We start from the raw sequence: 57,671 nt of genomic DNA, 5'->3' as shown, positions 1-57,671 counted from the left end.
AAACATCCATCCATGCAAAAGCTCCGATACGCGTACTGGTTATGGCTTCAAATAGGAGAGACAAATCGAGGCCGTTGCGCACGACCCAAGGGATGAATTGCGATTAGGGCAAGACGAGTCCCAAAAAAGATAATACTCCGTAAAAGTACTTCATTTATAACCCTCCATTATTTTGTAATTTGCAACTCCAAAAAGCTCGCAAAAGTCCGTTTGCTCCATCTTCGCTGCTGCGCGTGACCGCTCTTCAACCCATATCCTTCAAGGCTCCGTTCCAAGCCCTCAGCGCGATTTTCCAAAAAAACTTGCCCCTACTTATGGTACGGTTCACCGTACTGTCTGTAACGGCAAGTTTTAGGGCCATTACTCTGGCAACCAGCGCAACTGACTTAGAGACGTATAAGCGAAAGAACTATTGAAAACTTTGGTCAACCCTATAGTTTTTTGACTACTTTCTATTGTTTGTACAGTAGTCTTAAAATCCACGTATTTGCTAGAATGTAACTAATGAATTTTTGAAACCGCTTTCATTTGGCGTGATGGGCAAGATGTATGTGCAATGGTTTAGTGCCTTCAGTTGCTCTCGCGAGTTCAAATCTTGTTTTGTCCTCCATTATGGGTGAAGTGGCAGAGTGGTTGATTGCAGAGGGGAATCCCTTGTGGTACGGCAGTATCACCGAGAGTTCGAATCTCTCCTTTACCCAACTTAATAAGGTAAGGTGACAGAGTGGGCTAGAGTACTTGCTTGGAACGCATCTGTGGCTGTGAAGAGCCGCTTGAGGATTCGAACCTCTCGCCCTTCACCATAGCTTACTAGTTTGGTTCAGAGACCGAATGATTTGCTTATGTACAGATATTCTAAGGTTTATTGCACTCGAAGCCCACTAGATAATATCTCATAAAGGGGTTGATACAAACACTCAGAAGGCGGTACTAGGTAAGATGTTGGGATATGAATACGTCCCACGAAGTCTAGTCATTTGCTTTGATTAGCGTATAGGATGAAGAATTAAATAGTGTCTCTCAACTCCTAATAGGAGTAAATAGCAGCACGAAATCTTCAAAAAATACACAAAGTAGGAGATAATCAGATGAAAAAACCTCTTATTAAGAAAGCGTTGAGCTGTGTTCTTGTTGGCTCCACTCTTTCTACTGTTTTGATTACAGGGCAACCAGTACAAGCTGCCTTGGGGTATTGGCCTGAACCATTGCCGATATCAAATGAGTACTATTTGCATAATGAAACATTGCAGCCTTATGGGGCAGCATTCCAAATCGACGAATTGAAAAATTGGACTCCTGATAATGACCCCGATGCCCGATATAATCGGAGTGCTGTTCCTCTGGCAAAAAGGTGGATGGGACCATCCGTCAATCCTAATGCATCACGCGATGCAAGAATAATCCCTCTTAGTGGTACAAGTGCACGTGCAAGCCAATCACCGTCACAGGGTGGCGATGGCGCTTACACATATGCAATGACAAATTTCCAATACGTTGATATCAACAATTATTGGGGAGGCTCGTCAGCTGAGGGGCCAATTGCTATACCGACACCAGAGCATATAGACTCTGCACATAGAAACGGTGTAAAGGCAACTGGAACTATTTTCATCCCTTGGGGTGACAGTGCATATGGTGGTAAGTTTATTGATCAGTTGGTGGAACAGGACGCTAAAGGTAATTTTGTTGCTGCCGATAAATTAGTTGAAATTGCTCAGTATTATGGATTTGATGGTTTTACCATTAATCAAGAATCAAGTTCAAGTCCAGAGAGCATGGCAAAACTTAAAGAGATGCTCGCATATATTCAGGAGAAGAAGCCAGATAACTTTACTATGGCTTGGTATAACGGGAAAGGTCAATTAGGTGAATCTGACGTTAAAAATTGGATGCAAGATGGGGATACACGCTTAAATAACGACTGGTGGCTTGACATGAGCTGGAGAAATATTAATGCTTCAATTAAGTCAGTCGTAGACGCTGGTAGAAGCCCTTTTGATATCCATGCGACATGGGAGAACTTCCCTTATACCGACAAAGGTGCTGATGTTACTAATCTAATTGGTCCCGATGGGAAATTAAAAACATCTCTCGGTATTCTAGGGCCTAACGCAACACTCATTAGCTCTAAGAGTATCGATGATTTTATGAACCATGAAGACCTACGTTTGTGGACAGGTCCAGCATTCGATCCTAGAGATAAAACACGTACTCTCGGTGTTTTTCCTGGATTTTCAAATCTTGTTGCAGACCAAACACCAATTATAGGAAATGAATTTGCAACAAATTTCACAGTTGGTAACGGTAAGAAATTCTATGAAGACGGTATTGTTACTGGTAAGGAAAAGGGTTGGTATAACCGTTCACTAACGGATATAACACCAACTTGGCGTTGGATTGTTGATAGTAAAGGTTCTAAGCTAGCTCCTAATTTTGATTATGAAGATGCTTGGTGGGGAGGATCATCGTTAAAGTTATCAGGTAATCTAGACGCAAATCAAGCAAATCACATAAAGCTATACAGCTCACAGTTAGAGATCACTGATAATAGTAAGATAAGCATCACATATAAAACACCTGCTTCAGATGTCGATGTGTATGTTGGTTTATGCTTTGGCGATACTTATGACGATAGTAATTTCGAATTCTACCCTGTTCCAGCTGGTACAGAGAAGAATGGTTGGACAACCTCTACTATCGACCTATCAAAACACGATAAAAAAGCAATTGCGATATCATTGAAAATAAATGCAAATGAGGATGTTAAGGACTATTCTATAAATATCGGAAGACTTGCATTTACAACAAATGAAGCTGCTCCTGCAGCAACATCTGCAATTACACTTGATGATTCAATATATGTAAATGATACAACAGCAGAAGCAAGAATATATTGGGATAAATCTGCCAATGCGTCACTATACACCATCCATCGCGTATACGCTGATGGGACAAAAGAATTCATTGGCGCAACACCAAGTGATGCTTTTTATTTAGGTAGATTTGTAAGAGACAATGAAGAAGCACAGACTACTTTCGAAATTACATCATACAGCGCTAATGGAACAGTTGGCGGGGTAAAAACATTCAATTTCAACTGGCCAGCTGTTACGGGTGGTTTCGAAGTAGCGCAAGTAGAAGGTACTAATATTGCGTTGAACGTCCCGGTCGTTGATGATGGCTCTTTTGACCCTGGGGGCAAGGTTGACAAAATTAACGATGGTGTTATTCCAAACAGTAAATGGGCTTCAGGTAAAACAATTGCATCTGCTTACTTCGACTTGGGCAAAGATATGGATATTAGCCGTTGGGTTGTTAAGCATGCTAACGTTGCCGGTGCAGGTGAGGGCGTAGATTTTAATACCGACACGTTTGATTTACAGTATGCGAAAGATGATAGACAACCTATTTTAGATCCTAATGACCCTACTAGTAAGCAGAGAGTTATAAAATTAAATTACACAAAAGTCGATGAGGTAATCGGAAACCGTCAAGACGTTACCGACCGTGTACTTGATACTCCTATTACAGCACGTTATATTAGGCTTCACGTTACAAAAAGTGATAACTGTCCTTGGCATGCAATTCGTATCTATGAATTTGAATTGTATGAGAATCCTTATGTCCCTCATTCCACAGCCTTGCTAGACCGCAATGTAACAGTGAAAAATAATGTTGGAGCAACTGATTCTGTAGTTTTAGACAATGTTGCAATGCCTATCGGATCAGGGGGAACGGTTGCAGATGATACAGGTATCGTGAAAATCTATGACAGCCTGAAGTCTGACCAACCAATTGCAGAGGTAAAAGCTACACAACCAAACAATAAATACAAGCAGCTTAATCGTGGAGTGGCTTCTTTTGAGAATTTAACATTAATTCCTGAAGGCGGCAGATTGTATTACACAACTAATGTAAATGGAGTGGTGAGCTTACGTTCTAGTATTGAATATGCGCCTGAAGTTGGAACGGAAATTAAGCTACCAACATCAATTAAGCTGGAGCATTCTTTAATGGGTAACCAAACACGTAGTAAGTACGGTGTGTTTACCTTAGAAGGATTAGATGTTGGGACTTCTATGAAGATTTATGAAACTGCTGATTCACAATCACCTATTTTACATTCACAGCAAGTAGAAGAAGGCCAAGATTTCATTAGGCAGGCAAGAGTTCCGTTGTCCAAAGATGGTGGCACGCTGTATTATGAACTGAAACAATATGGGAAACCTAACTCAGGACGACTAGAATATACTTATGATCCTACTAATGAGCTTTATGTTGACCAAGCTTCTTTGAAGGATTTAGTCAATCGTTATAGTAATTTGCATGAAGCCAATTATGTTCCCGCTACATGGGGGCCATTCTCAATAGCTTTAAACGCTATTAAAGCAGCACTATCAACAGCAGTTACAGCGAGTGACGCAGAAGGATATAGAGCTGCATTAGAAGAATCGGCCTTAGCACTTCGTAGTATTGGAAATATTCAAAGACTTAAAGAAGTCTGTAACGAATATGAAAAAACATACACTGAAGATCAATATACAGCTGATAGCTTTAAACTCTTTAGTGATGTTTTAGAAAAAACTAAAGGTATTATCAGTGGAGTAGAATCTTCTACAATAGCTGTAACAAAGACTGAACTTGAAAAGTTAAGGTTTGATCTTGATAATGTGGTAAGTCGTTTGGTAGAGGGTGGAGACCACGTAGTTGATTCTGTAACCATAACCCCTAACGATGTGGATGGAAAGATCGGAACTACACTAACATTTAAAGCTAAAGTCGCAGGTAATGCTGGTGATACCGTTATTTGGGATGTGTACGGTAACTCAAGTCAATATACTACCATCAGTGACGGGGTACTCCGTGTTGCTGCTGACGAAGAAATTGGTGGTGTACTGACAGTTAAAGCAACTTCAACGTTTGATACAACAAAATCAGGAATAGCACAAGTGTTAGTAGTAAATGAACTACTTCCAAAAGTAATCAGTGTTACAATCCCTGACCAAGTTGACTTCGTTGAGGCTGGTAAGATTCAGCAATTCACTGCTAATGTGGCAGTAAAAAATGACGCATCAACATCCGTTACATGGGCTGTTTATGGTGCTGAAAATGTCGATACTAAAATTTTCAACGGATTGCTGATGGTTAACGAAAATGAAACAGCAGATCAGCTTACAATTAGAGCAACATCTGAAGTTGATTCGACGAAGTTTGCTGATAAAACGATTAGAGTAGTAAAAGATACAGATGAACCTTACACGATTACAGTTGGTGTTATGACTAATGGTTCAGTAACATCAGATCTATCGACAGCAAAACCAAGTCAAACTGTAAAATTGACAGTAACACCTGATGCTGGATATCAACTAAAAACAAGTTCTCTGAAAGTAAATGGCAATGTGATACTCGAAGATACATTTACAATGCCAGCTCAAGATGTAATAATTACTGCTGAATTTGAGAAGATTCCTGGAATAGAGCTTGTAAGCATTCAAGCACCGACAGCGATAACCGGATTGCCTAACGGAACTCTAAAGACAATCGCTGATCTTAAGCTACCTGCTACCGTTGTATTAGTAACTAATAACGGAAAAATGAATGCAGTTGTAGCTTGGGATGTGAATTCTGCTGATTACGATCCTTCAGTCAAGACAGAACAAACGTTTACAGTAAATGGCGAAGTAATATTGCCTTCTGACTTGGTAAATACCAATAGTATTTCATTGAAAGTAAGTATCGGAGTTACCGTATTAAAGAAACAAGTGGTTTCACCTCCAGTTGTCCAACCTCCATCAGGTGGTGGTGAAGTTACAACAAAGCCCGTTCCCGTTTATGAGACAACTGTTTCTCAAGGCAAGGTAACAACTGTAACTTCTGTGAAAACTACAGATGAAAATGGAATAGCAGTTACTACAGTACCTGGCAAACTGATTGATGATGCTATCACAACAGCTGTATCAAAAGCTGCTGATCAAGGTGTAAATACTGAAGTAGCAATTAAACTGGATGTGGACGCTCCATCAAATGCTAAAGCAGTCAAAGTTACATTATCAAATGAATCCTTGATGAAATTCACATCTAATACGGCGGTTACCTTAACAATATCTACGCCAATCGGAACAATGACATTTGGTCGAAATGCGATATCAAGCATCTCCGATCAAGCAACAGGAACTGTTACCATTACTGCTACGAAGATGGAACCATCAACATTAGATGCTGATTATCAGCACAAAGTTGGAGATAGACCCGTTGTGAATTTCGATATTACTAGCGGTGACAAGACGATATCGGAGTTTAGTGGAAACATAACAGTAACAATACCTTATGCACTTAAGTCCGATGAGAAGCCAATTGCAGTTGTAGCTTACCATATCAATACTGCTGGCCAACTTAATGTGGTGAAAAATGGTGTGTATGATGTGACAACCCAAACACTAACATTCAGTGTACCTCATTTCTCGCAATATGCTGTAGGGTACAACAATATTGAATTTACCGATGTTGCAGCCAACGCTTGGTACAATGATGCCGTAAGCTATTTAGCAGCAAGAGACATAACCAATGGATTAGGTAATGGGAACTTTGGTCCTGAAACAAAAGTTTCCCGCGCACAATCTCTGGTAATGATAATGAAAGCTTTTGGTATCAATCCAGATCAAAACTCTGAAAACAACTTCGGTGACGCTGGAAACACGTACTATACTGGGTATCTAGCAGCGGCAAAGCGGTTGGGTATAACAGATGGTGCGGGCAATAACATGTTTGCACCTGAAAAAGAAGTTACACGACAGGAAATGTTTGTATTGACATATAATACGCTTAAGAGCATTAATGCATTGCCGACCGGAACTACTCCAAATGAACTGAAAGACTTTAAAGATAGTGATACAGTATCTGCTTATGCAACTGCTGCCATGACATACTTTGTGAATAATGGAGTTATATCTGGATTAAACGGTAACCTCTTACCAGTAGATAAAGCAACCAGAGCGGAATTTGCTCAGACACTCTACAATATTATGACAAAGTAAATTGCAATGACTAACAGAATAGACTAATACAAGCTATGACAAGCACACCTAATCTTAATTGTGAAGGTGTGCTTGTTTTCGTTTGCTAGTACTTGACGCTAACGTATATACGGGGTCTCTCTCTAAAACCTTATGTAATCTCTTAATTACTAGCTTTTTCATAAATTTCGACATTACTTGTGATAGGGTTCTCCGCGCTAGCTGAAACTGCAAGTTTTAGGGCCATCCCTTGCGGAATGGCCCTTTGCTAGATAGCAGCACGTTACGCCAAGTGCATAAAAATAGTCTCCATTGCCCCCCAAGGTGCCTCTTTCTCATCTACCTTCTTGAAACCATATTTTTCGTACAAATTAACATGATCACTGACAAGGTATACTTTATCGAATTCAAGTTCCTTAGCGTATGCCAAGGCAGATAAAATCAACTTTTCACTTAATCGATCGCCTCTGTACTGCTCTCCCACAAACACAAACCCGATATAAGGTGTATAGGAAACATCAGGTATGCAGTCTGTTTTTGCTAAAGTGCAATAGCCAGCAATACGATCACCATCTAATGCTGCAAAAACTCTTTCCCAGTCTGAAAAATGGAATTCTTTCATTTGCTTAGCTAAAGTAGTTCCTGCTTTCCATGAACAATTCAGCGCATACTCAGCAACGACTTGCCATAACTTATCGCTAGAATTAAGCGATTCTATTTGCATAAATACTCCCTTTCTTATAGGCAACTAGTCGCTAAATTACCTTTTTTCTTTTATTTTACTAGTCGCTCTCCGTTATCCAAACAAGCGTTCCGTTCTTATTCATAACTGTACAGTATAACACTTGATATGAACTAACATGGTAAAATATGATTATATTTAAACACAACTTCCTGTAAGCCTAAAACTGATTCAAGCAAACTTTAATACATATAGGGAGCCAGATGACTCATCCTTCTGTGAACCAAAAAAGCTCTCAACAGCCTGTTGTTTCCGACTTGCCTAATACGTAGCCAATCCCAAACCCATACCCTGCAAAGCGCCCTACCAAGCCTACTTCCAGATTTCCCGATAAAACTTGCAGTCACTTATGGTACGGTTCACCCTGATTTATCTTCACCGCGGTACATCTGTTCCAAGCTCTAAGTGAATGAACCATAACATAATTCACATCAGTTGTATGGTTGTTATTAAGCAGATTGCGGGGACCATTTATACAGCACGTTCTCTCATACACTTTCGTCCTGCATAATAACCATAAATAAATATCATACAAAGACGAGGATGCCTCTGAACCATGCGTCAGTAAAAACCATCAATGATGGCATCCCAAGTGCAAATATTAACAATAAAATCCAGTTTATATAGGAGCGTTGGAATCGTCTTTTAAGAAAACCTTCAGAAATAATATTATATAGAACCATAAGGTAGGACAATGAAGCGAAAATCAAGGAAATCAAGAAAATTTGTTCCGTTACTGTCGCGGCGCTATCAATTAAAGCGATGAGCAGTATAAGTAATAACAAAAACACAAAATTAAAGTAGGTATAAATAAAAGGAATTCCAAAAGGTGCAATCTTCGTTTTTATGTAGTATTCAACACTTGCGGCTATATTTTTATCACTCTTGAATGTTACTGGATCAACTTGTTTAAATTTCAAACTATAAATTTCCTTTTCTATATCTTTATGTAATTCAAGCAACATCTCCCTTTTTAAAGACTCATTAGTTGTCTCTTTAAACTTAATGAATAATTTTAGTAAATCATAAGGAAGGAGCGAAGAGGCTTTAGATATCTTTTCAGCTACTGTAAAAAGGTCACTTTTTTCATTGAGGTATTTATATATTCCAAATTCAATGTCAGAGTAGATATCAAGAGCCTTATCTACCCGTTGTTGATTAGATTTACTGTTTTCAAGAAAGTTGCTTCTTAGCTCCTTATACATCCAAAAAAACTAATACTGTAACTATAATTGATATTGCAGCGGGTGTTGAATCAGGGAATAAGGTTCTTAAAAACTCGATAAAATAACTCATTAAATCACTCCTTTTATTTACAATTACGCTTGATATATCATTTAGTTCCGTTGATACCATACCGACTAAAAGAGCGTATTTTAATATTCCACTATTTTATTGAGAGGTATCGACTAACAAAAAAAGCCTTCTTTCGAAGGCGGTGTAATAAAATTCTTTCTGCTATTAGGATTAAACGCTATTTCAAATTGCTACACTACGCGGAAGCGGAACTGCCCCACTTCACATCAAACAGATGATGTAGCGTAGGATATAACGGTGTATCAGCTTGACGGTCTTCCTGCAAGAGTAAGTAAAGGTCCAGCTTCGTATTATCTTCACCATTAAGTGTGCGACTGTTCATCATGCGAAGCAATAACTGATGCACGCAGTTCATTGTTGCTGGATGTTCCGGATCCGTCCAGTTGCGATTGGTTTGAAAGAAAACATCCTCGTATCTGTGTAGGATAATCCAGCACAACTCGGTCTGTTGGTCCGAATCTAATGATTCTGGGAATAACAAAGCTCGAAAAAGGGATGCATCATCCATGTTGTGGCCGGCCATAGACAACCAGGATTGAATTTCTTGGAAAGTAATCTCGAAATTGACCATGAGGTAAGTATCACTGAACTGCAGATTAACCAATTGTGTATTCATTAATAGGTCCCCTTTATATAGTCTACGTTCATCACATAAAATTCTCGTTCATTGGATGCATAAATGGTTACTCTAATTGCTTCTGGGATGTCTTTTATCTCAATGATTGGAGCTTGCGCTTCAGATGAGAGTACCACACGATCGTAATTTTCAAAATTAATTATTGGGTTTCCGGTTGTGGGATCGTTTATGGTTTCATAAACGGTATAATACTTACCGTCCATACGTTTTTCTTGATGGGTTTTAACTGCCGGCCCACCATAATATTGACTAATCCCAAAGGTCACAGTAATTAAACTACCAGCCCCACCGTCCCCACTGCCTCCTCCAACAAACCCGATATCAGTAAAGGGTTGGCCGTTGCGGGGTCAATCCCTTGATTCATATCTAGCGAAGCTAAGTTTTGTTTTCGGATAATCGATTTCAGTTTGTTGGCATACTGACTATCCGTCGCATAACCAGCTCTTTGGAGTTCGTTAGCAAACTCATAAGGATTTTCTTTGGATAATGCGAAACGATAACGGCTGTTTTTAAGTAGGAAATCCGAATGGTCAGCAAAAGATCCTGCTACGCTAGAGTAGCTCCGGAATTTTGAAGTCGTGGGCACACGTACGCCATCCACTTCTTCATGTGTTCTTGCCAAGCAATAATCACCTTTATATGATTTATTCGCTTTAATACCAAACAAATTATAATTGCATACTGCGTTTTTTCCTATGGATTCGTGGGAATGAAATTTAGGGAAATCCTCCCCAATTTCATCGATATTACGGTCCTGATTTCAACAATTAGGGAATTTCTCCCTTTAAATTCACCTAATTAGCTCATAACAGCGGATTTCAGGCGATTTATAGGGAGGTTTTCCCTATAAATCAAACAAAAACACAATCTAAACACTCGCCCAAGCACAAACTATTTTCATCTACACCCAATTCGATAATTACTCCTCCCAAAACTAAGTTTCTTTACGATAGAGCCTCACCGTTTCCTTCAGGGTATCAAACGACCAACCTCATCCATCCCTTAGCATAATTAGAAACTTTTCCATGGTTGGATACCCAAGTAACTAACAGGAAATAGATAAATAAGCTCTATCTGAGGAATATCAAATTCAACGAAACCAGGATTTGCAGATTTTTCCCCTTGGTATTCTTTTAAATAAAATAGAATTCTCATACTAGGTAAAGTACTAATGACTAACCATGCAATGTTGTACCTTAGCTTCCTCGTCTTTAAAGCCATCTTGCAAGACATATATGTAAGAAATATTGGCGCTGAATACATTAAGAACATCTGCCTTACTATTCCTTCATCCCACTCCTCAGTATTCAGCTTCAAAAAATAGATAGTTATAAAATGCAAAAATACAACCATTAGAACTTGCAGAATCGCTGGAATTCTAACGTTCTTAAATTCACTTTTCACTATACCACCTCTTTATTTAGCAACAGTTCTGAATACCGATAGATTAATCCTCTATTTTCAATCTGTAAAAAACAAATAAAAAAGGAGCCGCGTAAAGAACACGACTCCCTCTTAATTAAACCGCATCAATAGCGGCACTTATGAATGGTGATTAGCGATAAAACTGCTGTTCACGTACTTATTTCTTCGCAATATGCACTTTAAGCTGCTTGCCCTTCACCGTCGTCTCTCTCATCGCTTGCAGTACCATTGCACCTTTACCGTTCAAAATATCCACGTAGGTCACATTGTCCTGAATCGAGATAATACCGATATCTTCTGCAGATATACCCTCAAGCTTTGCGATTGTGCCGACAAAGTCCACGGCTCTTAGCTTCTTTTTCTTGCCGCCGTTGAAGTACAGCTTCATGATCTCTTTGTTCAAGCTTTCGCTTTTGTCCTTCTTGCGGACAGGCTGCTTGTTAATCTTCTGCTCGAATGCTTCCTTCGCGTAAGCAACGGCATCATCCGAAGGAGCTTTCATAGGTGGGATGCTAAAGCCAATATAGCCTTCAATGTCCTTCACCCACTTTTGCTCATTTGGAGTGACAAAAGTGATCGCTTTACCTGTCTTACCTGCACGAGCAGTTCTGCCTGTACGGTGCACGTAGCTTTCTTTTTCCAGTGGAATATCGTAATTAATCACGTGAGTGATGTTCTCGATATCAATGCCTCTTGCCGCTACATCGGTAGCGATTAGATAACGGAACTGCCCTCTTTTAAAAGCATTCATGACCTCAAAACGCTCGTCCTGCTCCATTCCCCCGTGGATCTTATCACAGGGATATTCCAAATCAGCCAGCCCTCTAAATACCGCATTCACCTGTTCTTGTGTACGGCAAAAGATAATGCAGCTATCCGGATTCTCCACCGTAATAATATCGCTCAGTAGCGAGAACTTAGCAGCTTGTCTCACTTCGATCAACGCATGTTCAATTGTAGCGGTTGTAATTCCACTTGCTTGTATCTCAATTTCCGTTGGATCGCTCATATATTTCCGGCACAAATTCTTAATCACTTCCGGTAATGTAGCGGAGAAAACACAAGTCACCCGTTCTTTTGGCAGCTGCTTAATGATCTTTTCGATCTGTTCAATGAACCCCATGCTCAGCATTTCGTCTGCTTCATCGATGATCAAATACTTGATCCGATTTAGCGGAAGCGTACCTCTTTCAATATGGTCGAACACACGTCCAGGCGTACCTACGACAACATGTGTTTTTTGAGTAAGCTCAATTTTTTGTGGAGCAAAAGGCTGCTTACCGAAAAGAGCCACGGCCTTAACCCGTTTAAATCGTCCAATGTTGGTGATATCCTCTTTCACTTGCATGGCAAGCTCCCGAGTAGGCGTTAGAATCAAAGCCTGCGGCTTATTCTCCACCCAATCCACCAAATCACAGACGGGGATTCCGTAAGCTGCCGTCTTTCCGCTACCCGTTTGCGATTTAACGATCAGATCCTTTTGCTGAAGAGCTACAGGGATCACTTTGCTTTGAACTTCTGTTGGCGTCTCATATTTCAGGACATCCAGCGCTTTAATAATGTCTTCGTTTAACTCATAATCTCTAAATTGCAATTCACTCATCGTTCAACCTCTTCTATGCCGATTGTTCTGGTTAAAGCGGAAACTCCGCGATCCTTCATCTTGTGCATACTTATCATTATAACAGCTATTGGTTCCCTTGATTCCATTCCTTATAGAACTGGTCCAGATAATTAAGCATAAAATCATGCCGTTCTTCTGCTAACTTGCGTCCATAGGTTGTATTCATCAGGAATTTTAATTTTAATAACTTCTCATAAAAATGATTGATAGCCGTTCCTTTGCTGTAATCCCTGTACTCCTTTTGAAGCGATTCATCTCTTGGAGACACTTCTGGATCATAAGCTGGACGACCTTTCGCCCCTGAGAAAATAAAGGTTCTGGCAATGCCAATCGCACCAAGCGCATCAAGTCGATCGGCATCTTGAACCACTTGGCCTTCAAGCGTCTGCATCGGTTCTCCCCCGCCACCACTAAAGGACATCGTCTCAATAATCATCATAATATGATTAATTTGTTGCTCATCTGTAAGGTTTGAAGAAAGCCAAGTACGTACTTTAAGCAAACCTTCTTCTTTAGACGGATTAAGCTTCTCGTCAGCAACATCATGCAGCAAGGCGGCCATCGTGCAAACAAATACATCTGCGCTCTCGATCTGGGCAATTTCAGCGGCGGTGTTGCGCACTCTATCGCAATGCCACCAGTCATGACCCGTAGTATCTTGTCCAAGTTGTTCTTTAACAAAATCTTCGGTTCGAGCTATAATTAAAGATTCATTCATCGTAGAAAAACTCCCTTTCCTTAAGGAATATCGAAGCCCTATTATAGCTGATAACTTGTCCATTCGCCCACAAGAAATCGAACAAATATAAATTCTTGCTTGCACGACTCCAAATGATCGGCTATAATCGGCAGTAATCAAAATTTCGAAGGGAATTGGTTCTGATGAATACAAATACAATCATGCTGAATCAACTTCATTATTATCACAAACAGCGTTAGCACTCCTGAATTTTTTCAGGGAGGCTAACGCTACTCGCGTTGGCCTCCCTGCGGCATAGATCACGCGCAGGACCAAGAGGTCCTGCGCGTTTTTTTATTTTCTACACTATGCCAATTCAAAGGAGCTACTAATGATGCAAAACATTAAAGGAACTTATGATTACTTCGGTCAAGAGCAAGCGCTCAGAAAGAACATTCAAAATACGCTGCAGGACTTGTTCGAGCTCTATGATTTTGAATCGATGGATACGACGTTATTAAATGAATTGGAGTTATTAACCTCAAAATATGCAGGCGGGGACGAAATTCTTAAGGAAATGTACCAACTTACAGATCAGGGCAGCCGCAAATTGGGGTTGCGTTATGATCTGACGATTCCTTTTGCCAAAGTGATCGCTTTAAATCCAGGGATAGAGTTTCCCTTTAAGCGGTATGAGATCGGAAAAGTGTTCCGAGATGGACCCGTAAAACGTGGGCGTCTGCGTGAATTCCTGCAATGTGATGTCGATGTGGTCGGCATTTCCGGCCCTGAGGCTGAAGCTGAGCAAATGCAACTGGCTACCGAAGCGTTCCGCAAGCTAGACATTCCTATCATTCTAAAATGGAACAATCGACGTTTTCTCGGTGAGATTCTAGAGTCCATCGGCGTACCTGCGGAAGAGCAACTATCCGTTATGCTTACCCTTGATAAACTTGAGAAAATCAACATTAGTGGAGTGGAGAACGAGTTGATTGGCAAGGGGCTAGAACCTGCAACCATCGCGGCGATTCTAGCGCTTATCGAAATGGATAATCCAAGCTTTGAGCAGTTATGCGACAAATACAATCTCACAACACAACCGGGTGCGTCAGAGGTTTTCATCCTACAAAATCTAATCCAAGACATTGGACTACAGGAGACTTGCCGCTTCGATCCTTTCTTATCCCGAGGTCTTTCATTCTACACAGGAACAGTTTACGAGATCTTTGATGCATCTGGTTCCTTTGCCTCAAGCTTGGGTGGCGGAGGCAGATATGACGCGATTATCGGACAGCTAGTGGGCAGAGAGGATATTCAATATCCTACGGTGGGGTTGTCATTTGGTATGGAGTCAATCATGGCGCTCCTAACAGAACGACCTATCCAAGAAAATAGAGCAGCAAATGTTATGGTCATTCCCATTGGTGAGACACTACCACAAGCTTTAATTGCAGCAGCCGAGCTGCGTGCCTGTTCTATAAGAACCACTCTCGTATCCGGTAAAAGAAAATTAAAAAAGCAGCTCGCCACAGCTTCATCCAAAAACATCCGTTACGTTATACTGATCGGCGAAAGCGAATCAAGTGTTGATAAGGTACGTTTGAAAGATATGGTGGAACAAACAGAGGTTATCGTTCCGCTGGATGAAGCTATTTACCTCATCACTGGCTAAGCTGGTATTCGCTTAAAAAGATTCACATAAAAAAAAGACCCCGCCGACGGCCGGCGGGGCAAAGTTTATATTTAAGGGAGGTTATATATGTACTATAACCTTACAAGCTTAATATTTTATGAATGACGGATAAAGATTCCCTTAATCCTACTTAGATCTTAAACCGATCTACCAGCCCCTGTAGCTCCTTGGCACTTTGGGTATTCTCGTCAGCCACCGTAACTTCATGGAATGTCTTCTCAACGATATCAGCCGTCTTCACCGCAATATCCTGAATCCCAATAGCCCCCTCATTTACTGTAGCAGCCACTTCATTGACCGCTATAGAAATACTAGAAACGGCCATACTTAGATGATCAGCCGCGGTCTCAAATTGATTCATCAGCAAATTCACTGTTGTAGCATCTCTGTTATATTGCTGACTTACCTCCGTTAACCGCTCATAGTCTCCAAGAACATTCTGGTCAATAAAAGCTAGTAACGCCTCTGAATTTTCCTTCATTAGTTCAACAGAAGCATAAACTCCTGAAACGACCCCTTGAATCCCAGCCGCAGTCTCTGACGATTTCTCAGCCAACTTGCGGATTTCACCAGCTACAACAGCAAATCCTCTACCTGCCTCACCTGCTCTAGCCGCTTCGATCGCTGCATTCAAAGCAAGCAGATTGGTCTGACTAGTAATCGATAGAATCGTATCCGCCAGTACATTAATCTCTGAGATCGCATTCGACTGTTCAATTGCTTTTTCCATATCGATACGAACAGATTCATACACTCGCTTCGCATTATCCGTAGACTCTATCGCCTCATCTTGTAACACCATCGCCCGCTCACTGATCTGCTTGGAAACTTCAGCGCCTTCCTTCACATTACTGGAGATCTCGGACACATTAATATCAATTTCAGTTATCGCTGCCGTCATCTCTTGTGTTGAAGCTGCTGTCTCCTCCATCCCTGCCGAAAGCTGCTGTGTAGTTGCCGAATTATCATGAGCATTCTCCCGTACATCTATAGACAGCTTTTCAAGAGTCTCCGCATTATCAAGCACCTTGGTCGAGATCATGATTAGACTACCCGCCATATCACGAAGAATAACCCGTGTTCGGAGCATCGCTATGGCTATCGTACCTGTTTCATCTTTGTTTTTCGTCAGATACTCGTACTGGGAGTCATACGTCAGATTCAACTCTGCCGTTCTATTTATCAACTCTGTCAGTTTAGCAATCGGTGAAGAGATTTTTTGAGCAAAATATAAAGCAATCAACAATGCAATAATCAAACTTCCTGCACCCAGAAACAGATTAAAGCTTCTCATCTCATTCACAGGTTTTACAATTTCATCTAAATTTGCGGTTATTCCAAGCAACCAGTGGGTCTCAGGCATAACGGTATAGGCTGATTTTTTATCCACATCATTATATGTATAGCTAAGCAGGCTATCTTCTACTTTTTCACCAGATTTCACACGCTTCACCACAGCCATGATCTGATCATTGGCAACAGGTTGTCCTACTTGCTTCTTATCCGGATGATACAGTGTATTCCCATTCTCATCGAGAAGATAAGCATACGAAGTCGTTGTATTTACTACTTTTGCATCTGCTAAATACTTAATCATACTATCTGCGGAAACCGCTGAAGCTACATATCCAATCATCTTCCCGTTACTCTTAACCGGATGTACAAATCCTACCACATAAGCCCCAGTAGATTTCGATTTCAGTGTTTCGCTAATTACCGGCGCCGCAGTCTCCATTACTTTCTTCGTATAATTTCTATCACTAAAATCCGTACCTATAAGCTTAATATCACTGTCAGCCACAGCGATGCCATTCATATCACTGACAAAAGCATGTTCGAGGTTCCCAGCATCCTTCACAATTCCCTGAAGGCTGATATTTACCTCATTCTGTAGCTTACTCCCCTTGGCGACGCCACCATTCCCTGCTTGGAGTAATAATTCGACAATTTCCGACCTTCCCGCAATAAGTTCAATACTTCTCTGCTCCTTCGAAATCATAGCCGATATGGTCTGAGCTTTATTCGTATTGACCTGCTTCATAGAATTCTCAGTAAGGCTCACAATGGCCTGAGTTGACCTTAAATATGTAAAAACCCCCATTACTGCAATACATAATAGGGTCACACCTATCATCATAAGTGATAGTTTAAGACGAATCTTCATTTTCCCTCATCCTTCCGACTACTGTTCATTAGAGAACAATGCAATTGTAAATAATACAACTACTATCGGATATGATGATAAATTAGTGAATATTGACGAAGCGAAAATACGGAAAATATCAAAAAATGTCGAATTTTTGCATATAAATGCAGAAAAAACTAGTTCTACTAGTTCGGTCATCTTCTTTTCACTAGTTATTAAGACCTGTTTTATTTCTAAAATGAAATAGGCGGTTCTGACTGGGATGCTGGGGAAACTTGCGTGATTGCACCATCTGTTAAAGGGTGTTTAGTTTTGCTACGTAAAAACAGACCAGACATTGCAGCGAGAATTTGCTGGAATAACATTCCTGAAATCACAGGGAGTGCAACAGCCGGAGGAAAATATTTTACTGCGAGCACAGCTCCCGCGCTTAAATTACGCATGCCGGAATTAAATTGTACGGCCACAGAATCTTCGTAGCTAAAGCGGAAACGGCGCGATACCAATGCTCCGATTACATATCCGAGAACTACGGTTACGAAGGTTACGCCAATAATAATCGCTAATTTACTATCCGGGTGTTTCAGATAACGGGCAATGCTAGCACCATTAATAGAAACGACCATGAACAACCCAACCTTTACAAATGGGGAAAGCGGAGGTCCACATACCGTATTCACCTTGCCTTTTGTCCATTGATTCAGAAGCATCCCGACCACCGAAGGAATGACAACCATCCATAGGAGCCCTTTCATCATTTCCCCAAGCTGAATCTCCACACTCGCTCCCATGAGCAAATACAAGGTACCCGGAACGACAATCGGTGACAAGAGCGTATCGATCAGAATAAGCGCCAAAGTTAGTGCAATGTTTCCGCCGTATATGGATACCCACACCACGCTAACCACACCCGTTGGGATCGCAAACAATAGTACAAATCCTGTCACTGTGTAAGGATCTCCCGGAAAAACAGCACTTGCAACGAGCCAGCCAATGAGCGGCATCACGATATGAAGAATAATCATCAACACGATCAACTTCTGTGGTTTCAGCAATACGCCCAGCAGATCCTTGAGATTGGATTTCAAGCTTCCGATCAATGTCATAAAGGCGAATATCCATGGGACGAGACCTGTGAATGGTAGCAGTCTGCTTTCATTAAGCACACCAACCACGATGGCAGTAGGTGTTAATAATGGCATGATTTTTTCGAGAACAACATTGGATTTGATGAGTCCATTTCTTATATTCGTAATCATGTGTCGCACACCTTATGTATGGATGTCATACATTCCTTATCCGCAAATTTAAGTTATAGCAGTCTCTATAAGCTTACAGAAATCATACAGGACTTTCCATTAATCTACTACACAAAAAAGGAACCAATTCATTAAATTGGCTCCATGTCGTAATTTTATAGCAATGCTTAACGATTTAAACCCCTTGCGGAAACAATGCGTCCAGTGCTGGGCATGGCAGTTTATCCAGGAACTGAGCCAAAGGCGCTGGCATGTTACTATATAAGTCCTTCAATGAGGTGCCCTGATAAATGTTGCCAATAATAACGGGATGACATAATTCAGAGATCAGAATGTCTCCATTGCCATGTAGATGAAGCTGTTTCTTGCCCTCTATGCAGTGTGGAAAATAAACGCCCGGTTGCTCCTCGAACCCAAGCGCATCCATAAACCGGTCCATGCAAGTGAAATACAGGGTCGTATCCTCTTTCTTCATAGCGATCAGTTCACTCACAGCATTCTTTAATTGTTCACGGGCAGCTATAGACTTCCAACCCGTATGATCCATGATAATACTGTTCTGAATCTCATGTGTTCTAACACCCATCGCATATACGTGATCACTAATTTCCTTCATATTATCCTGAGTTTCGCTGAACAACAGCGTTTCCAGCACCGTATCTACACTAGTTGCCGCGAACATAGTAATGTTCTCTCTAATTTTCTCGTAGATGCTTGGATGAATATTATAATAACGAGAGAATGCGTCCGCTGTAGTAAAATTGAAGGAAATATGTATCGTCGTTAATCCTGCCGCGACCAATTGATCAATCCGTTCAGCATTTAAAAGACTGCCGTTCGAATTGAGCTGTGTCTGAATCCCTCTGGATGAGCAGTAGTTTACAATCTCCACACAGTCATCGAACTTTAATGTGACCTCGCCACCTGACAAGCGTACTCTTTTCAGACCAGGAAGCTCTTCAAGAATTCGGATAACCTCTTTAGCCTTGATGCATTGTCCATCATTTCTATTATACGCACAACAATAATCGCAGCGAAAATTACAGTTCGAGGTAACTCCTATTTCTAAGCCTTCCAGCTCATAAGTAAGCGGTTTGTCTAGTTCCAATGCTTTATATCTCATTCTCTAAAGTCCTCCTGAAAAATAATGATTTGATTCAAGGGTTCAATCTTAGAGATTATAAAGGTTTACGGCTTAGGTTAATGTGAGGTATATTACAGTCGAAGTGTGTTTGAGAAATCCAGGTCAGCAGCTTCAGTCGTAACTACGGGAATGTTTGGACTTCCGGAGACAGCCTATGCTTACGAAGTGAGCTTTCCTACGGAAAGATTTCGGGCGGTCGCTATCGCTCCTACAGTTTGGATGCAACATCCCCCTCCTCTGAATCAGGCTTCTTTCGAAGTCCATGATCCATTTACTGGTCTGAACCATTAATTTCCAGTATAATGCTTTATTGTAAGCAAACACAACTCATGCAGAACGCTTGAAAGGAGCCAAAAGATGAGGAAAATCATCCTAAATTCACTCATTATACTAATATTCATATTTGTTACAGGTTGTACATCTAATGCCGATACGGTTGATACACCGCTGTACTCAGGGAAAAGCTTATTTATAGGTGTTGTTGGCGAGGTCCCTAAAATAAGAGAAGAACATGTGTACTTCAAAAGTATTTCTTTTGAGGAGTTAGAAGATTATTCAAAGCTCTCCTCCCAATATGATGCTGTAGTTATTACGAAAGAGCATCTGAAAGAAGCGGACGACAACAAGTATGTTAAAGTATACACAAATGCAGGCGTTCCTTTCTTCTTTATTGGAGCTACGAAATCATTTATGCCGTTTGTTCTTGAAGACGTATCGTATGAGCACTATTCTTTAACAAATTTTAATAGTGATATGTATGTTACTTGCTATCTTCAAACTGGTGAAACATATAAAACTTGGGGATACGGACTTTACAACGGCAAAGTAAATGAACCCAACATTAAAGATGTATACTCACGGATGTTCACTACCATCGAGTCCATCAAGAATGGTACGTATGAATAAAAAAAGGCTGCCAAATGGCAGCCCTTTTCTTTGGATAACGTATCATAATTCCGCCTACAACTCCACCGACTTGCCCATCTCATTCCAGACAGGCTGTCCAATCAAGCCCACACGCCAGATTGCAATCCCTTTAAGTCCATAACGTTTGGCAAGTCCAACCTTGGAATTTACTGATGTTTCATTCTCACTGTATACGGAAATACCGAGAATCAGCTTATCCTTACTCACTTGCTGAAGTGCAAGCCGGATGCCTTCATCAACTAAACTCATCGGCTCTGGAATTTTTTTCTCTTGCAAATAATCATAAGCCATAATGACCAAATCGTCTGCGAGGCTTCCCAGCGTCTTGTAATCATAACCTTTATAAGAGCTGTTTAATGGATGAAGAATAACCGTGAGCTTAAGACCTGCTGCATGTGCTTTTTGAGACAAATTCTTCACAAAAGCATTGTAATCGGCTTGCACCTTTGCTTTATCTCCCGTTAAACCCAGTCCTTCGAGATCCAGTGTGATACCTTGGAATCCCTTTTGTGTAGCCAGATCAACGATTCCTGTAATCGTCTGCTCTTGAAGCGCTTTATCTTCCAGATTCTTCGTGAGCTCCGCTGCAGTGTCACCAGAAAAGACCATCAGATAAGGCGCTGTGCCACCTGCTGCTGCATTCGAGATAATAGACTCTGGGGTTACATCCCCAGCTGCTTGAGGCCATCTAAAGTCAGTGCCTGTCGTGGTGAATTGTCCACTTTTATCAATCCCGCTCCACCCAAAAGCTACAGCATCGAAGCTAGGAAGTAACGAAATTTCACTGTATGAGCTAAGCGCATAAAAGCCCAGCTTGTACATATCCGTCTTCGGTGAAGTGATCGATACCGTTTTGGTTGCTTGATCCCAAGCTACGCCCGCACCAAACTGCTGGCCGAAGAAGCTAAGTGGAATCATCGTGTTATTACGGATCGTTTGCGGGGCAACCCCTAGCTTCACAACTTCGCCGTTTACGCCTGCATTTTTACTACCAAGGGTCAACGTTACCACTTTAGTACCCGCTGTATCCGTCTTGGTCGCGGTAATTTTCTTAAGCGCTTGATTCCACTCTACGTTGATCCCCAGCGCTTCTGATATCGCCCGGAATGGAACCATCGTTGTTCCGTTCATCACAACAGGCTCTACTGGAAACGGCAGTGCATAACCATCCAGCACAATACTAACTCCACCTGCAAGGGCTGCTTGTGTAGTGTTTTGGAATAATGCCGTGGTGCCGCCTAGCGAAATCGCCAGACATAAAACCAATTTGCCAATCCGTTTGTTCATGACTGTTAAGTCTCCCATCTTCCATAATATGAAGTGTAATCTCTTAAACTCTTTATATGTCTTCTACCATTTTACCAAAGATTATCCAATTGTAAAATTAATAGATTGTCATCTATGAGCTTCGAAATTATTTTTCATATTAGTAGAGGTCGACAAAATTACATAAACACGCTCAAAAAGGTTCCCACTGCTCGTTCAACATCAACATCCACAGCAACTTGTATGGGTTTACCCACTTTTGGCAGAGCCCGCAAATCCGCTACGACCATTCCCGATGTAAACTCACCTTTGTGCTCCACACGAACATTCATTTCTTTATAGGTTACTAGATCTGGTTGCAGCGCAACCATAAGCGCGAGTGGATCATGCAGCGGTGCACTGTTAATCAAAAAGTTCGCTTCACGATAGAAATTAAAATAATGAGTGAGCGATTGTTCCATAAACGAAATGATCGCTTTATTCTCTTCACGTCCAAAACGGTTTAACAAATCGATATGCTCTTGGGTAATCCGCGTCTTAAGCGTAACGTCTAAACCCACCATCATAACGGGAAGTCCAGATGTAAATACATGATCTGCAGCTTCAGGGTCTCCAGCAATATTCGCTTCTGCAACCGGTGTTCTATTGCCGGGATTGAAGATCGTACCGCCCATCACCACTACTTTTTTCAAAGTATTCTTAATCCCAGGGTCCATATCAAGCGCCATCGAAAGGTTGGTTAGATGTGCCAGTGTAACTAATACAATTTCTCCGGGATTCTCATTAGCCATCCGAACAATAAACTCAGATGCAGTTTCGCTAATGGGACGCTGGCTGGATGGAGCAATTTCCACATTACCAATACCGTTCTCACCATGCACATGAGTGGCGTAGCCTGAGTGCTCACGAACAAGTGCCTTGGATGCTCCAATAGCTACAGGAATCTCATAACCAGGCTTAGCAAGCTCAATAAGTCGCAGTGAATTGTCCGCCGCCTTGTCGACATCAATATTCCCAAAAACGGTTGTAATTCCTTCTACAATTACATTTGGAGCGCGTAAGGCATACAAAATCGCCAGTGCGTCATCAATACCTGTGTCTGCATCAATAATAATTCGTGTTTTGCTCATTTATGTTCTCTCCCACCCTGCAATGTCGTATGGATTATCATATCACGGCCTACCCGTACGCTCAATTTTATTCATTTGCTGTTCTTTAAAAGTATGAATAAAGCTTTCAGGATCACACTCTACCAAATAAGTATATACACCCTTACTCGTGTACAGATAGAACATCCCCTCAGAACCTCCCATTGAGCGATAGGACATATCTAAAATATCTTTTATTGGAAATTCACGATGACGAGTCACGACTCTATCTTTGTACAAATACATTAAGCGATTGCATGTAATACTTCGTTGTTCTCCATCCTTAATTTCTCGCTGTATCTTATAATACGGAAGCTGAGCTACCCATTTCATTTGAAGTCCTCCTGCTTGACGTAATGGACTCCATTTTATTATTCTTTTTACCTTTTTGCAAAATAAAGAAGCTCGACGATCCCCTTAGAAGGAATCATCAAGCTTCAGGAATACCTTTTATTTCGCAGTATAAGCTACAGCTGCTCGGCAAAAGCGTTCCAGCGCTTCAACTAGAATAGATCTAGGACAAGCTAGATTGATCCGCAGATGACCTTGTCCCTCAGTTCCAAAGACAGAGCCTTCATTAAAAGCAACTTTAGCCTCTTTGTACATCAGCTGTTTAAGTCCATCTATATCCAGATTTAGACCACGGCAATCAACCCATAGCAGGTATGTGCCTTGTGGCTGCATCACTTGGACCTGCGGCAAATGCTCCGACAGATAGCTAATCGCATAGTCCACATTGCCGGACACGTACTCTAAAAGCTCATCCAACCATTCTTCTCCATCATTATAGGCAGCTTCTACTGCACCTTGGGCGAAGTAGCTAGCCATATGTAAACTCAAGGCTTTCATTTTTCGATCAAATTTAAGCTTCAATTCCGGATTGGAAGACACGATAAAAGAAGATTGTAACCCCGGTAGATTGAAGGTTTTGGTCGCGGCAAGTGTGGTTAGTGTAATATTCGCAATTTCCTCAGATAAGGATGCAAAAGGGATATGCTCATAACCTGGAAGCGCCAAATCACAATGAATCTCATCAGAGATTACGGTCACTCCATAACGCAGACAGAGCTCACCAAGCTTCAGCAGCTCTTCTCTTTCCCATACTCTACCACCCGGATTATGCGGACTGCATAAAAGCAGCAGCTTGGCTCCACCTTGCATCAGCCCTTCCAATTGCTCATAATCCATCTCGAAGCGTCCATTACGAATAACAAGCGGATTCTTGGCGACCTTGCGATCATTCATTTGGATGACGTCATAGAAGGGATAATAGACTGGCGACTGTAAAATAACCTCGTCCCCTGGCTCGGTAAACAGCTCTACAGCAAAACTTAAGGAGGTTACGATTCCGGGAGAATCCGAAATCCATTCCGGTTTAATTTCCCAATCATGCCGTCTTCTGAACCACGACGTGATAGCTTCTTTATAAGAGTCACTAGGTACACTGTATCCGTAAACCCCTTGTTCTGCGCGGCGCAGAATCGCTTCCTTCACTGCAGGAGGACTTTCAAAATCCATGTCTGCCACCCAAAGTGGCATAATATCCTTCTCACCAAACAACTTCTCGGACTGGTCCCACTTGTAAGAACGTGTATTACGGCGGTCAATTACGCGATCGAAATCATACTTCAATTAAAGTCACCTCATCCTTATAAACTTGTCCCTTATTGTATCATGAGGCGGAGGATATCGCACTCTGGATAAGAAAGAACGCACTTGTCGAAAGTGCGCCCTCCTTAACTCTTATACAACTACGTGTTATTGCAGCCACTCTTCCAAATGCGATGCCACAAATCCATCATCCACCAGATGGGGATAGTCTCTGCGCACTCTGTTGATTTCCTCCACTTGCCCCGGGGATAATCGTTCCTCCGGATTTAGACACCATAAGCCTTCAAGCAATCCTTGTTGGCGAAGTACTTCATGAATACCCGGGATACAGCCATGAAAATGATGCGCGGGATCAAATATCGCCGCATTGCTATCCGTCACTTCAGCCCCAAGCGTCAACCAATTGGATGCCAACGAGGGTTCACTTCTGACCTTTTTAATCTCATTAAGCAGCTGTACTGCTTTGCTCGTCCAGACTGCCCAGTGACCGAGTAGGCCGCCGACTATTTTTTTCTCAACGGGCTTGCCGTTCACCATAAATCGGAAGGTCGTGAGCAGATCGCTGACAATATTATCATCATTTCCGGTGTACAGAGCAATTTCTTCGCTACGGCTGGATTCAAGCACTGCTCTGACTACATCCAGCGTTTGATAACGATTGAACGGTGCCATTTTGATGGCGATTACGCCTTCTAATTCAGCAAATGCCTTCCAAAAATCAAAACTTAAAATCCGTCCTCCCACCGACGGCTGAAGGTAGAAACCAAATACCGGAATCACATCCGCCACTCTGCGTGTTCGTTCCAGCAGTTCTTCCTCGCTTAAGTCTTGCAAGCCTCCCATACTGAGCAGTCCTGATTCATAACCAAAGCTTGCAGCAAGGCGCGCTTCAAGAACAGCCTGCTCCGTCCCACCGCAAATACCCGCTACTTTCATGAAAGGTCGATCTAACTGAGCTCGTTCCACCTCTTCCGCAGCTAGACGTAACACAGGTTCCAGCAGCCCTACTTCTGGATTCCTGATCTCAAATTGAGTGGAATGCACGGCAACCGCGACTCCACCCGCCCCGGAAGCAACATAATATCGGGTAAGTGCCCGTTGACGTCGCTCATCCAGCTTGCGCTCTTTAGTTAAGGCGAGAGGATGTGCGGGAATAGCCAACCCATCATAAAGCGCGGCATGTAATTCCGAAGTCAAAGGTACTCTTGTCAGTGTCATTAATATTTGCCCTCCCGCTCCTGAAAATGCGTGGGTTTATTCCAGGTTTCTCCGCCTTGCCCTACCCAATCGCCAATCCAGTCGATCATTTCGGCCAGCGATACCCGCGGATAGCCAAAGGTAGCAGCGGCTTTCGCTGCATTACTTAACAGTGCAGTAGGTGCTTCTGCACCTGTAAAAATCGGCTCAATGCCTAACTTTCGGCCGAATTCATTCGCAGCCCAGCGCAGGGACAATGTCTCAGGCCCAGTAATGTTCATGACATTAGGTGGCGAACTGCAACGCAGCAGTGCTCGCAATGCGATTTCATTCGCATCCCCTTGCCAGATCACATTGGCATGACCCATTGTGATATCAATAGGAAGTCCCTCCCTGACCGATCGAGCAAGCTCCAATAACACACCATACCGCAGATCAATGGCGTAATTCAGCCGATAAATGAACGTCGGCGTTCCATTTTTATGAGAGAAATGTTCAAATACACGCTCCCGGCCCAGACAGGATTGCCCATACTCCCCGTTCGCGTTCGGAGAAGTTCTTTCCGTTGCGCCTCCTTGGCTGACCGGAGTAAAAGGGTAAACGTTGCCTGTCGAGAATACAACCATTCGTGAATTACGGAAACGTTCCGCAACGCGGCCCGGCAAATAGGCATTCATCATCCAAGTGAAATGCTCATTCCCGGTCGTGCCGAATTTATTCCCGGCCATATAGAGAATATTTTGGGTTTCAGGGAGTGCCTGCAGCGTCTTATCGTCAGACAAATCGGCGGAGATAATCTCGACCCCGGCCTCTTCAAGCTCTCGTCTCAGCTCTTTATTCGAGAAACGGGATACGCCGATCACTTTCTTGTTTAGCCCCGCTTGGCGAATTGCATTCACCGCTAGCCTTGCGAGACTAGGTCCCATCTTGCCCCCCACGCCTAGTAGCATAATATCTCCATCGAGCTGGCTAAGTTCCTCAATCAGTGCTGCGGACGGACTTGCCAAGCGCTCCTCCAACTCTTGAACGGTTCGCATCATTGAACTCTCCTCTCCATTGACTCAAGTTTGTTGCTTTTACCACAAAAGACCTCATAGCTTGATGTAATTGGACACGTTGCTAGTTGTAATTGAAAGCCGGGCTATCTGAGATTAGAAACTAGCTTGTTGTGATCGGAAACCAAGCTAACTACAATCGAAAGCTAACTAGCTACATTCACAAACTAGCTTGCTACAATCGAAAACTAACTCCCTGATTGCAGAATGTGCAATAGAATTTCCAAATTCATCGCTAAAAAATGAATCTATTGCACTTCATACATCAGATTCCTGCTATAAGCTCGTTTAGTGGTGATTACCTGAAATTTCATTGCACAAAATGCAATAGAATCAAAGTCCAGCCTCTCTAGAGCGGAATCTATTGCATAAAATGCAATCACTCAAAGCAAAGCAATCATCTCATTCAAATCAATTAAAGCAATAAACCAAACTCAGTCCAGCCTATCCAGTTCAGTCAAACAATCTAGTAAACTCATACTAACTTTTGTCTTAGTGTAGCTTAGGCGCTTACCTTGTAATCCGACGCTTGGTCTCATTCTCTTCCAACACCTACAGCCCTAAGCGCCTCGCGGAAATATCCAACTCAATTTTATCGCCATCCTGCACAAGGGTCGCAATTCCTCCGATAGCCACTTCCGGAGCCGCAAATACGTACGATTCGTGCGATATTTGCGACATGCGCGACACTTGCGATTCGTGCGAATCGTGCAATGCGTGCGATTCGTACACTTCGTACAATTTGTACAATTCGTGCGATATAAGTGTATTTCGTACACTTATAACAACTCCTGTTCCCGTAGATGGCAATTTAGTTGTACTATCTGCAATTAATAATCCAAAATGAGGCTAAAAACAGCGATTTGATAAGATTTAACTGTATGAAGTGCAATTAAAGTCCAAATGAGACGATTACGATATACTGTAGTTGTATAAAGTGCAGCTATTTTATCTTCACAAGCATTAGATTATTTGAGTCTCGGCTATTATTTGATGTGCACCGATTCCCTCTCGCTCAGCAACTCTTCTCTAAGCTCAACAGGGAGAAGAAAGTCAAAGTCACAACCGAGGTTCGCTTGAAGCACACGCTCATGAAACAGCAAGCCATACCCCCTGTCGTAGTGCGGCTTAGGCGCTTGCCATGAGAGCCTACGTCGTGCCAATTCTTCATCCGACACCTTCAGCTCCAAGCGCCTCGCGGAAATATCCAGCTCAATTTCGTCGCCATCCTGCACAAGCGTCAGCGTACCACCGACAGCAGCCTCCGGCGCCGCATGTACAATTAATGCGCCATAGGAAGTACCGCTAATCCGCGCGTCAGAGATGCGGACCATGTCGCGTATGCCCTGCTTCAGCAGCTTTTGTGGAATCGGGATTTGCCCGATCTCCGGCATCGCTGGAGCACCCTTCGGACCTGCGTTTTTAAGCACTAGCACACTGTTCTCATCCACGACCAGATCAGGATCATCGATCCGCTCATTTAGATCGGCCGGGCTCTCGAACACTACTGCGCGTCCGATATGCTTTTTGAGATGAGCGGATACAGCGGTTTGCTTGATCAGCGCCCCATCCGGCGCCAGATTCCCGCGCAACACAGCAATTCCACCTTGACTGTCCAGCGGCTCCTCCAAAGAACGAATCACATCTCTGTCCAGTGTCGATGCCTGAACCAGATTTTCTGTAACCGTTCTGCCTGTTACAGTCAAACAATCCCCATGCAGCAGCGGCTCCAGCTCCTTCATCAGCGCGGGTACACCACCTGCCTCGAAATACTCCTCCATCTGATATTTGCCCGAAGGACGCAGGTTCAAAATAAACGGGGTCTGACTACTGATCCGGTCAAATGTCTCTAAAGGCAGCTTCATCCCCAGCCGCTGGGAGATCGCTATAAGATGGATGATAGCGTTCGTCGATCCGCCGCTCGCCATCGTAACTGTGATCGCATTCTCTATCGCCGCCGCAGTCATGATGTCGCGGGGACGAATGCCCTGACGAACCAGCTCTACGATCTGCTTGCCCGTCCGCTCGGACATATGTCTGCGTCTGCTGTCCGGCGCCGGAATAGCCGCACAGCCCGGTAACGCCATGCCGATCGCTTCGGCGATCGAGGCCATAGTGCTTGCTGTGCCCATCACCATGCAGTGACCATCACTACGGCAAATTGCATTCTCTGCAACAGCCAGCTCTTCGTCACTTATATTTCCGGCTTTATGCTCCAGCGTAAAGCCATAACAATCCGTGCACGCTCCAAGGCTACGCCCGCCCAATCGGCCATTTAGCATAGGGCCACCTGTCAATACAATGGCTGGAATATTGGCGCTAGCGGCTGCCATCAGCTGAGCGGGTACCGTTTTATCGCAACCCCCAAGCAGCACTACCCCGTCAATGGGATGCCCCTTCATCATTTCTTCCGTATCCATTGCCATCAAATTACGCAGCAGCATCGTTGTAGGCTTCACATAAGGCTCACCAATCGAAATCGTCGGGAATTCCATCGGCACTCCCCCTGCCTGCCAAACACCACGCTTCACATAATCCACCAATTCATTAAAATGGGAATGGCATTTATTCAGCTCACTAAACGTGTTGCAAATGCCGATCACTGGCTTGCGGAGATCTTCTTCGGTGTACCCCATAGACTTCGTGAAGGAACGATGGATAAATCCCCATAAATCTTTTTCCTGAAAATAAGCCTCGCTCTTCAACTTACCGCCTGATTCAGCCACACTCTTCTCGCTGTCCCTGCACTCCGCCATAACCCCATCTCCTTTTAACAACCTCGCTTATAGACCAAGCATAAATGCTTCAGATAAAACCAATAATTTCCGGTGTTAGACGATGTATTATGTTCTCGATATATTTTTGCGGTATTTGTGGCAGCTTCGTTCCCTCCGCTAGATCATTGATATGGTACAGAGCATCCAGCATCTTCTGTGTCCCAAAGAACGGATAATCCGACCCAAACAATATTTTATCTTGAACCCCATATTCCATCGCAGATACCAGTGCATTATAAAATTGCCAAGGTCTACTTCCTAAAGCAGAAACATCCATATACAGATTAGGATGCTTGCGCACCAATGAAATACATTCATCAATCCATGGATGACCCATATGTGCCACAATCATCTTCAGCTTCGGAAAAGCACGGGCAATCGGGTCCAGCATCGCCGGCCTTGATGCATCCAGATAACCCTCCGGTACAAAAGAGGTTCCTTGATGCCAAAGAATAGGTACATCTAGCTGTTCTGCTTTGGCATAGAGGGCATAATGCCGGGGATCATCAGGATAAAAATTCTGATAGATAGGCGCAAGCTTCAGCCCTTTTAATCCCATCTCACGGATCGCAGTCTCAAATTCAGCAACACAATCCAGATGATTGGGATCTACGCTCGCAAAACCGAATAACCGATTTGGATCCGTACGACAGTAATCTGCGACATACGCATTCGGTACAACCAGTCCTGTTGCATGCGCTGCCATGGCCAATACGATAGCACCAGAGAATCCTTCCAAATTACTACGATGTTGCTCGGGGGTTGCTTCGATATTCATATTCGGTCCCCAAGCCCGTTTGATCGCCTCATCCGTAGGTCCTGAAACCATTCCCGGTCCAAACAAATGGGTATGACAATCGAAGATCATCCCTACTCCCTCCTATTCGCTAACCATCGTATTTGTAATGGCACCAAGCTTCTCAATCTGCACCGTGACCACATCACCAGCTTGCAAATAGACCTGATCCTCTGGAGGGTAACCCATCACTACGCCTTCTGGTGTTCCAGTCAGGATAATATCCCCCGGTGAAAGCGTCATACACTGGGATACATAGCTGACAACCTGCTTGCAATTAAAAATCATGTCCGAAGTGTTGGAGTTCTGACGCAGTTCACCATTCACCGTGCACTGAATATCGAGCTGATTGGGATCGCCTACTTCATCCGCAGTGACTAAGTAAGGCCCAATGGGTGAAAATTTATCGCAAGACTTTCCCGCTAGCCATTGACTCGTCCGCATCTGTAAATCTCGCGCCGACAAATCATTAGCCGTACAATACCCGAAGACATAATCCAGTGCATCTTCCTCTGTCACATATTTCGCGGTTCGTCCGATGACGATGCCAAGCTCTGCCTCGTAGTCCACCTTCTGGCTGTTCCTCGGAAGCGGAACCTCTGAGCCATGTCCGGTTAGTGTATTGTTAAACTTATTGAACAGGATGGGATATTCGGGAATAGCCATCCCAGTCTCTTCCGCATGCCGGCGGTAATTCAGACCAATACAGATGATTTTGCCAGGATCAGTAACACAGGGACCGAATACTAATTCATCTTCCTGCTTCAGCCAGGATGGATTCACTTCTCCTTCAGGCAGCTCATTCACAAAAATCCTCAGTTGGTTAAGTGCATCCTCCCCACCATCAAGCAATTGCTTAACCGTTACTGGAACCTCCGTCCGAGTGGATAATGCAGTCTGTGCCGCCTCAATATCCACCACACCATGGTCGGTTAGAACGCCCATATGATCATCTTCTTTTTGCAAAAAGGTAACTAGCCTCATCTATAACACTCTCCTTCACTTTATGCATTTTTTCCGAAGACAAGGCCACCATCCACATATAGCGGCGAACCCATTACAAACCCGGACTCATCGGAAGCAAGAAATAGTGCAGCTCGTGCCACATCCTCAGGTTTGCCAAGCTCACCGCTAAGCTGTCTACGCTTAATGGCCGCAACCGAAGCCTCTGGATCCAAAGAAGTCTTCAAATAACCTTCTACAAACGGAGTCATAATCGTACCTGGTAGCAGCACATTTACACGAATGCCGTAAGATGCATAATCAACCTGCATCGCTTTAGTTAAAGATAGAACAGCTCCCTTAGAAGCACTGTAGGAAGCTCGCTCTGCGACTCCGATTTCGGCGATGCCAGAGGACATATTAATGATAGAACCCTTCTTGGTCTTCATCATATAAGGGAGGACAGCCTTGCAGGTTAAGAACACACCCGTCACATTAACCCGCATGACCCTCTCCCATACTTCCTCGGAAACCTCATGCACAGTACCTACGCCACTGATCCCCGCATTATTAAAGAGCACATCGATACGTCCAAAAGTATTAAAGACTTGATCAGCCATCGCGGTAGTACTGCTAGCATCGGTTACATCACAGGGTATGAACATCGCATTTCCAACCGTCGCCTCTATTTCAGTGACAGCGGCTTTTCCTGAATCCTCTTGGACATCGGCAATGATTACTGTCGCTCCTTCTGAAGCGAATAGTGCGGCCGTGCTTTTTCCAATCCCCGAGCCTGCTCCGGTTATAATGACGATTTTATCTTTGAGTCGCATCGCTTCGCCTCCTCATCTTACTCCTTAGCCTGAAAGTTTCCGGGCAGCAAGCCACTCACTCCGGGCTTAACCATAAACAAACCGCCTGCAAACGGATAATCACGTAACTCTTTCTCGTGCATCCCTATCCTTGCAGTTGTAATGTAGAGTTCCGTTAGATCACTGCCTCCAAAAGTACACGAGGTCACCAGTGGTGCTGGAACTCGAATGAGTCCAAGCTGCTCACCCGTCTCCGGGTTCCATCGTGATACACAGCCGCCGCCCCAGTGGGCGACCCAAAGCATGCCTTCACTATCTATTGTCATTCCGTCCGGATAGCCAGTTGTTGTAGGAATTCGGAACGCTAATCTTCGGTTACTTATCCTTCCAGACTTTTCCTCGTAATCAAATACATCCACTTGCCTAGTCGGCGTATCAATGTAATACATCTTGCTGTGCGAATAATCCCAAGCCATACCATTCGAACAGCCGATGCCAGATAACACTTGGCGAGCGAAGCCGCCAGACTCCACGACATAGAAGCCTCCGTCTTTCGGCTCATCATCCATACTCATCGTCCCCACCCACAGTCGGCCTTGTCGATCGCATTTGGCATCATTTGCTCTGTTGCGTGGAAGATCCGCTTCTATTGAAGTCAGCAGCACCGGAGATCCTTCAGTTTGAGAAAGGTAGACCCCATCCTCCATAGCCAATAGAAGTCCTCCTGTTGTCGTAGGAATAACTGCACTGACCATTTGGTCGAAAGAGCGAACTACTTCACCACCAGTGATCGGGTCGTATATTCTAAGCTTCTTACCCGTTATATCGACCCAATACAACTGTTTGGATTCGGCATCCCAATGCGGCCCTTCACCAAGCTCAGCCTGAGCATCAATCATCAATTCTGCCTGAATTTCTGTAATTTCCAATACGTTCACTCCTTCTTCTATTTACAGCTCACTACCATTAGCCAAATGTCCACCATCCACACGAATGGTTTCTCCCGTTACATAGGAGGCTTCATCAGAAGCCAGAAAAAGAAATACATTGGCAGCTTCCCTTATCGTTGCCGCCCGCTTCATCGGAGTATGCTCCGAATAAGCCGGGAGCTTCGAAGCTTCGCGCAGCTTGCTGTCGAGGGGTGTATCCACAAATCCCGGTGCTACTGCGTTTACCCGGATCCCATAAGCCGCCAGCTCCACTGCCATCGATTCGGTTAGCAGTATAACAGCAGCCTTAGAAGCATTGTAATGCGCGAGCTCCGAGCTTGCTGATAGACCATTTTTGGAACTCATATTTATAATGGCGCCTCCGCCACCCTGAGAAATCATTTGTCTCGCTGCAAGCTGACCTATTAAATAAACCGCCCTTACGTTGATATCAAATACTGCATTCCAATGCTCAACCGAGATGTCGAGAAAGTGTTCACGAAAGGCGATTCCGGCATTGTTCACTACAATATCTATCCCACCGAACCTTTCAAAGGCTTGGGCAACAGATTGTTCTAACTGTGAGACATCGCGAAGATCACATATCTCTACTGCAGCTTTTTCACCATAATCCTTCAAGTTTTCAAGTACAATAAGAAGCTCACCCTCACTTCGGTCCAGCAACACCACCTGAGCGCCTTCTTCCAGAAATCGATGGGCGATTCCAAGTCCAATCCCTCTTGCTGCACCTGTGACCAATGCTCTTTTGCCAGCCAGCCTCATGTATATCACTCCCTCGGACCTTGTTCAGAGCACACCATATTTATCGTAGACCTGCCGCAAGGTATATCCTTCGAGCAGTTCATCCCGTGTATTATTCTCGCGAGTCACCTTATCCATGGCTAATTGGAACACTTCATCGATGATGGCGCCCGGAATCACAACGATACCATCACGATCACCAAAGATTACATCTCCGGGATGGACCATTACGCCACCGCATAACACCGGAATGTCATAGTCGATAACAATTCCACGCCCTTGAGAATCAACAGGTTTGGTCCCGGTAGCAAAGACAGGAAAACCAAGCTCCAGAATTTTAGCAGTATCACGGATTAGTCCATCTACAATGGCTCCGCGGCCACCTCTCATTTTGGAAGCCGTAGACAATAGCTCTCCCCACAGTCCGTTCTGCCGCGATTCATTCGTACAGCCGATGACAATCTCACCGGGCTTAACGCTGTCCACCGCCTCAATCTCCTTCGTGTAAGGATCTTCCGGCAAATGATGAATATCCACAGATAGAATGGTCTTTGCTCTTCCAGCAACGATCCAGGTAGGATCTATCGGGTTGATATTTTCCCGCATCACCTGATTACGATAGCCCAATTGATCCAACGTGTCAGAGATTACCGCAGAGTAGAGCTTTTCACACATGCTATCGAACAATTCCTGATCCTTCATAGGCGGTTCCATCCTCCTCAAAGTTTTGTACTTACAGCATCCTCATTTAATTAAACGCACGGGTTGGCCTGCATGAGCAGATTGATAAGCGGTAAGTGCAACCTCTGTGGATCGGAGTCCATCTATTCCTGAAATCGGTACCTCCACCCCTTCTAGAAGCGCCTGTACAAAAGCCTTCAGCATCAGTTCATTCATGTCATCTCCCCAGAAGGTCCAGTTCCCTTTGCCAGATGCTCTTCCGTATACATTGTTTTTTTGGTTAAAAGCATCTATCGAGATGACACCTTTAGTTCCAATGATTTCCAGGGTCACATCCCCCCATGTGGGAAAGCCGGGATTGCGTGACCAGCTAGGATCCAGCACTCCGAACACACCATTCTCAAAAGTTACATGCACCATTCCAGCATCATCGATCGTCCGCTTGCACTCTGAATCAAATAAGGTATCCGCATAGGCATACACCTGTTCTACAGAAGAACCAGAGAACCAGTTCATCAGATCCATCACATGCACAGTGTGATCTAGAACAGCACCGCCTCCCGATAGGGCTTCATCAGAGAACCATCTAGGTCCCGGAAAAGAACCTCTGTTAGTTCCTTTAAAAGCGATAATTTCACCAATATCGCCGCGATCTAGTGATTCCTTAGCCCGCACAACCGGAGTGAGGAAGCGGCAAGGAAAGGCTGTCATAAGCTGTACTCCCTCTTCAGAGCAGACCGAAATCATGCGTTGCATTTCTTCAACTGACAGACCTAGCGGCTTCTCGCACAGTACATGCTTGCCCGCTCGGGCTGAAGCGATGGTTAGCTCAGCATGATAGACATTTTCTGAGCAAATAATTACGGCATCTATATTCGCATCTTCCAGAAGTTCCTTGTAGTTAGCATAATAGGGAATCGAATGACGTTCTGCGAGCGCCTGTGTGCGCTCTGGCACCTCATCAGCAATTCCACTGACCGTCACTTCAGACATGTGCAGTAAACTTGCCAAATAGTCAAAAGCATGCGCATGCGCGAAACTGATCATGCCAATATTCAAACGGCTCATTAAATATCCCCCTTCACTTCAAGCTTCACCGGTTGATGGGTCATTGCCGATTGCTGAGCGGCTTCAGCCCAGCGTACAGCTTCCAGCGCATCCTGCGCAGTGACTATCGGCTCTTCCTCACTTGTTAGACAGCTTAGAAAATGCTCCAATTCCAAATAATACGGATCCTTCAGCAGCACACTCGAGGGCGTCTCCACAAATCCCGATGTAGAGCCCGTCGTTATCGACTTGCGAATATGCAGACTTTCGCCATCCCCGGTTCCGCCTGAGATGATTCCTTCCGCATCCGCATATTCAAAAGAGGAGTGAAACGGCCCTGGATACCCCCAAAATGCCTCAAGCTGTGCAATGGTTCCATTCTTGAACCGGAAAGTGGCTGAAGCATAATTTATGTCTTCCGACTGGTGCTGGAACGCATATACTTCACGGGCTTCACCAAAAGCCCCACGAATGTAGTCAATGTCGTGAATCATTAAATCTATAATGACGCCACCGCTAAGAAATGGATCCCGAAACCACGCTTGCACGTTTCCGGGATGTGAACCCGCCCGTTTAGCATGGTATATTCCGCCTTGAACACTGCCAAGCTGCGTTATTCCCTCCGCAAGCTGTCTGTAAGAAGGAAAGAAACGAACGACATGGCCCACAAACAAACGTACACCGCGCTCGTTGCAGTAACGAATTGCTTCTTCCGCTTCCTGCGAAGTGAGTGCGAGCGGCTTCTCACAGATCACATGCGCACCATGGTCAGCCGCAATCCGTACCAGTTCTACATGCAAATAGGTCGGCACAGCAATACTGACCACCTCTGGCTTTACCTGCTCGAGCATTTCTTGTACAGATGTAAAATAGCTAACGCCCACTAAATTTCCTAGCACCTCAGCGGCTTTTTCAACGATGTCACATACGGCTACAAGCTCAGCTTCGGGCATGGACTTGTAGCGATCCGCATGAACAGTCCCCATGCCACCGCATCCAATCACTGCTGTCCTAATCAATACACTACACTCCTTTCAGATTGTGCTTTCCTTTACAGACGAACATCAGCACCGCTTACCCGGCTTTCGTTGGCCGCTTCGATGAAGCGAATCAACTCTAGTGTTAGGGAAGATCGTACCGGCGGAGAGTCCCCTCGCGCCATAGCTATAAATTTCTTCAGTAATTGCTGGTATCCTGCGTTGTAATTTGCTCCGAGCGCGTTAATTCCGTTACTCCCTCGTTCACGGTGCAATACGATATAGAAATCAGAGCCGCCTGTACGGTTTCCGCGGATCGTCCCGATTCGCCCGTCCTTCCACTGGCCGACTACCCATTCTTGCGTATCGTTACTGACGGCACGTACGCAATGGCAACCTTCTCCAAGGGCGGCATATAACATCTCAGCAGCGTGTATGCCATACCAGAATAACCCCGGTTGTGTCGGCTGTAGATCGAGTGGTCCAGTACAATCCGCACCTAGAATAGCACCTGCACTTTCATCCTCTAAGAGGGCTACCAGTGGTCCACCGAAACGTAGCATAGAGCTGGAGAAAAATGGCGTTCCGTACCTCTCCGCCAATTCCACAATCATCTTCGCATCTTCAGAAGAAACCGCTAACGGCTTGTCAATGAATACCGGCTTTCCGTAAGGAGCCAGCACCGCAAATTGTTCCTTGTGCACTCTCCCATCTACAGAAGTCAATAGAATCGCATGAGATCTCTCCGCAACTTCTTCTATAGAATCGAGCAATTCAACCCCATAGCGCTCCTGCAATTCACTGCTAATCGGTCTCACACGTGAATAGCTTAGCTCGAAATCAAGAGAACCCCCCGGATAACCGCAGTGTAACCTGCCACCCGGAATATAAAGCGGATGAGATTCATCATTTAGCAGCGCCGCGAAAATCCTGCTATGCGAAGTGTCCATTCCTACCATACCGATCTGCAGCTCTTCCATTTCAACAACACCTCTTATTCGGTTGACAGCCCCATGGAGTGATCTACTTATTTAAGAATTAAACGTTCTTCTCTGAATCGCTCAAGTAGTTCCATGTATTCTTTTCCCACTTGTTCGATGCTGTAAGTAGTTCTAGCTTTCTGTTCTCCCAATGACTTCAAGCCTTCCCTCAGACTATTCTGCTCCAGCAGTGCGCTCAATCTGTCCACACACTCCTCTTCATTGCCTGATTCGTATAGGGAAACACTTAACGGACCATCCAATAATTCAGGCAACGCCCCTACACTCGGAACCACTACCGGACACCTGCAGGCCATCGCCTCCAGTACGGTCATCCCAAAAGATTCATTGGTCGTGGTACTAATATATAACCCACCATTCTGCGTAACCGATGAATAATAGCGATGCATCTCATCGTAATCCACTTTGGGAATCCACTTGAAATACTTAATCCCCTGCTGTTCCACCTTTACCATCAGCTGTTTCTTGATCTCATCGGGAGCAGTATATCCCCCAACAAGCATAAATTGCAGCTCTGGCATCTTGGCATTCAGCTTTCCAGCAATGTTCAAATAGGACGACCAGTTCTTGTGATCATCCAGTTTACCCACCCACAAAATAGTGGCAGGCTCCTGCTCAATACCCGCTTCATATCGGAACAAATCAGTATCCAGGCAATTATTAATATGATAAGCACCCGCTATGCCGATCCCGTCCAAATAATCCTTCATGTAAGCGGAGGGAGTGATCACATAGTGAAAAGGCAAACTATCTTTCGTTGCAGCCAACTTCTGTAGGGGTTCGGAATAGGTGGTATGTACCTCATGAATAATAACCTTTCCCTCTTGTACAGGCTCAAGCGCTTCATACAGCTCGTAAGTATCAATAGTAATAATGACATCGAAATCATAGACTTCCATGTAGCTCTTAATCTCTTCAACCGTCCCCAGAATTCGGACATGCTCGTATCCATCAAAAGCGCTTGCCCCGCCGTAATCTTCCAAAAAAGCAAAATGCACTTCCGAGTGGTGCCGCAAAAATTTAAGTCTATTTGCAAGTTGAGTGGTTACCCCACCTAGAATACAGAATTTATAAAAATATAAGATTCTCATCATCCCTCACCCTTCGCCAAGGATAGTGCAGACCTTACTTGTGCATCCGATACAATGCTGTAGTTCTTGCAAAAAACAGATCACCCTCACGGTCCATCGTCAGAAGCCGCGCATCGTCATTCAACACCTCAAGCTCCTTACTCCGCACATCAAACTTGAACAAGCGATTCATCGACACGCCGTACAGCATGCCTTCCTTGTAGAGCAATTCATTGCCGCTACGCCAAAAATGAGTCACATCATTCCAGTCCATGGAGAACAAAGAGTAAGTCTTTACAGTAAGCTTAAGCTGTGGATCGAACCGAAATAACTTACCTGCCGTCAAACCCCAAAGATGCCCTGCATCATCTAGAACCAAAGCAGAAATAGCCCTTTCCCCTTGCACCGGTATACCTTCCCATACTTTGCAGCGCTTCTCTAGATCCCAAATCATTAGAGAGGCATCCGCACGCTGAGGAGCAATCCCAAGTCCACCCCAGACGGACCCTCCAGCAAACAATAGCTGATCTCTACAGGTCAAGGACACCACACTCTGCAGCGGCAAAAGATTTCTAAATACCTCACGCGCACCGCTCGCAGGATTGTACAGTGTCAACGCTCCTCCATGCCGACCATAGGAAGGAACCGTTCCAATTGCCAGTTCTTCTCCCGCCCAAGCCCAAGCAAAAGGGCGGTCCTGCTCCTCTTCCTGTAAGGAAAATAGCAGCTCTGGATTCTCTCCCGGCTTCCAATCTTCATTCGGGTCATATTTGAAAATATTCGCTCGCGGATATACACCTAGATAAAGACAATCGCTCCCAGCAAGCATACCTTCCGTCTGACCAATGCCCCGATATGAAATGATCTCGTCGGCTGCCTTATCGAATCTGGCCAGCCCACCTGCGAAATACCCTCCGATATAGAGAGCATCATCAGGTCCATAGGTCATAGACTGCAAATGGACCGATTGACCTTGCAGGCCGAAGTCTTTGACCGTATACCGATCCGTCGCCGGATCGTAAATCCAGCAACTCCCGTCCCTGTATACACCCGTTAAGCAGCGCTCTTTCCGATTTAGAGCATGGTTATTCAGCCAGCTATAATCACCTGCCGGCTCCGGCATAACTAGTGAAGTAACGAACAGGCTTCCAGTCCGGACATCATAACGCTGCAAATAGTCATCTTTAATGAAATACACATTTCCCAGCTCATCCGGCGGCGAAACACTAAGTCCACTCACATGATCCAAAGTGTCTCCCCACTCCTGCAGTTCCAGATCATAAATGCACAACCGTGCAGACGGTGTAATTCGAGCAAAAAGCTTGCCCTGAACGATGTTCAAGTCATACACCAGTTGCTCGCTTTTACATTCATCTGGTAGCCTGATTTCCGAGCGTTCTCCCGTCTCCGTATCCAGTACAACAATATGTGGGGTTTGTGTACCAACTCCCACATAGAGCTTATCGTTCCATGCTTCCATAGAACGCGCATACTGTTCTCCAGCTACCATAGCACCGTAATCCCTAAACACTCCTGTCGCTGGGTCATACTGGAACACTTTCCCCCCAGGATAACATCCCCCATAGATCCTGCCTTGCGTATCTGCTGCCAACCGCCACGTATAGAATTCACCGGGAATCATCTCACCCAGGTTCTCCACACCATTCTCATGAGTGTACCTGTACAAAATGCCACTTCCCCCGATATATACTCCGCTGGTTGTTAAGACTACACCCCAGCAATGATCCGAGCCTTCCAGCGCATACCGTTCCACCGCTTGTTCACCACTCGGGTCTAGAACAAATAAGATACAAGGACTTCCGGAAGAAACAGCGTAGATCCGGTCTGCCCCTTGCCATGTTCCATAAGCTGAGGCCCAAACCGCCAGACCATTCAGTGGTTCACCGATCCGCAGCGCCTTCATCTGCTCCCGCCTTCTTTCGTCAGCTGTTCCTTCACCTTCGTTTCACATCCAGAGACTGCTGCAGGATAAGCTAAGACCGCTCCCAACAGATCCACGGGGTCCTCTGCATAACGCCGAAAGGCTTCTTCACAGCGTTCAACCGGGAATATCGCGCTAATCAACGGCTTCACCTGAATGTCCCCTTCAGAGATTAAGCGAATATATTCAGCCATATTACGACCTTCCGTCCACCGCACGTAGCCGTAAGGATAGTCGATCCCCTTCCGCTCATAAATAGGATCATATCGTCCGGGACCTCCGGCTCTAGAAATCAGCACTTGGGCTTCCTTACCGAACATCAGATCACGAGAGAAATCAGGCTTAACATCTCCAACCAACAGTACCTTGCCGCGATCCCGTACCCACTCTAGCGCTTGATCAATAAGGTCTCCGGTTTTACCTCCGGCACATACAATAACTGCATCTGCTCCCATGCCCTCCGTCAGGTTAGCAAGATGTTCCTTAACCTTCTCCGGGCTAGTAGCGATATGTCTAATTCCAAGGTGCTCAGCCATCTCACAGCGCTCTGCAAGCAAATCATAGACGATCACCCGGCATCCTGCCGCCTTAGCAATTTGAGCAATCAACTGCCCAAGAATTCCGGCACCGATCAGCACAAGTGTCTCCCCAAACTGCGGTGCAACCTGCCTTACTGCATGTACTGCAATGGCTCCAAGCCCTACTGTTGATGCTTCCTCTGAACTAACATGGTCAGGAATGGGCACCATCAGATGCTGAGGCATTAGCAGCCATTCTGCATGCTTCGCATAAGGACCGCCGTAACAAGCTACCCGAAGACCCTCAGGCCAGTGCTCCATTCCTTTCCCACGTGTTCGGATTACACCTGCTGCACTGTATCCAAGTACAATTTGTTGCGTACGGTGCAGGCCATTCATCATCATTTCCGTTCCGGGGCTAATCGCCGAATATTCAGTCTGGACTAGTACAAATCCATCTTCAATGACTGGTGTCAGAACATCCGACATGCGAATCTGTCCTTCCTGAGATATTACCGCCTTCATATGTCTTCTCCTCCCGACTGCTTCAGAAACGATTCCGTCACATGCAGCATCTTCTCTATGGGTGTTACTCCTTCAACGCACCGATCATTACGCCTTTTACAAAATATTTCTGTAAAAATGGATAGATCATCAGAATGGGAACGGTAGCAATGATTATCGTAGCGAATTTAATAGATTCACTGATCCGAAATACCTCATCTTGGGTAACACCTGCCAGCATATTTTGCGCAGAGGATTGAATCAGGATTTCCCTCAATATCAATTGAAGCGGGAACAAATTCCGATCCTGTAAATAAATCATGGCCGAGAACCAACTGTTCCAGTGGCCTACCGCATAGAAGAGGGTCATCACCGCCAGAACCGGCATGGAGAGCGGAAGCACGATCCGCAGTAAAATTCTGAAATCGTGGGCGCCGTCTATCTTGGCAGACTCTATCAAACTATCAGGGATAGACTGAAAGAAAGTCCGCATCACTATCAAATTGAAGGCACTAACCGCACCAGGCAACAGCAGTGCCCACCGTGTATCATACAAGCCAAGCTCACGGACATTCAGATACGCCGGAATTAAGCCACCACTAAAAAACATCGTGAACACAATAAAAGCCATTATGACATTTCTCCCCTCCAGATTCTTTCTGGACAGAGGATAGGCACCAAGTGTAGTAAGCACCAGATTAATCAACGTACCGACAATGACATATAAGAAAGTATTTCCGTAAGCCGTCCATACTCGCGTATCCTCAAATACCAGCTTGTAAGCATCCAGATTAAAGCCGATCGGAAAGAAGCTTACCTTCCCCGCAGCAATAGCATGAGCATCGCTGAATGAGGAGACCAGCACGTACCACATCGGGTACAGGAACAGGAAAGAACACAAGATTAGAAACAGCACATTGCAGCTGTCGAAAATGATTTCACCCATACTGCGTTTCACAACCATTGTCTACCCTCCTAAAAATCGTACAAAACTCGTATCGGAAGCTTATGCTCACCATAGGCTGCTTTCAGTTGTTTTCCGGCTGATACGGTTGGCTAGAACGAGTAATGTGAAGTTAATTATGGAATTGAATAATCCTACCGCGGCAGAAAAACTGTAATTCGCTTCCATCACACCTCGTCTATAAACAAATGTTGAAATAACATCCGCAGTGACGTACGTTCCAGGATTGTAAAGCAATATAATTTTGTCCCAGCCCACATTCAGCAGGGTACCCACATTCAGAATCAAGAGGATTAACACGGTAGGCAAAATCCCAGGCAGCGTTATATTCGTTAGCTGCTTCCATCGCCCTGCACCATCTACAACTGCAGCCTCGTACAGGCTCGGATTGATGCCAGATAACGCTGCTAAGTAGATAATTGAGTTCCAGCCCAGGCTCTGCCACATACCAGAACCCACATAGATCGTTCGAAACCATTCCGGCAGAATCAGGAACTGAATAGGCTCCGAGATCAGACCGATGCCAAGCAACAGGCTATTAATAATGCCTCCGGGCTTGGTGAAATCAATAATCATCCCGCAGATAACGATCAGCGAAATAAAATGCGGCAAATAAGACACGGTCTGCAGAAAGGACTTCAGCTTCTTGAGCCGCAGCTCATTGAGCAGCAAAGCAAAAGCAAGTGAAGCAGGAAAAATGAAGATGAGTGAGTAGAAACTCATTAAGAAGGTATTTTTAAGCAGTCTGAGAAAATAATAGCTTTCGAAAAACTTTTCGAAATTCTTGAAGCCCACCCAAGGACTATCCGTGATCCCCAAGTAGGGGTTGAAATTCTTAAAGGCAATGATCGCCCCATACATCGGCTTGTATTCAAAAATCAGAAAATACAAAACCGTAGGAAGGAGCATGAGATAAAGATAGCGATTGGAGGCTATCCGCTTCCAGGGAATCGGACTCCTCTTGACCGGAAGCTTCCTGCTTTCAACTTTAGCGACTTTTACAGGTACAGCCATATAGTTCTCCTCTCCCGGACACTGGCGTTAGTCATAGCTGTCATGTGGCGAGCGGTCACAAAGCACTCTCTGAACCGCTCGACCCACGACAACCTCCTCACAAGCTGAATCATTTCCCTTTAAATCGCTCGTATGCAACCTGATACTCTTTTAACACATCGTTAATTCCCATCTTCTCAAGTTGCTTCATTACTTTGTCATAGTCCTCAATCTTTTGGCGCCCCATGATCATGGCATTGATTGTTTCGGCTACATAGGTCTGAATATCGGCCATCAAAGGAACAACTACATCGTTTTCCTCTGTTGTGAATTGGACTGGAGGCAACTTGCTATCAAAATCGATATAGTCACTATATAACTCGAGCGGATTCTCCGTTTGCCCGTTAGCTTCTCGGATTTGTTCAGCATATCTCGTATCCGCTACCGTAGCCCAGCTTCCGCCCCCGATCGTATGGTTCAGCAGCTCTTGCGTATTCGTGAGGCCATTGGTCGGATGAGTTACTTCTTTCTTATAAATCGGTTCTCCGTTTACCAGATCATATGACTTGCCTTCAACCCCAAAGTTGTTCAGCAGAATGCCTTCTTCTGAGTATTGATAATCCAGCCATTTCATCACTTCCTCAGGATGTTCCGTCCGCGAGGAAACCGCTAATCCGTGTGCTGCTGCCTGCCAGCGGAAGGAGACATGACGTTGATCACCGTTCGGTCCTTTAGGTGGAATGGCTGGTGCAATTTTGAAGGTTGGATGTTTGCCCTCCATTAGGGTAGTAAAGTTCCCCATGTAGGAGCCAGACCAGCCAAACCATGCCCCTGCCACATCGGTAGTCACCTTCTCAGTCAGCGTCTGGAATGTGGTATCTACCAGATAGTTCGGGTCAAGCAATTGTTCATCATAAAGACGGTGCAGATAGGTTACGACATCCTTGAATTTAGGATCATTCGGGCCATATTTTACTTGGCCATTATCCACGAAGAATCCGTAATCGACGCCAAAGGCAGGCGCGAATAACATCATGATATTTTCCAAGTTGACTGTGACTAGTGGAATTTCATCCTTCTTGCCGTTTCCGTTGGCATCCTGCTCCCTAAAAGCCTTGAGCATGTTATACCAATCTTCGGTAGTTTCCGGCATAGACAGACCCAGCTTATCGATCCAGTCTTTCCGCACTTGCGGGAACATTTGAGTGAGATCCTGTGAATCAAGAACGAGATTAGGCAGGTAAAAAATGTGGCCTTCAGGCGAAGTAATTTGTCCCCGGATATCCGGGTTGTCGTCGAGGATTTTCTTGAAGTTTGGCGCGTTTTTCTCAATTAAATCTTCCAGGGGAAGCAGCGCGCCTTGTGTACCATATTTTCCGGAATCCGTGCCCCATAGATCATTGTAGATAATGTCCGGCAGCTTACCAGATGACATCAATAGGCTAAAGGCTTCCGCACTGGCTTCCGTACTATGCTGAAAGTCAATATGAATGTTAGTGTTCTCTTCCATTTGCTGAAAGGATAATTTCTCATTAAAATTAGTTCCTCTGAAATTGCCGCCGCTGGGTGACCAAAGTGACAGTTCAAGCTTATCTGAAACAATCGGGAGCTGCAGACCACCTACTGTTTTACCTTCCTTAGCGGGAGCTTGCGTAGCCTTCTGAACTTCCGCAGTAGGATCTGCGGTATTGCCAGTCTTAGTATTCGAACCGCCGCAAGCAGATACGAGTGTAACTAATGACAACAGGACAGGCAGCAGCAGAACTAATTTCCTTTTAGCAACATTCATAATTCAACCCCCTATTAATAACTAAAAAATAAGATAATCATTATGATATATTCACTAACATCAATCAGAAGGAATCAACGATACATCAATAAATTTTTAAATGAGTAATCACTCTGAAAATTACCTTTTATAGGGGGTATCCTCCTTTCAACTGCCTTTTTTCTACTTTAATTAGACGAAAACATCTGTTCTGACTTCTTTTTGATTTACATTTCAGAGTATCAGATCTCTTATTACGCTAATCTGATATATATCTGATGTATTTTATTATATTTTCCAGCCTACATGATGTCAATATAATAATAAGAAATATCTCTAATAAGTGTAATCTTATATAACATGTACCTGTCGCAAAATGTTGAAATCCCTCAAATTTAATAGAAAACGCTTACAAAACTACTCGTATTTAACTGCTTTAAATAAACCATCTCTGATCTCATAAAGATTAGGCACAATATACAACTTCTGCTTGCTTTTATTTAAAAGAATGCGTAATAATGGCCCACCAGCACCATTATCACGCTTTTCTGATATTCTAAAGAGAACAGCCTTCGCAGAAAAACACCTTTTAAACCTTTTGATCGGCAGCATCCTGTTCCGAGATTAAGAGACTCAATTCCTCATGAAGCGTTTCCTCATCAATCATCTTTGACCAATAAGCGTTCAACAATTTACGAAAGCTTTTTAGATCGGCTATGGGAAGTCCTAAATCTTTAAGGTAGGAGAAGGTCGGAAATAGCTCTCTGTACATCAGATATCTCGAAGGACGATTCAAATGATCCGCCGTGCTCATCTCAGCGATCCGCTTTCGAGCTGGAATACTTACTGTGCGTTCCCGAATAATTTTCTGTGCTTCTACGGAAGCAAGGAAGTTAACGAATTGACGAGCCGCTTCCTTTTGTCGTGAATTCCGGACCACAGCCGCTCCGATCGTGACCAGTAATGTCTTCTGCGGATCTTTTGTTTTCAGCCTAGGTAACGGAGCAAGATCATAGTCCAGCGCTAAGGTCTTGAATTCATTTAAATTAAAAAAGGTCGTCAGAATCATAGAAACTTGTTCTTGGACAAACAAAGAAATCGTCTCATCCTCATGATTGCCAGCAAGATATTTAGGGAAAATCTGATGGTTGTTCACGAGACGGCTATACACACTGAGACTATTTGCCGTCTCCGGACTAAGTGTACGGTGTTCGGTCCCGTCTACCACGGTTTGAATCCCGCTCTGCAGCAGGAATACAGAATAACGGTTCTCGGAAGCAGGTACAAAATAAATGGCATGGCGTCCACGTTTCTCTGCCAACTGACGAGCCGCCTCAATCAAGTCATCCCAGGTCCAATAGCTATCCGGCTCAGGAAGATCCGCTTCCCGAAAATGGGCCTTGTTGTAGCACAGCACCACAGGGGAGAAGGAAATCGGATAAGCATACAACTGTTCTTCATGGTAGAAAGCTTCTGTCGCGATTGGATATAATTCAGGATCAGGATCAAGCGATTCCAGCAGCTCAGCCGAGCCATTTTCAGCCATTTCCTGAAATTGCGTGCTATTCAGCGATACGGCATCAAGCATCCCATTATTGATCATCTCTACGGCAGAATTCACATGGTCAAAATCATTCAGCGCCAGCGGAAGAATATGAATACCGGGATGCAGGCGATGAAATTCACCAATTAGATCATCCAGCAGAAAGTCCTTGGACAGCGAGGCACTGCAGCCAAAATGAATACGGATTCTCTCCTGCGCGGACTCCATAACCTTGCTTCCGACACGGTCGATTTTGACGATAAGGCCTTCTTGGACTAACACATCCAGCCCTCTTCTGACCGATTTATTACTTAACTCAAATTGCTTGGCTAGCATACTCTCTGCCGGCAGATAAGCACCTGGTTGTAGCACTCCACTTAGGATATCCGTACGAATCTTACCCACCATATGATCCAGTCGCTCTCGGAAGGAATGACGACCTGATTTATTATTCATGTACAATTCTCCCCGAAAAATTCAAATTTACATCATCTCCCTCTTATTTTGCGTCAACTCTGAATTGAAGTCAAATGGAAATTCCAGCAAATGCCATAAGAAAAGCCACCTCATTAGAGGTGGCAAACTTCCAAATTATCTATAGATAGGAGATTTCGCTATGCTAATTGTGTAATAACGAGATGAGCTGAAACAGATCTTGTTCCTCCAGCAAGAGGAGTAATAGTAAGTGCGGTGGAATTGCCAGCAGGATTCCGAACTGTCAGTATGGTGTTAATGACCGTTGTTTGCACTATAGCCATTTCTACGATTTCTGATGTACCTGTCGCACGTCCAACTACCGTATAGGCCAGATCTGCGCCATTAAGAGTCAAGATGAGTTGGCCTGCTTCGGTTACACTAACCTGAAACAACACCTGATAAGTCCCTATTGCCGCTAAATTAAAAGAACTAGGGCCCGTTCGTGCAATCGTCGTCCCGCTGGTAGGGCCATTTTGAGGAAAACTCACGTCTGTACCCGGTGCTACAGTTGCTGCATTATCAGGGGGCATCAGGGCAAAAAAATCAGCAAAGCCTAATACCCCTCCTGCTGCTCCGGTCGCTCCGGTTGCTCCTGCGACTCCTGTCGCACCGGTTGCTCCGGCCGCTCCTGGTGCTCCGGGTGCTCCTGCTGCTCCTGGCGCTCCTGGTGCTCCGGTTGCTCCTGCTGCTCCGGTTGCTCCCGCTGCTCCTGGCGCTCCTGCTGCCCCGGTTGCTCCTGCTGCTCCGGCTGCTCCTGGTGCTCCGGTTGCTCCGGTTGCTCCGGCTGCTCCTGGCGCTCCTGGTGCTCCGGTTGCTCCCACTGCCCCCGGTACCCCAGGTGCTCCAGTCGATCCGGTTGCTCCTACAAAACCTTGTGGTCCTATTGCTCCTGCAGGACCAGGTAAACCTTGCGATCCCTGAGGACCTACGACTCCTTGTGCACCCGGCACTCCTTGCGCACCCTGAGGACCAACGGGTCCCGCTACACCCTGTGGACCCATTGCTCCCGCTGGCCCAGGTTGACCTTGCGGTCCTTGGGGTCCTGGGGGCCCACCGGCGGGACCTTGAGGTCCTTCTGCTCCTTGAATTCCTCGTGCTCCTTGGGGTCCTGGTACTCCTTGGGCCCCTTGTACTCCTTGGATTCCTTGTGCTCCTTGAGGTCCTGTAGCTCCAACGACTGTTGGAGTGGTAACATTCACTTCGGGCGGAGGACATGTGACTTGTACAATTTTCTTAATAACTTTTCGACGATGTTCTTTTCTTTTTCTTTTCGAAGGAAATACAGTGGCGATTTTTTTCTTATGACATTTTTTATCGTCTGGACAACTCAATACGTACACCTCCCTATAAAGATAGTTCAGTGTACGCATCTTACTACTTTTAGACATGGACCAATAACTAGTTTTTACTAGACTAGAATCCATATCCAGAAAAAAGGGCTTTAAATATAGGGTGTCACCCTTGAACATACTACAATGTCCACACCAATTTGGATTACTTTCCGTATTTTATTACTAGGACAACTGACACTTCCCTATTAGACCCATATCTATGATTTGGGTCTTTTTTATTTTTACAAATCATCCCTCAAACTCAGTTTAAATCAATTAATTCGCTTTCTAATCTCATAAAAAAACAGCCCCCAAATCCTGGGGGCTTTTAATCATCAATTATTATATTTTATCATCAGGCTTACGAATCGCATTGCCCACCTTCACAAGAATATCAGACATCGAAGCCTCATCATTTACATCATAATCATCAATGTTTAAACGAAGCACTGGGCAAGCCGTAAACTCGTTGATCCATTTCGAATATCTGCCATGCATATGCTCCCAGTAGGAAACATCCGTTTGAATTTCCATCTCACGGCCACGTTCATTAATTCGGGTCAGGATGGAAGGCAGGCTGCCTTCAATATAAATCAACACATCAGGGTGCGGGAAGTAAGGCGTCATAACCATAGCTTCATACAAGCTGGTGTAGGTTTCATAATCCGTTTTGGACATTGTACCTTGATCTGCATGCATTTTCGCAAAAATACCGGTGTCTTCATAGATGGAACGGTCCTGAACAAAACCACCGCCGAGTTCGAACATCTTCTTCTGCTCTTTGAAACGTTCGGCAAGAAAATAGATTTGCAAGTGAAAGCTCCATCTCTCAAAATCATGATAGAACTTTTCGAGATAAGGATTGTGATCGACCTGCTCTAGCGAGGTTTGAAAATTAAGTCTTTTGGCCAAGGCGCCTGTTAAAGTGGATTTCCCCACCCCGACAGTTCCAGCCACGGTAATTATGGCATTTTCCGGGATATGATATGAATTCATTTCATTAGCTCCTTTATATAAGAGACAATTTCAGTGAAGTGTTCTGGATTCTCCACGAAATCGACTGCATTTCCATCAATGGTAATAATAACGGTCGAAGGCTCCTGAATCGCAAGAGCGGCCATCGCGTCATCATAATCTTTAATTAATTGCTCCAAATACGCAGTATCCATCCCCTCTTCAAAGGGCCGCCCACGTTTTTCAATTCTGGTTAATAACGTATCTAAATTGGCCTTAATATAGAGGATAATATTTGGCTTTGGCAGGTCATCCGTAAGCACATGATAAATTTGCCGATACTTTTCACGTTTCGTTCCATTCAGCGTTCGTTCTCCAAAGATCAGGTTCTTATAAATATGGTAATCCGAAATGACCGGGATCCCTTTATCTATGTATTGTGTAACGGTATCTTCAAGCTGTTTATACCGATTACAGAGAAAAAACATCTCCAGTTGAAAGCTCCAATCGTCCATGTTCTCATAAAATTTAGCTAGAAACGGATTCTCATCGACAATCTCTTTAATGATCGGTAAATTTAACTCCTCTGCTAGCATAGACGCTAATGTTGTTTTTCCAGCCCCAATTGGGCCTTCCACTGCAATAAACGGTGCATGTCTCATTGACGCTGACTTCCTCCTCAGATACGAACCTTTCAATAGCTAATCAAGCATAAACGCCTTCGGCGTCTTTATAAGGACGGTAAGTGTGTATGCGAGAAATATAAGGATAAAGTATAGTGTGAAACTTATACTTTCTTTATTTAAAACAGACTAAATTATTGTATCACATGAGACCTTTCTTGTGAGCGGGTAAATATGAAGAAACTTTTCCAGTAGTTCTAGCGTCTAAATGTAAGATAATGGATTATATCGTGAACATATCAAACTTATCTAATAAGAAAAAGAGAGGTATTCCTATGAAAAAAAAATGGATCAGCATGGTTAGTGCTCTTCTAGTATTAAGCCTCGCCTGTAACGTAAGCGCAGCTGCAGCTGCAGCTGCAGAGAACACAACCACGACTACCAACCTCACTTCGTATGGCGCGGATTATCTGACCAAAACAGATGGTTCCTTCTGGGTATGGGGCGGTAATCGCTCCGTCCCCACGCAAATCCATGACCTGAATGAGATACAAGCATACTTTGGTTCCCAATATGTAATGAAGAAAGACCTTTCGGTCTGGCAATGGAGAACATCGGCATACTCTGAAGCTGTTAAAGTGACCCCCGTTCAAGAGCTAGACAATCTGGTCGATATATTCATGACCGGAAATAGAACGATAGCCCTTAAGGGAGACGGGACGATTCTAAGCGCCCCCCTTTCGTCCGATGGACTCACTACCTCCGCGTTCACACCCGTTTCCGGCGTCGATAACGTGGCTGCTGTGGGCGGTTACTATGAGTCTGATCTTCATAAGAGCTGGACACGTTACGTGTTCTTAAAGAAAGATGGAACTGTTTCTACTACACGCGATGACTTCGAAAGCTTCGAAACCATCCAGAATTTAACGGATATTATTCAAATCAAAAACAATCTTGCACTTAAGAAGGACGGCTCCATATGGAGTTGGCCAGTCCAAGATTATTACAAGAACCAGGGAGCTCCAATAGATCTATCTGCGACCCCTCTCAAGGGAATCAGTAATATTAAAAGTTTAAAAGGAAATCAGAACAGCCTATTAGCCATTGATGGGTCCTCTCAATTATGGTTCTGGGGCGCTACCATTACAGGTTCCTCAGACGGAACAGCCTATCATGAACAACCACCGATTCTTCTAAAAGGGATCAAGAATGTAGTTGATGCTTACATCGTAGAGCGCTCTATTGTTGCATTAACCGGGGAAGGAAACGTCTATCAAACTTCTATTGAAAACGAAATGATGCCAGCAGATTCAAAATTTACACTTCTCGAGAAAGAAGTAAGTAGCCTAAAGAAAGGCGGACGACATCTCATCATGCAAAAGAAAGACGGCTCACTCTGGGGCTGGGGCGTCAATAAGGACGCACAGCTGGGCTATGGCGACTATGAATTCAGCCATGCCGGGCCCGTTCCAGTGCAAAAGCCTATTTCGATCTCCTTAAACGGAGAATCTATCCCACTCTCAAATGGAGTTATTACTCGAAACGGACAAAATTTCGTCCCGCTTCGATCGCTGTTCGAAAAATTAGGAGCCACAATTACCTATAAAGAGAACATTACAGCTGCGAAAACAATAGATAAACAAATTATGATCACACGAACCGCTACAGATAAACCGGCTCTCGCCATTAGTATTAACGGTGTAACTGGAGCGACAATGGTGAACAATAAAACCGTAAATCTTCCTACACTACCCTTCATCGTAAACGGTTCGATGTATCTGCCACTTCGCTTTATAAGTGAGCAACTCGGAGCAAAGGTTGAGTGGCTCCCACAGGAGGAGCGCATCGCCATCACGATGCAATAAGGAGTAATCAAAAAAAGGTGTCCCATCACGGGACACCTTTTTATTAATCTTAAGATAAACGTTCGCTGAAATCTTCGAAAGCGAACTGTTTGATTACTTTGATCCCCTCTTCTTCATTGTAACTAACAATAGAAGGCAGATTCACACCGTTAAACATATGATTCTTCACCATGGAATAATGGGCCATATCAAGGAATACGAGTCTGTCGCCGTATTTCAAAGGCTCCTTGAAGGAATAATCTCCGATAACATCTCCCGCAAGGCAAGTCATTCCACCTAATCTGTACGTATAAGGAAATTCCCCAGGTTGTCCAGCATCGATAATGTTCGGACGGTACGGCATAGCCAGTACGTCCGGCATGTGGCACTCTGCTGAGGTATCGAGAATCGCAATGTCCATCCCGTTATGCATCACATCAAGAACGGTAGCTATCAGATATCCGGTATTGAGAGCTACTGCCTCTCCCGGCTCCAGATAGATTTCCACACCGTAAGTCTCTTTCATGTGTAGAATACACTTCACCAGGGTCTCCAGATCATAATCAGGGCGTGTAATATGATGACCGCCACCGAAATTAAGCCATTTCATTCCTTTGAGATAAGGTCCGAACTTCTCTTCGACTACCTTGAGCGTACGCTCAAGTGTATCCGAATTCTGTTCGCACATGGTATGGAAGTGTAGTCCATCAATGCCCTCAAGCTCTTCCGGTCTGAAGTTAGGGAGAGTTACTCCCATTCTGGAATAATTGTAGCACGGATCATACAGCGGAACTTCGATCTCGGAATATTCCGGATTCACTCGAATGCCGCAGCTGATGTGTTTCGGTGCATTCTTAACGCGATCCTTGAATCGATTCCACTGGTCAAAAGAATTGAACACAATGTGATCGGAGTATCCAAGGAGCTCATCAAATTCACTATCTATATAAGCTGGTGCGTACACATGAACCTCTTTGCCCATCTTTTCATAGCCAAGTCTGGCTTCGAACAAGGAGCTTGAGGTTACACCATGCAAGTACTTCCCAACTAACGGATACAAGGAATGCATGGAGAAGCCTTTTTGCGCGAGCAAAATCTTCGCTCCAGTGCGTTCCTGTACAGAATTCATAATCTCAAGATTACGTGTAAGCAATCTTTCATCTACAAGGTAACATGGTGACGGGACCGCGCTGATATCTATATCCATTATCGCGCCTTAGTCTAACAGCGTTGGCGAGAAATCTTCTTGCCAAGGCAGACCATGTTTATTTAAAGCTTCCATGAATGGATCTGGATCGAACTCTTCAACGTTGAATACGCCCGGCTTCTTCCAGATACCTTTTATAATTAACATCGCTCCGATCATTGCAGGAACGCCTGTAGTGTAGGAAATGGCTTGGGAGCCAACCTCTGCATAGCACTCTTCATGATCGCAAACATTGTATACATAATAAGTTTTTGGCTTTCCGTCTTTAGTTCCTTGGATGATACATCCAATGTTCGTTTTGCCTTTTGTTCTTGGTCCCAAGGAAGCTGGGTCCGGTAAAATAGCCTTCAAGAATTGCAGAGGAACGATCTCTTTTCCTTCATACATGATAGGCTCGATAGAAGTCATGCCCACATTCTCAAGCACTTTCAAGTGAGTCAGGTAATTCTGCGAGAAGGTCATCCAGAAACGGATCTTCTTTACACCCTTGATGTTAACGGCCAAAGACTCTAATTCTTCATGATACAAAAGATAAATATCTTTTGGACCAATTTCCGGAAGATCGTATACTTTTTTCTCCGAAAGCGGTGCAGTTTCAATCCACTCGCCATTCTCGAAATAGCGGCCATTGGCTGTAATTTCACGAATATTGATTTCAGGATTAAAGTTTGTTGCAAATGGATATCCGTGATCACCAGCATTGGCGTCTACAATATCAATGGTATGAATCTCATCAAAATAGTGCTTTTGAGCGTAAGCTGTGAACACGCCCGTTACACCTGGATCAAATCCACTACCAAGCAACGCGGTAAGGCCTGCTTTTTCGAATCTTTCTTTGTAAGCCCACTGCCAGGAGTATTCAAATTTCGCTGTATCTTGTGGTTCATAGTTGGCAGTATCCACATAGTGCACTCCTGTTGCCAGGCATGCATCCATGATTGTCAGGTCCTGATATGGGAGAGCGACATTAATAACGACATCCGGCTCAAAGCTCTTGATCAGTTCAATGACTTCGTCCGTATTATCTGCATCGAGCTGAGCAGTAGAAATCTTCGTGCGGCCTCCGGCTAATTTATCTTTCAGAGCGTCACATTTCGCGACAGTTCTGCTAGCTATGCAGATCTCTTCAAATACATCCGGGTTCTGGCAGCATTTGTGAACAACAACACTGGAAACACCGCCAGCGCCAATAATTAACGCTTTTCCCAAAATAAAAACCTCCTAAAATTCCATTTGCAAAATCAACAAGGCTGATTATACATAATATTTTTGAATAAATCAATAAAAACCGACAAAAAATGATGTTTATTGTGTAAAATCTTCAAGGATTCTTGTTAATACTCTTGAATGCTCATATTTCCTCGATTATCCACCTATATATCTAATGAAAATCGCTGGAATGGAGTAAATTTCCGGAAACTAGGACAACTAGATTATTCTATCACAATAGGGGGCTACTTCATACGATTTATTTTAGGTTCAATGAGAAACCTCACCATCCTTTCAATTCCGCCTTAAGACGTTCGGTTTAGCGGCATCCTGAACGGCCATTCACCATTTCCGATCAACAGCACTGCAATGAATATAAAGAGGCCGTAATATATACTCTTACCCGTTTTTGTCCCAATATTACCGTTGTTCCTATGCCCATCCGTTTCAAGACCCTAATTGAATGATCGTTGGGGTTATTATACGTTGTCCCATTGATCCAATATTCATCAGCATCATGATTAAGAATTTCGAGCTGTTTTTTATTGGTTTGAATGGATTTGAACAGCATAAGCTTCGGCATCCCATTCTACCTTAGCGCCTAACATTTCACTCACCAGTCTTAAAGGTACATATACACTATCATTAATAAAGACTGGCTTTTGATCTGTGGCTATCACTTTTCCATTCACTGTCGTTTGTCCATTAACCGAATTTATGATCAGCGTAGTAGAGGTAGATTCCTTCACGGCAATAACTGATCTCGATGGAACGTCCCAACGTACATCCACTCCCATTTGCTGAAATATTCCTCTTAAAGGAACGTAAGTAGAATTGTTGAGCAGTAAAGGAGGCATGGTCAGATCCATTTTACTATTGTTCAACAGGACCTCTATCGATTTCTTCACTGGCTGAGGCGTGTCAATCATAAAATCTCTAACCCCCAACCCAGTCTGTCCAAATTCATTCGTCCCCCATGCAAGAACATGACCGTCTTTTAAGAGCACATAATGATTTCTGTTCCCGCTGGTAATCGAAACTGCATTTTGAATACCACTAATCTGTTTAACATTCATCTTATTCTTATCGCCAACTGTCCACTGCCATACGGTTCCATCGGATTTTACTGCAGAGTCCGTTGTCATCGATACGACATCAGTGAGTCCTGGAATCTGAATCGGCTGTAAAGTTCCACCCGGATTCATATCTGTGTAATTATTCCATAACCAAACGGTACCATCCCATCTCAAAGCTACTCCATTCCACCCATCAGTATCAACACCTCTATACTCCCCGCCGCCTTTAAGTAGGGTAGGCTTTAGAACCGCATCCTTTTTAATGCCTCTAGTTTTAGATGAGCCCCATACCCACACCTCTCCGCCGTTTCCAAGTGCCACTGAATTATTCGATCCTGCAGCTATAGCTAAAACGGAGGGTAGTCCTTTCACCTGCACCGGTGTTAGCCCGTTTTTCCCCGAATTATCACCGAGTTCTCCTTGCTCATTGCCTCCCCACGCCCATACCGTTCCGTCTTTGCGAAGCGCTAAGCTAAATGTGTCTCCTGCTGAAACAGAAATCACATCCGTTAGCCCCTTCACTTGAACCGGCTCTACAAGGACTGTCGAGGACTGCGCTCCATTACCAAGTTGTCCATGTTCGTTCCCCCCTACTGCCCACACTGTTCCATCGTCTTTCAACATCAAATTATGACGGTAGCCACCTGAAACTCGCTTAACATGATCGATGCGCATTTTGACTGGAGTATACGCTGGCGTGGTTGCCCCATTACCAATAGAGCCGTATCCACCACCCCAAGCCCAGGCTGTTCCATCCGCAGTGATGGCATAAGCACTTCTATCCCCCGCATCCAGCCCTGTGATGCCAGACAATAACTTCTTTTCATCCGGGAAATTCACAACACTTTCCGCTCTTACGAATAATGGTGAGACTACAGCTAGGATAATAGCTGCTCCAACAACCGCACTACCTATTCGTCTTATCTGAATTTTAATGCTTGAAATTTGTCTTCCCACTTAAGATCACTCCTTTTAGAATCGGTAGGGTCAAACTGTTGATCTGCAACAATAGAGACCCCCACTGTATTCAATCTTCTTATATAGACTGTGGAATATTATGTAAAGTTGCGAGAAACTGTAATTTTTTAAATCAATTTATACGCTTTAACTTGTAGTTTAGGATTGAAGCTGATTTTAACTGTTTATATGGCATAAATCGCTTGTTGCTGCGCTCTAGGTCTCTCGTCCGTCTTTTGACACACTAAAACTTCAAGAGCATAATAAGCATCGGCATATTGCAACGGATTCCCACAACATACAGAGTTATGCAGGATTTTAGTGTGTTTTGCACCAGAGAGGATGATTACGAGTGAAAAAAGATTTTCAAATAAAAAATAAGCCCTTTCTAATTTTTAGCTTCATCCTGCTCTTAAAATGCGCAGTGGCCTGGTTCGTAGTATTTAGTGACGGCCCTAATTGGAGCATGCTGCTCACAGAGATCCCGTTTTTCTTTATCGTCTTTGGACTCATTGAGTGGATGGCTTCCAAACGGAAGTTTCTGTATTACATGATTGCGAACTTATTAATTTCAGTGATTTATTTTGCCGTCCTGATGTATTACAAGTATTACGGCATAATTGCTACTTACCATGCTTTGCAACAGGCAGATAAGGTAACCAAGGTCGGAGAAAGCACATACTCCTTGCTGGATCCTTACTATTTGTTCATTTTTGTGGATATTGTAGTCTTCATGTTCTTTATGTTCCGTCCCAAATATATTGCGATCTGGAAAGAAAGAGGCATGAACCGGCGTATGAACCGAACCGCCTTGCTTGGGATCATCAGTGTTTCACTTGCGATATGTGTCTTTAATATTTGGCCGAATCATGCCAGTATGAACGAGAACAAAAAGGCAGAGCGTATGGGGATTCTCAATTACGAGGTATATACCATTTTTGCCGACACCACAGAAAAGAAAGAAATGATCGACAGCAAAGAAATTACGCAGCAGTCTGTGGACGCTACAAAGGGGATTACGGAGCCAGTCTCTCCAAAGTATTGGGCAGCGGCTCAAGGTAAAAATCTCATTGTAGTGCAAATG

At 44.2% G+C, this 57,671-nt stretch carries 46 protein-coding genes and 1 tRNA gene (2 of these 47 only partly in view); 6 read left to right on the top strand and 41 right to left on the bottom strand.

Annotated features, from left to right (window positions below; genetic code table 11):
* Nucleotides 1–94, bottom strand: the beginning of a protein-coding gene (locus tag MKY99_RS09780; protein WP_339271579.1) for a DUF2834 domain-containing protein. Its footprint begins 170 nt before the window's first position; 94 of the gene's 264 nt are visible here — the first part of the coding sequence; its start codon is at nt 92–94; the stop codon falls past the left edge of the window.
* Nucleotides 95–614: 520 nt separating this feature from the next.
* Here MKY99_RS09780 and MKY99_RS09775 point away from each other — a divergent pair.
* Nucleotides 615–701, top strand: a tRNA-OTHER gene (locus MKY99_RS09775).
* Between the two features lie 387 nt (nt 702–1,088).
* Complete coding sequence (locus MKY99_RS09770; RefSeq protein WP_339270186.1) at nt 1,089–7,034, top strand: S-layer homology domain-containing protein; 5,946 nt, start codon at nt 1,089–1,091, stop codon at nt 7,032–7,034.
* A 262-nt stretch (nt 7,035–7,296) separates the two neighbouring features.
* On the opposite strand, the gene MKY99_RS09765 is transcribed toward MKY99_RS09770, so the two are convergent.
* From MKY99_RS09765 to MKY99_RS09730, 8 genes are all read right to left on the bottom strand, one after another.
* Entirely contained in the window at nt 7,297–7,737 is a 441-nt protein-coding gene (locus MKY99_RS09765; protein WP_076298564.1) for a GNAT family N-acetyltransferase, read from the bottom strand.
* 545 nt (nt 7,738–8,282) lie between these two features.
* Complete coding sequence (locus tag MKY99_RS09760; protein WP_339270184.1) at nt 8,283–8,960, bottom strand: hypothetical protein; 678 nt, start codon at nt 8,958–8,960, stop codon at nt 8,283–8,285.
* Nucleotides 8,961–9,247: 287 nt separating this feature from the next.
* Nucleotides 9,248–9,688: a hypothetical protein gene (locus tag MKY99_RS09755; RefSeq protein WP_076283214.1), complete on the bottom strand. Its 441-nt coding sequence runs from the start codon at nt 9,686–9,688 to the stop codon at nt 9,248–9,250.
* Entirely contained in the window at nt 9,688–9,975 is a 288-nt protein-coding gene (locus tag MKY99_RS09750; protein WP_076283215.1) for a hypothetical protein, read from the bottom strand. The genes MKY99_RS09755 and MKY99_RS09750 overlap by 1 nt, the downstream gene beginning before the upstream one ends.
* Before the next feature lie 5 nt (nt 9,976–9,980).
* Entirely contained in the window at nt 9,981–10,406 is a 426-nt protein-coding gene (locus tag MKY99_RS09745; protein ID WP_256721575.1) for a glucosaminidase domain-containing protein, read from the bottom strand.
* A 314-nt stretch (nt 10,407–10,720) separates the two neighbouring features.
* Nucleotides 10,721–11,113: a hypothetical protein gene (locus MKY99_RS09740; RefSeq protein WP_339270182.1), complete on the bottom strand. Its 393-nt coding sequence runs from the start codon at nt 11,111–11,113 to the stop codon at nt 10,721–10,723.
* A gap of 178 nt (nt 11,114–11,291) precedes the next feature.
* Nucleotides 11,292–12,737, bottom strand: a complete 1,446-nt coding sequence (locus tag MKY99_RS09735) for a DEAD/DEAH box helicase (RefSeq protein ID WP_339270180.1) — start codon at nt 12,735–12,737, stop codon at nt 11,292–11,294.
* A gap of 85 nt (nt 12,738–12,822) precedes the next feature.
* Nucleotides 12,823–13,476 (bottom strand): HD domain-containing protein, encoded by a 654-nt coding sequence (locus MKY99_RS09730; protein WP_339270178.1) that lies wholly within the window; start codon nt 13,474–13,476, stop codon nt 12,823–12,825.
* A 352-nt stretch (nt 13,477–13,828) separates the two neighbouring features.
* Between MKY99_RS09730 and MKY99_RS09725 the strand changes: the two genes are divergently transcribed.
* The gene (locus MKY99_RS09725) at nt 13,829–15,109 is read left to right on the top strand and encodes a histidine--tRNA ligase (RefSeq protein WP_339270176.1); all 1,281 of its coding nucleotides are present in this window, start codon (nt 13,829–13,831) and stop codon (nt 15,107–15,109) included.
* A 151-nt stretch (nt 15,110–15,260) separates the two neighbouring features.
* On the opposite strand, the gene MKY99_RS09720 is transcribed toward MKY99_RS09725, so the two are convergent.
* From MKY99_RS09720 to MKY99_RS09710, 3 genes are all read right to left on the bottom strand, one after another.
* On the bottom strand, nt 15,261–17,294 hold the full coding sequence (locus tag MKY99_RS09720; protein ID WP_076283221.1) for a methyl-accepting chemotaxis protein: 2,034 nt from the start codon (nt 17,292–17,294) through the stop codon (nt 15,261–15,263).
* 215 nt (nt 17,295–17,509) lie between these two features.
* Nucleotides 17,510–18,535 carry a bile acid:sodium symporter family protein gene (locus tag MKY99_RS09715; protein WP_339270173.1) on the bottom strand — a complete coding sequence of 342 codons (1,026 nt, stop codon included), beginning with the start codon at nt 18,533–18,535 and terminating at the stop codon, nt 17,510–17,512.
* 175 nt (nt 18,536–18,710) lie between these two features.
* Nucleotides 18,711–19,658, bottom strand: coding sequence for a radical SAM protein (locus MKY99_RS09710; protein ID WP_339270172.1), 948 nt, complete (start codon nt 19,656–19,658; stop codon nt 18,711–18,713).
* Between the two features lie 378 nt (nt 19,659–20,036).
* On the opposite strand from MKY99_RS09710, the gene MKY99_RS09705 reads away from it, so the two are divergent.
* The gene (locus MKY99_RS09705) at nt 20,037–20,585 is read left to right on the top strand and encodes a hypothetical protein (protein ID WP_339270170.1); all 549 of its coding nucleotides are present in this window, start codon (nt 20,037–20,039) and stop codon (nt 20,583–20,585) included.
* A gap of 54 nt (nt 20,586–20,639) precedes the next feature.
* Here MKY99_RS09705 and MKY99_RS09700 read toward each other — a convergent pair whose 3' ends face one another.
* The 26 genes from MKY99_RS09700 to MKY99_RS09575 all read right to left on the bottom strand — a co-directional run bounded on the left by MKY99_RS09700 (nt 20,640) and on the right by MKY99_RS09575 (nt 50,333).
* A complete protein-coding gene (locus MKY99_RS09700) occupies nt 20,640–21,893 on the bottom strand; it encodes a stalk domain-containing protein (RefSeq protein WP_339270168.1) in 1,254 nt (417 codons plus the stop codon).
* A 158-nt stretch (nt 21,894–22,051) separates the two neighbouring features.
* A complete protein-coding gene (locus MKY99_RS09695) occupies nt 22,052–23,002 on the bottom strand; it encodes a nucleoside hydrolase (protein WP_339270167.1) in 951 nt (316 codons plus the stop codon).
* 42 nt (nt 23,003–23,044) lie between these two features.
* Nucleotides 23,045–23,353, bottom strand: a complete 309-nt coding sequence (locus tag MKY99_RS09690) for a hypothetical protein (RefSeq protein WP_076283228.1) — start codon at nt 23,351–23,353, stop codon at nt 23,045–23,047.
* Nucleotides 23,354–23,470: 117 nt separating this feature from the next.
* Nucleotides 23,471–24,652: a MalY/PatB family protein gene (locus tag MKY99_RS09685; RefSeq protein ID WP_339270165.1), complete on the bottom strand. Its 1,182-nt coding sequence runs from the start codon at nt 24,650–24,652 to the stop codon at nt 23,471–23,473.
* Between the two features lie 126 nt (nt 24,653–24,778).
* Nucleotides 24,779–25,849: a dihydrodipicolinate synthase family protein gene (locus tag MKY99_RS09680; protein ID WP_339270163.1), complete on the bottom strand. Its 1,071-nt coding sequence runs from the start codon at nt 25,847–25,849 to the stop codon at nt 24,779–24,781.
* Nucleotides 25,849–26,865, bottom strand: a complete 1,017-nt coding sequence (locus tag MKY99_RS09675) for an NAD-dependent epimerase/dehydratase family protein (RefSeq protein WP_339271575.1) — start codon at nt 26,863–26,865, stop codon at nt 25,849–25,851. Before MKY99_RS09675 ends, MKY99_RS09680 begins: the two co-directional genes overlap by 1 nt.
* Before the next feature lie 1,004 nt (nt 26,866–27,869).
* Nucleotides 27,870–29,639, bottom strand: a complete 1,770-nt coding sequence (locus MKY99_RS09670) for an IlvD/Edd family dehydratase (protein ID WP_339270161.1) — start codon at nt 29,637–29,639, stop codon at nt 27,870–27,872.
* 49 nt (nt 29,640–29,688) lie between these two features.
* Nucleotides 29,689–30,528, bottom strand: a complete 840-nt coding sequence (locus MKY99_RS09665) for an amidohydrolase family protein (RefSeq protein ID WP_339270159.1) — start codon at nt 30,526–30,528, stop codon at nt 29,689–29,691.
* A 12-nt stretch (nt 30,529–30,540) separates the two neighbouring features.
* Nucleotides 30,541–31,440: a fumarylacetoacetate hydrolase family protein gene (locus MKY99_RS09660; RefSeq protein ID WP_339270158.1), complete on the bottom strand. Its 900-nt coding sequence runs from the start codon at nt 31,438–31,440 to the stop codon at nt 30,541–30,543.
* A 20-nt stretch (nt 31,441–31,460) separates the two neighbouring features.
* Entirely contained in the window at nt 31,461–32,231 is a 771-nt protein-coding gene (locus MKY99_RS09655; protein WP_339270156.1) for an SDR family NAD(P)-dependent oxidoreductase, read from the bottom strand.
* Between the two features lie 17 nt (nt 32,232–32,248).
* Entirely contained in the window at nt 32,249–33,139 is an 891-nt protein-coding gene (locus MKY99_RS09650; protein ID WP_339270154.1) for an SMP-30/gluconolactonase/LRE family protein, read from the bottom strand.
* Between the two features lie 21 nt (nt 33,140–33,160).
* Entirely contained in the window at nt 33,161–33,922 is a 762-nt protein-coding gene (locus MKY99_RS09645; protein WP_339270153.1) for an SDR family oxidoreductase, read from the bottom strand.
* Nucleotides 33,923–33,946: 24 nt separating this feature from the next.
* The gene (locus MKY99_RS09640) at nt 33,947–34,603 is read right to left on the bottom strand and encodes an RraA family protein (RefSeq protein ID WP_339270151.1); all 657 of its coding nucleotides are present in this window, start codon (nt 34,601–34,603) and stop codon (nt 33,947–33,949) included.
* 42 nt (nt 34,604–34,645) lie between these two features.
* On the bottom strand, nt 34,646–35,650 hold the full coding sequence (locus tag MKY99_RS09635; RefSeq protein WP_339270149.1) for a Gfo/Idh/MocA family oxidoreductase: 1,005 nt from the start codon (nt 35,648–35,650) through the stop codon (nt 34,646–34,648).
* Nucleotides 35,650–36,648, bottom strand: a complete 999-nt coding sequence (locus MKY99_RS09630) for a Gfo/Idh/MocA family oxidoreductase (RefSeq protein ID WP_339270148.1) — start codon at nt 36,646–36,648, stop codon at nt 35,650–35,652. Before MKY99_RS09630 ends, MKY99_RS09635 begins: the two co-directional genes overlap by 1 nt.
* 32 nt (nt 36,649–36,680) lie before the next feature.
* Nucleotides 36,681–37,586 (bottom strand): Gfo/Idh/MocA family oxidoreductase, encoded by a 906-nt coding sequence (locus MKY99_RS09625; RefSeq protein ID WP_339270146.1) that lies wholly within the window; start codon nt 37,584–37,586, stop codon nt 36,681–36,683.
* Between the two features lie 47 nt (nt 37,587–37,633).
* Entirely contained in the window at nt 37,634–38,701 is a 1,068-nt protein-coding gene (locus tag MKY99_RS09620; RefSeq protein ID WP_339270144.1) for a glycosyltransferase family 4 protein, read from the bottom strand.
* Nucleotides 38,702–38,732: 31 nt separating this feature from the next.
* Nucleotides 38,733–40,601, bottom strand: a complete 1,869-nt coding sequence (locus tag MKY99_RS09615; protein WP_339270142.1) for a WD40 repeat domain-containing protein — start codon at nt 40,599–40,601, stop codon at nt 38,733–38,735.
* Nucleotides 40,598–41,662: a zinc-binding alcohol dehydrogenase gene (locus tag MKY99_RS09610; RefSeq protein ID WP_339270140.1), complete on the bottom strand. Its 1,065-nt coding sequence runs from the start codon at nt 41,660–41,662 to the stop codon at nt 40,598–40,600. The genes MKY99_RS09615 and MKY99_RS09610 overlap by 4 nt, the downstream gene beginning before the upstream one ends.
* Before the next feature lie 64 nt (nt 41,663–41,726).
* Nucleotides 41,727–42,605, bottom strand: a complete 879-nt coding sequence (locus tag MKY99_RS09605) for a carbohydrate ABC transporter permease (RefSeq protein ID WP_339270138.1) — start codon at nt 42,603–42,605, stop codon at nt 41,727–41,729.
* A 48-nt stretch (nt 42,606–42,653) separates the two neighbouring features.
* On the bottom strand, nt 42,654–43,514 hold the full coding sequence (locus MKY99_RS09600; protein ID WP_231573479.1) for an ABC transporter permease subunit: 861 nt from the start codon (nt 43,512–43,514) through the stop codon (nt 42,654–42,656).
* A 214-nt stretch (nt 43,515–43,728) separates the two neighbouring features.
* Nucleotides 43,729–45,387 carry an extracellular solute-binding protein gene (locus MKY99_RS09595; protein ID WP_042186709.1) on the bottom strand — a complete coding sequence of 553 codons (1,659 nt, stop codon included), beginning with the start codon at nt 45,385–45,387 and terminating at the stop codon, nt 43,729–43,731.
* Nucleotides 45,388–45,955: 568 nt separating this feature from the next.
* On the bottom strand, nt 45,956–47,365 hold the full coding sequence (locus MKY99_RS09590; RefSeq protein WP_339270135.1) for an extracellular solute-binding protein: 1,410 nt from the start codon (nt 47,363–47,365) through the stop codon (nt 45,956–45,958).
* A 158-nt stretch (nt 47,366–47,523) separates the two neighbouring features.
* On the bottom strand, nt 47,524–48,726 hold the full coding sequence (locus MKY99_RS09585; RefSeq protein ID WP_339271572.1) for a collagen-like protein: 1,203 nt from the start codon (nt 48,724–48,726) through the stop codon (nt 47,524–47,526).
* A gap of 333 nt (nt 48,727–49,059) precedes the next feature.
* Nucleotides 49,060–49,713, bottom strand: a complete 654-nt coding sequence (locus tag MKY99_RS09580) for a deoxynucleoside kinase (RefSeq protein ID WP_339270133.1) — start codon at nt 49,711–49,713, stop codon at nt 49,060–49,062.
* On the bottom strand, nt 49,710–50,333 hold the full coding sequence (locus tag MKY99_RS09575) for a deoxynucleoside kinase (protein WP_042186703.1): 624 nt from the start codon (nt 50,331–50,333) through the stop codon (nt 49,710–49,712). Before MKY99_RS09575 ends, MKY99_RS09580 begins: the two co-directional genes overlap by 4 nt.
* Nucleotides 50,334–50,629: 296 nt before the next feature.
* On the opposite strand from MKY99_RS09575, the gene MKY99_RS09570 reads away from it, so the two are divergent.
* On the top strand, nt 50,630–52,159 hold the full coding sequence (locus MKY99_RS09570; protein ID WP_339270131.1) for a stalk domain-containing protein: 1,530 nt from the start codon (nt 50,630–50,632) through the stop codon (nt 52,157–52,159).
* A 49-nt stretch (nt 52,160–52,208) separates the two neighbouring features.
* Here MKY99_RS09570 and nspC read toward each other — a convergent pair whose 3' ends face one another.
* The 3 genes from nspC to MKY99_RS09555 all read right to left on the bottom strand — a co-directional run bounded on the left by nspC (nt 52,209) and on the right by MKY99_RS09555 (nt 56,587).
* Nucleotides 52,209–53,345 carry a carboxynorspermidine decarboxylase gene (gene nspC / locus MKY99_RS09565; RefSeq protein WP_339270130.1) on the bottom strand — a complete coding sequence of 379 codons (1,137 nt, stop codon included), beginning with the start codon at nt 53,343–53,345 and terminating at the stop codon, nt 52,209–52,211.
* Nucleotides 53,346–53,354: 9 nt separating this feature from the next.
* Entirely contained in the window at nt 53,355–54,554 is a 1,200-nt protein-coding gene (locus MKY99_RS09560) for a saccharopine dehydrogenase family protein (RefSeq protein ID WP_060624451.1), read from the bottom strand.
* Nucleotides 54,555–55,096: 542 nt separating this feature from the next.
* On the bottom strand, nt 55,097–56,587 hold the full coding sequence (locus MKY99_RS09555) for a stalk domain-containing protein (RefSeq protein WP_339270127.1): 1,491 nt from the start codon (nt 56,585–56,587) through the stop codon (nt 55,097–55,099).
* Nucleotides 56,588–56,939: 352 nt separating this feature from the next.
* Here MKY99_RS09555 and MKY99_RS09550 point away from each other — a divergent pair, with 352 nt between their 5' ends.
* Nucleotides 56,940–57,671, top strand: partial view of an LTA synthase family protein gene (locus MKY99_RS09550; protein ID WP_339270126.1) — the 5' end (the start) only. It continues 1,155 nt past the right edge of the window; 732 of the gene's 1,887 nt are visible here — the first part of the coding sequence; the start codon lies at nt 56,940–56,942; its stop codon lies off the right edge, out of view.

It is taken from the genome of Paenibacillus sp. FSL R5-0470 (assembly GCF_037975205.1).
Lineage (GTDB): Bacteria > Bacillota > Bacilli > Paenibacillales > Paenibacillaceae > Paenibacillus_AQ.
Note: the sequence above shows the minus strand (reverse complement) of the source record. Positions and strands in the feature narration are given on the sequence as shown.

Excerpts from the sequence above, each read along its gene's own strand:
- MKY99_RS09670 (WP_339270161.1), bottom strand. The coding sequence starts at position 29,639 with ATGGCGGAGTGCAGGGACAGCGAGAAGAGTGTGGCTGAATCAGGCGGT.
- MKY99_RS09615 (WP_339270142.1), bottom strand. The coding sequence starts at position 40,601 with ATGAAGGCGCTGCGGATCGGTGAACCACTGAATGGTCTGGCGGTTTGG.
- MKY99_RS09700 (WP_339270168.1), bottom strand. The coding sequence starts at position 21,893 with ATGAACAAACGGATTGGCAAATTGGTTTTATGTCTGGCGATTTCGCTA.
- MKY99_RS09600 (WP_231573479.1), bottom strand. The coding sequence starts at position 43,514 with ATGCTCCTTCCTACGGTTTTGTATTTTCTGATTTTTGAATACAAGCCG.
- MKY99_RS09755 (WP_076283214.1), bottom strand. The coding sequence starts at position 9,688 with ATGAATACACAATTGGTTAATCTGCAGTTCAGTGATACTTACCTCATG.
- MKY99_RS09660 (WP_339270158.1), bottom strand. The coding sequence starts at position 31,440 with ATGAGGCTAGTTACCTTTTTGCAAAAAGAAGATGATCATATGGGCGTT.
- MKY99_RS09595 (WP_042186709.1), bottom strand. The coding sequence starts at position 45,387 with ATGAATGTTGCTAAAAGGAAATTAGTTCTGCTGCTGCCTGTCCTGTTG.
- MKY99_RS09610 (WP_339270140.1), bottom strand. The coding sequence starts at position 41,662 with ATGAAGGCGGTAATATCTCAGGAAGGACAGATTCGCATGTCGGATGTT.
- MKY99_RS09695 (WP_339270167.1), bottom strand. The coding sequence starts at position 23,002 with ATGAGCAAAACACGAATTATTATTGATGCAGACACAGGTATTGATGAC.
- MKY99_RS09765 (WP_076298564.1), bottom strand. The coding sequence starts at position 7,737 with ATGCAAATAGAATCGCTTAATTCTAGCGATAAGTTATGGCAAGTCGTT.
- MKY99_RS09605 (WP_339270138.1), bottom strand. The coding sequence starts at position 42,605 with ATGGTTGTGAAACGCAGTATGGGTGAAATCATTTTCGACAGCTGCAAT.
- MKY99_RS09590 (WP_339270135.1), bottom strand. The coding sequence starts at position 47,365 with ATGAATAATAAATCAGGTCGTCATTCCTTCCGAGAGCGACTGGATCAT.
- MKY99_RS09690 (WP_076283228.1), bottom strand. The coding sequence starts at position 23,353 with ATGAAATGGGTAGCTCAGCTTCCGTATTATAAGATACAGCGAGAAATT.
- MKY99_RS09720 (WP_076283221.1), bottom strand. The coding sequence starts at position 17,294 with ATGAAGATTCGTCTTAAACTATCACTTATGATGATAGGTGTGACCCTA.
- MKY99_RS09580 (WP_339270133.1), bottom strand. The coding sequence starts at position 49,713 with ATGAATTCATATCATATCCCGGAAAATGCCATAATTACCGTGGCTGGA.
- MKY99_RS09645 (WP_339270153.1), bottom strand. The coding sequence starts at position 33,922 with ATGAGGCTGGCTGGCAAAAGAGCATTGGTCACAGGTGCAGCAAGAGGG.
- MKY99_RS09620 (WP_339270144.1), bottom strand. The coding sequence starts at position 38,701 with ATGATGAGAATCTTATATTTTTATAAATTCTGTATTCTAGGTGGGGTA.
- MKY99_RS09655 (WP_339270156.1), bottom strand. The coding sequence starts at position 32,231 with ATGCGACTCAAAGATAAAATCGTCATTATAACCGGAGCAGGCTCGGGG.
- MKY99_RS09715 (WP_339270173.1), bottom strand. The coding sequence starts at position 18,535 with ATGATTACGAATATAAGAAATGGACTCATCAAATCCAATGTTGTTCTC.
- MKY99_RS09570 (WP_339270131.1), top strand. The coding sequence starts at position 50,630 with ATGAAAAAAAAATGGATCAGCATGGTTAGTGCTCTTCTAGTATTAAGC.
- MKY99_RS09725 (WP_339270176.1), top strand. The coding sequence starts at position 13,829 with ATGATGCAAAACATTAAAGGAACTTATGATTACTTCGGTCAAGAGCAA.
- MKY99_RS09705 (WP_339270170.1), top strand. The coding sequence starts at position 20,037 with ATGAGGAAAATCATCCTAAATTCACTCATTATACTAATATTCATATTT.
- MKY99_RS09625 (WP_339270146.1), bottom strand. The coding sequence starts at position 37,586 with ATGGAAGAGCTGCAGATCGGTATGGTAGGAATGGACACTTCGCATAGC.
- MKY99_RS09770 (WP_339270186.1), top strand. The coding sequence starts at position 1,089 with ATGAAAAAACCTCTTATTAAGAAAGCGTTGAGCTGTGTTCTTGTTGGC.
- MKY99_RS09635 (WP_339270149.1), bottom strand. The coding sequence starts at position 35,650 with ATGAGCCGTTTGAATATTGGCATGATCAGTTTCGCGCATGCGCATGCT.
- MKY99_RS09735 (WP_339270180.1), bottom strand. The coding sequence starts at position 12,737 with ATGAGTGAATTGCAATTTAGAGATTATGAGTTAAACGAAGACATTATT.
- MKY99_RS09680 (WP_339270163.1), bottom strand. The coding sequence starts at position 25,849 with ATGACACTGACAAGAGTACCTTTGACTTCGGAATTACATGCCGCGCTT.
- MKY99_RS09575 (WP_042186703.1), bottom strand. The coding sequence starts at position 50,333 with ATGAGACATGCACCGTTTATTGCAGTGGAAGGCCCAATTGGGGCTGGA.
- nspC (WP_339270130.1), bottom strand. The coding sequence starts at position 53,345 with ATGGATATAGATATCAGCGCGGTCCCGTCACCATGTTACCTTGTAGAT.
- MKY99_RS09760 (WP_339270184.1), bottom strand. The coding sequence starts at position 8,960 with ATGTATAAGGAGCTAAGAAGCAACTTTCTTGAAAACAGTAAATCTAAT.
- MKY99_RS09640 (WP_339270151.1), bottom strand. The coding sequence starts at position 34,603 with ATGAAGGATCAGGAATTGTTCGATAGCATGTGTGAAAAGCTCTACTCT.
- MKY99_RS09730 (WP_339270178.1), bottom strand. The coding sequence starts at position 13,476 with ATGAATGAATCTTTAATTATAGCTCGAACCGAAGATTTTGTTAAAGAA.
- MKY99_RS09675 (WP_339271575.1), bottom strand. The coding sequence starts at position 26,865 with ATGCGAACCGTTCAAGAGTTGGAGGAGCGCTTGGCAAGTCCGTCCGCA.
- MKY99_RS09665 (WP_339270159.1), bottom strand. The coding sequence starts at position 30,528 with ATGATCTTCGATTGTCATACCCATTTGTTTGGACCGGGAATGGTTTCA.
- MKY99_RS09710 (WP_339270172.1), bottom strand. The coding sequence starts at position 19,658 with ATGAGATATAAAGCATTGGAACTAGACAAACCGCTTACTTATGAGCTG.